Origin of the sequence: Streptomyces sp. AB3(2024) (assembly GCF_041862025.1) — a bacterium.
Lineage (GTDB): Bacteria > Actinomycetota > Actinomycetes > Streptomycetales > Streptomycetaceae > Streptomyces.
In genome coordinates, this window is the sequence record NZ_JBGWAB010000051.1 from 1 (window position 1) to 50,900 (window position 50,900).

Genomic DNA, 50,900 nt, shown 5'->3' on the forward strand with positions numbered 1-50,900 from the left:
CCGATGTGGGCGGGGGGCGGGGGGCGGTTACCGGGGAGGGGCGGGGGGGGGTCCCGGCCCCCCGCGGCGGGGCGGGCGGGGCCGAGTCGGGGTACGCGTACGTACGGCTGCGCGTGCTGCGCTCCGCCCTGGAGGCGGGGATCCCGCTGACGTTCCGGGCGCTCCCGCTGCGCGGGCAGCTGCCCTCGCCGCTGCCCCGCGTGTGGGGGCTGCGGCTGTTCCCGCGCGCCGGCGGGGCCGAGGAGCTGGCCCTGGACCAGTGGCTGGCCACGCTCAACGGCCCGGGGAGGGCGGCCTGCGTCCTGCGGGCGCTGGAGGGGCTCACGGAGGCGGAGGTGCTCCGGGTGCTCGCCGAGGCCGGGGTCGCCGATCCCGGGGCGGCCGTCGCGGAGTCCGGGGATCCGGCGCACGACGCCCTGTTCGCCTCCCCCGAGTTCGACCCGTGCGTGCTCCAGGCCCGGCCCACCGACCTGTTGCGCCGGCGCCGGTTCGCGCGGACCTCGCTGGCCGGGGCGGCGGCCCTCGCGGTGTGCGGGGCGCTGCTCGCGCTGCCGGGCGGCGGCTGGGGCTCCGACGGGCCCGCCGCCCCGCCGTACGCGCGCAACGCGGCGGCGGAACAGGCCCTGGATCCGGGGCTGCTGGTACGGGTCGCGCCCACCGTGTGGCGCACCTCCTCCCGTACGGACTTCTCCGCCTGGCCCGCGCGCGGCGACCGCGCCGAGGACACGGAGCTGCTGCGCCGGGCGCTGGCGGTGTGGGCCCGGCCCGGCAAGGCGGTGGTGGTCTCGGCCACCCCGGGCACCCCGTCGGGGCCGCCGATGGGCCCGCCGCAGCTGCTGTTCGCGGGCGTCGTCGACCAGGCCGTGGTGGTCCTGCTGTACGACGGGCTGCGCGTGGTCCGCTATGCGGAGCCGCGCTCCGGAACGGCGGGCGCGGCCCTGGACTTCGCCCGGACGGACGGGGCGTCGGCGGACACGGCGACGGGGCTGGTGCTCAGCCGCGTCGACAACAACGTCCGCTACCTGACGGCCCCCTGGGTCACCGGGGCCGCGCTGCGCGACCTCCTCAAGCCCGCCGAGGCCCCGACGGCGCTGAAGCTCACCCCTGAGGGGATCACCCCGCCGGTGCTGGGGCCCGCGCCGGGCGGGAGCTGTACGAGCTGGAACGCGCTGTCGCTGACCGGGGACGGGGCGACCCGGCTGGTGACGGACCTGGGCGAGCTGCCCCCGGCCCGGCTCACCTCGGGCGCCCCGGGTGCGGCGCGCGACGTCACGGAGGCCGCGGAGCTGGGCGAGTGGGCGCGGATCGCGTGCCTGCTGCCCTCGGTGCGCTCGCACGGGGTGCGCACGGTCAACGCCTGGACGTACGCGAAGCAGCCGCTGCCCGAGGGCGACGGGGCGGCCACCTGGCTGTGCACCCGGGCGGAGACCTGGCAGGGCACGGCCGACCGGGTGCAGGCGCAGTTCCTGGCGCCGGGTGCGCCGCTCGCGGCCCAGGCGGCCAAGGCGGAGGGCTCGGCGGCGTGCGGGCCCCGGGAGCCGCGGGTGCTGGCCGGGGTGCTGTGGAAGTCCCACGCGGGTCAGTGGTACGTCCTGGCGGCGGGCAGCGCGCAGTTCGCGTCGCTGTCGGTGTCCGGTGGCGGGGTGAGCGGGTCGGCGAACGGCAACCGGCTGGCCGTGAAGGCGCAGGAGGGCGCGCAGGTGGACCTGTCGGGAAAGCTGACGGACGGCACGAAGGCCGGGGTGCTCCGCTAGGTTCCGGGGCCGGGGGAGGCCGGGGCTGTCCGTCGGATGCGGGCCGGTGGTGGCTGGGCGCACAGTTCCCCGCGCCCCTGGGGGCGGGCCGCGTCGGCCGCGGGTCGGTGGCGGTTGCTCTTATTCGTGGCGCCCGAGGGGTTTTCCTCTCCCGTACCCATCAGTACATTGACGCCATGTCTAATAGGCCGCTCGCGCCCGTCCCCGTGAAGACGGAACACACGGACCTCCACGCGCGGAACGTGTCCTTCGCCTGGGAGGACACCCCGCTCCACTGGCTGCCCGGCGACCCCTTCGCCGGGCACACCATCAACGTGCTGCACCTGCTGCTGCCCGCCGGTGAACGCTGGTTCGTGCACGTCTACAAGCAGGTGCTCCCCTACATCACGGACGAGCGGCTGCGCGAGGACGTCATCGGCTTCATCGGGCAGGAGGCGATGCACGCCACCGCGCACGACGACGTCCTCCCCCACCTGAGGCGCCTCGGCCTGGACCCCACCCCGTACACCGCCCAGGTGGACTGGCTGTTCGAGAAGCTGCTCGGCGACCGGACCCTGCCGCCCGGCAGGGCCCGCCGGTGGTGGCTGATGGAGCGGGTCGCGATGATCGCCGCCATCGAGCACTACACGGCGTTCCTGGGCGACTGGGTCCTCAACGCGGCGGAACTCGACCGCCGCGGCGCGGACCCGATGATGCTGGACCTGCTGCGCTGGCACGGCGCGGAGGAGGTCGAGCACCGTTCGGTGGCCTTCGACCTCTTCATGCACGTCGACGGCAACTACCGCCGCCGGGCCCGGACCTGGGCCACCGCCTTCACCGCCCTGGTCTTCCTCTGGCAGCGCGGCGCCCGCTTCTTCATGGAGAACGACCCCTCGCTGCCCGCCGCGAAGGCCTCCCTCGGCCAGTTCCTCCGGGCCGGACAGCAGGGGGTGCTGCCCTCCGCGGGGGCGATGCTGAAGTCGATCCCGACCTACCTCTCCCGCGCCTACCACCCCTCCCAGGAGGGCTCCACGGCCCAGGCGGTGGCCTACCTGGCCGCCTCTCCCGGCGCGAACGGCGGGGTGCGGCCGTGAAGCGGACCCTCGCCGTGACGGCGCTGGCGGGTGCCGCCGTACTGACCCGGCGGGCGCTGCGCGCCCGGATAGGCCGCTCCCCGCTGTGGCCGCTCCCCGCCCTGGAGACCCCGGTGTCGGGCCACTCCCCGCGCCGGCTGCTGCGGGCCCGCGTCACCGTCCGCCGCGAACCGGCCGACGGGGTCGTGCTGCTGACGCTGGAGTCGGCGTCGCCGACGGACCCGCTGCCGGCGTGGACCCCGGGCGCCCACGTCGACCTCGTGCTGCCCTCGGGGCTGGTGCGCCAGTACTCGCTGTGCGGGGACCCGGCCGATGCCGGGCGGTACACCATCGCGGTCCGGCTCGTCGAGGACGGCCGCGGGGGCTCGCGCGAGGCGCACGCCCGGCTGGTGGAGGGGGCGCTGCTGGAACTGCGGCCGCCGCGCAACCGGTTCGCGCTGCTCCCCGCCCCGTCCTACGCGTTCGTCGCGGGCGGCATCGGGATCACCCCGATCCTGCCCATGCTCCGCGCGGCCACTGCGGCGGGCGCCGACTGGACCCTGCTGTACGGGGGGCGTTCGCGCGCCTCGATGCCGTTCCTGCCCGAACTCGCCGTCTACGGGGACCGGGTCACGATCGCGCCGCAGGACGAGACGGGCCTGCCCGACCTGGGCGCGCTCGCCCGGACGGCGCCGGGCACCCCGGTCTACTGCTGCGGGCCCGAACCGCTGATGCGGGCCGTGACGGAGGCCGCCGCCCCCTCGGCGGTGCACCTGGAGCGGTTCGCCCCGGCGGCGCCCGGCCCGGCGCGGCCCTTCACCGTGGAACTGCGCCGCTCGGGCGCAACCGTCGAGGTCGCGGCCGGTGAATCCGCCCTGACGGCGGTGCGCCGGGCGCTGCCCGCCACCCCGTACTCCTGCGAGCAGGGTTTCTGCGGAACCTGCCGGCACCGGGTCCTGGAGGGCGAGGTGGAGCACCGCGACGAACTCCTCACCGACGCGGAGCGCGCGGACTCGATGCTGCTGTGCGTCTCGCGGGCGGCGGGCGGGCGGCTGGCCCTGGACCTGTAGCGACGGCGCAGGGGACTCCCCGCCCGCGGGGAGAAGTAGGGTGTCGGCATGACAACCGGGGTGCGACGCAGAATGGGTGTCGAGGAGCGGCGGCAGCAGCTGATCGGGGTCGCCCTGGAGCTGTTCAGCAACCGGTCGCCCGACGATGTGTCGATCGACGAGATCGCGGCGGCCGCCGGGATATCGCGGCCGCTGGTCTACCACTACTTCCCCGGCAAGCTGAGCCTGTACGAAGCCGCGCTGCGACGGGCCGCCGACGAGCTGGCCGATCGGTTCCGCGAGCCCCACGAGGGCCCGTTGGGGGCGCGGCTGCTGCGGGTGATGGGCCGGTTCTTCGCGTTCGTCGACGACCACGGGCCCGGTTTCTCGGCGCTGATGCGCGGCGGTCCGGCGGTCGGCAGCAGCCGGACCAACGCGATGATCGACGAGGTGCGGCAGGCGGCGTACGAGCAGATCGTCAGCCACCTCGGCATCGTGGCGCCGCCCGCGCGGCTGGAGCTCGTGGTGCGGTCCTGGGTGTCGCTGGCAGAGTCGACGGCGCTGATCTGGCTGGACGGCCGCCGGATCCCGCGGGCCGAGCTGGAGCTGCAGCTGGTGCACGACTTCGCGGCGCTGGCCGCGGTGAGCGCCGCGTACGACGCGGAGATGGCCGGCATCCTCGTACGGATCCTGGCCGACGAGCCGGCCGACGGGCCCTTCGGTGAGCTGGTGGGGCGGCTGGCCGGGCTGGTGCCGGGGCCTCCCTCGGGAGGGTGAGGGCCGGGTCCCGGAGGCGATAATGCCCGCGTGATCATTGACGACGGGATCTTGTTCCGGCAGGCCGGGGAGAAGGACGCCGGCACGCTGGTGAAGCTGTACGACCAGGCGGCCCGGTGGATGCGCAAGCAGGGGATCGACCAGTGGAAGCCGGGCGACAAGGACACCGCGCACTTCCGCGCCGTGATGCGCGACGGCGAGGTGTGGCTCGCCGAGGACGCCGACGGCCGGGTCGTGGGCGCGTACGAGCTGTGGTGGTCCGACGAGGACGCCTGGGGGGTCCAGCCGCCGGTGGCGGGCTACGTGCACCGGCTGATGGTGGAGCGGGAGGCCGCTCCCCCGGGCACCGGACTGCGAATCCTCGATCACGCGGAGCGGCGGATCGCCCGGACCGGGCGGGAGCGGGCGCGCCTGGACTGCGTGTCGTCCAACCCGCGGCTGCTGGCGTACTACCGGGACGCGGGCTACCGGGTCGTCGGTGAATTCCCCACGAAGCAGGGCAAGGACGGCCGGGTGTACGGGGTGGTCCTGCTGGAGCTGCGGCTCGACGTCTGAGGCACAGCCGGTCCCGCGCGCGCAAGTATGCGGCGTGCGCCATGTTTTGTCCCCTTTCGGTTGCAAAGCCCGCAACCGGTATCGGCGGGCTCCGGGGCGCCGGTAGAGATGGTCTCGACCAGTCGGTACCAGGAGGGGAACACCATGAGGAATTCCATGAGCAGGGCCGCCGGAGTCGTGCTGGGCGTCACGCTGGCGGGGGTGCTGGGGGCCACGGGGGTGGCCACCGCCCAGACCCAGCCGTCCGCGCCCGCCCCGGCTCCTTCGGCGGCGGCTCCGGCGAAGGCCGTCGAGGCTCCCGCGTCGGTGATCGCGGACGTGCAGGCGGCGGCCGCCCGGCAGAAGTCGCTGGCCCCGGCCGCCCGCACGGTCTGTTACGCCGCCCACGTCGAGGGCATCGGATGGCAGGGCGCGGTGTGTGACGGCGCGGTCGCCGGGACCACCGGGCAGAGCCGCCGGATGGAGGCGGCGGTGATCGCGACCAGCGGCACGGGCGGTGTCTGTGCCAACGCCCACCTGGCGGACATCGGGTGGCAGGGCTGGGCGTGCGCCGCCGACGGCAAGGCCGTGACGGTCGGCACCACCGGCCAGTCGCGGCGCATGGAGGCACTGGGCCTCCAGGTCGGCAACGGCAGCGTGGCCGCGCAGGCGCACGTGGCGGACTACGGCTGGCTGAACGCGGTCAGCGGGAACCCGGTCTACGTGGGCACCACCGGCCAGTCGCGGCGGATGGAAGCCGTCCGCATCTGGGTCTGACCCCGAGGGGCGGGCGGGACGGTGCCGGACCGCGGCCGGCACCGCCCCGTCCCGCCCGCGGTCAGGACTTCTTGAACACGGCGACCGTCCGCGCCGGGGCGGTGAACGCTCCCGTCCCCGCGTCGTACCCGGACCGCTTCACCACCGGGTCCGAGCCGCCCGCCTGGAGCGGGTGCAGCGCGTAGCGGGTCCCGGCGAGGGCCGGGACGCGCTGGGTCCGCTCGTCCGGGGTGGCGTTGAAGACCACGACGAGGTCGCCGAGGGTCATCGTGATCACGCCCGGGGTCTCCTCGGGGCCCGACAGCGGGAAGCCCAGCCGCTCCTGCACGGCGGTGGCCGTGGTCAGGGCGAAGGCCGGTTCCGTCGTCCGTACGCGCAGCAGGTCGCGGTAGGCGGCCGAGGCCCCGTCGATGTCGGCGCAGCCGGGGACGGCCGCGGTGAGCAGAGGTTTCGCGTAGGGCCACTTGGCGCGGTTGTCGGCGGCGGGCGGCAGGCCCCGGCCGAAGCCGTTGCCGGCCCGGCAGTCCCAGTGGATGGCGTTGAACCAGTCGCCGCTGTCGAAGGAGTTGCGGTCCAGGGACTTCGAGCGGAGCAGGTCGCTGCCGGCCTGGGAGAGGGCCGGGCCCTGGGAGAGGGCGGCCGTGGCCATGGCGAGGACCTGTGCGCGGGCCCGGTCGGCGGTGGACGTCCCCGCCGGGAGTTTGTAGGCCAGCGCGTCGTGGAGGGATTCGTTGTCGTGGGCGTCCACGTAGGCGAGGGCGTCGCCGGGGGCGGCCGCGTAGCCGGCGGGGGCGCCGTTGTAGTCCACCTCGGAGCCCTTGACCCGGCGGCCGGTGGAGTCCGTGAAGACGTACGGGGCCAGGTTGCCGGAGAGCCCGATCTTGATCAGGTCCTGGTCGTGCAGGAGGCGGGCGCGCTGCTCGGCCGGGGTGCCGTTCGCCGGGGACCCGTTGGGGGCGGTGAACAGTCCGGACGCGAAGCCCTGGACGCGCGGGTCCTCGTCGAAGGGGCCGCCGCCGCGCACGGCGTCGCGGGCGCGGTCGGAGAAGGTGGCGATGCCGGTGCCGGCCATGTTCTTCTGGGTGGCCTGGACGAAGCGGGCGTCGTCGGCGACCTCGCCGAAGTTCCAGCCCTCCCCGTAGAGGACGATCTTCTTCCCGTCGACCCCGTCCTTGGCGGGGGTGAGCTCGTCGAGGGCCTTGCGGACGGCCAGGATGTTCGCCTTCGGGTGGTGGCCCATCAGGTCGAAGCGGAAGCCGTCGACCTTGTACTCCTTGGCCCAGGTGACGACGGAGTCGACGACGAGGCGGCCCATCATGGCGTTCTCGGGGGCGGTGTTGGAGCAGCAGGTGGAGCTGGCGACGCTGCCGTCCGCGAGGAGGCGCTGGTAGTAGCCGGGCACGATGCGGTCGAGGACGGACTTGTCGGACTGCCCGGAGGCGACGGTGTGGTTGTAGACCACGTCCATCACGGTCCGCAGACCGGCCCCGCCCAGGGCCTGGACCATCCTGCGGAACTCGACGGTGCGGGCCGTTCCGTTGGGGTCACTGGCGTACGACCCCTCGGGGACGGTGTAGTGCAGCGGGTCGTAGCCCCAGTTGAAGCCGTCCTTCGCGGCGGCGGCCGCCACGCAGGCCTGCTGGGACTCGGAGTCGGGGGCGTAGACCTTGAGGTCGCAGGCGGGTGCGGTGCGGTCCTTCGGGTTCTCGGGGACGGTGCCGAAGTCGAAGGCCGGGAGCAGGTGGACGTAGGAGGTGCCGGAGGCGGCCAGTTCGCGCAGGTGGCGCATGCCGGCGGAGTCGGTGTCGGTGAAGGCCAGGTACTGGCCGGGGTGCTTGCTGGTGGCGTCCGCGACGGAGAAGTCGCGGATGTGGAGTTCCTGGATCTGCGCGTTGTTGAAGGGGACGGGGGCGGGCTTGCGCAGGTCGCGCCAGCCGGGCGGGGCGAGCTTCGGGTCGGCCAGGTCGACGGCCAGGCTGTACGTGGAGTCGGTGGTCAGGGCGGTGGAGTAGGGGTCGGTGACCAGGTTGCGCACGATCTGGCGGGTGCTGGGCGCCCAGACGGTGACGGCGTAGCGGTAGGGCTTGCCGGTCCAGGAGCGTTCGCCGCGCACCGACCAGACGCCGGTGGCGTCGTCGCGGCGCATGGGGACGGTGCGGCCGTCGAGTTCGAGGGAGACCTGGCGGGCGGTGGGGGCCCAGACGGAGAGGGTGGGGCGGCCGTCCTTGAAGACGGGGCCGAGAGGGGCGTTGTTGCTGTAGAGGTCGTCGAGTACGCCGGCGAGCTGGACGCCGGTGGCGGCGAGGACGGCTCCGTTGGCGGCGCGGGCGCTCGCGACGAGCTGCCCGCGCAGGGCTTCGCGGACCCGGCCGCGGTCGCGGGGGTCGACGGTGAAGGCGGTGTACGGGGCCAGGTGCGGGAACTTCTGCTTCTGGGCGGGGGTGAGCTCGGTCCGGGCCAGCCGCAGCCACGCGGCGCCGCCCTCGTGCAGGACGCCGCCGTCCGTGGTGATCCGGCCCTCCGGGGAGGCGAGGAGCTGGGTGGAGGCGGCGGCCGCGGGGGCGTTCCAGGCGAGGGTGTCGCGGTCGATCCAGACGGCTTCGGCCTTGGTGAGGTCGAGGGCGGCGGCCGATCCGGCGGGCTGCGGGAGCAGGTAGGGGGCGCGGCCGCCCAGCATCCACACCTCGTGGCCGGTGGCCTTGAGGTCGAGGGACTGGTCGGTGGGGAGGTCCTTCTCGTCGCCCTCGTGGAGGATGTAACTCAGGCTGGTGGCGCCGGGGGCGAGGGGGACCTCGTAGACCGCGCCGTAGGAGTCGGTGCGGGTGGGGAGCAGCGGCTTGGACCAGTCGGTGGGGTTGGCGGCGCCGGTCCACACGTGCAGGCCCCAGCCGTCGTACGCGCCGTCGGGGCGCTGGTAGTGCAGGACGGCTTTGGTCTGGTCCTGTGGCGGGTAGGCGGGGCGGTCGGTGCGGACGGCCTCCTTGCCCTGTTCGAGCCAGATCTCCCCGGTCTTGGTCAGGTCGAGCGTCCGGTCGGCGGCGACGTCCTTGGTGCCGTCCTTGTCGATGACGAGGTAGCCGAGGGAGGAGGCGCCGGGCTTGAGCCGGACGTACGCGAAGGCGCCGTAGGCGTCGCGGCCGGTGAAGTCGTGGCCGGCGGGCCAGGGGGTGGCTTCGCCGTCGGCGAGGTCGCCCCAGGCGTAGAGGCGCCAGTCCGTGTAGTCGCCGTCGGGGCGGTTGTAGTGGACGACCGCGTAGTCCCGCTGGGTGGCGGTGGGGACCGGGGCGGGCGGGACCTGGCCGGAGACGGACCCGGCGAGGGCGCTCGCGGTGCGGCCGGAGGCGTCGACGACGACGGCCTTGTAGCGCAGGGCGGTACCGGCCGGGGCCGTGATGTGCTGGGTGACCTTGTACGGGGCGTGGTCGGCGGAGCCGAGGACCTGCCAGGGGCCGGTGCCGGTCTGGGCGGCGAAGACGACCCGGTTCAGGCCGCCGCCGGTGACGTCGGCGGAGAGTTCGACGGTGCCGGTGGCGCCGGCGGCCGGGGCCTTGAGGGTCAGGGCGGGCTTCGTGGCGGGGGGCGCGAGGGGGGCGGTGCCCTGGAGGACCACCGAGCCGAGGGCGGGGACGGTGACGGTGAGTTTCCCGGCGGCCGAGGAGCGGATCACGGCGGCGGCGCCGCCGTACAGGGTGCGGTACTCGGCACCGGCCGGGGCGTCGAGCTCGACGGTCCGGGCCCCGGCACCGTTGTTGGCGGCGACGAGGTACTCGGTGCGGGTGCGGGCGTCCGTGCGGGCGAAGGCGTAGACGGAACCATCGGCGAAACGTTCGCTCTGGACGCCGTCCCGCAGGGCCGGGTGGTCCTTCGTCAGCTTCGAGAGAGCACTGATCTGCCGGTAGAGCGGGTGTCCCGGATCATAGGCGTCGCTCGCGTGCGTCCGCTCCGTTCCCAGCTGGTCGTCGTCCAGGTAGTCGGCGATGCGGGTGGCGAACAGCGGCTGGCGGGCGTCCTTGTCGCCGCCGGATCCGGTGAAGCCCTGCTCGTCACCGGAGTAGACCACCGGGTTGCCCCGGGAGAGGAACATCAGCTCGTTGGCGAGCCGGTAGCGGTCCAGCAGCTCCTGCTCCCCCGCCCCCGGCCGGTCCTGCTTCAGGAAGGTCCCGAAGCGGCCCATGTCGTGGTTGCCGAGGAAGGTGACCTGCTCGTACGCGTTCGCCTTGTCCGTGGTGTACCGGTAGTCATCGGCCAGTACGGAGCCCAGCCGGCCGGCGTCCGCGCCCTGGGAGGCGTACGCGCGGATCGCGTCCTGGAGCGGGAAGTCGAGCGTGGCGTCGAGGCGCCCCCACGTCACGTACGGGGAGGTGACGGCGGTGTCGGCGGAGTAGACCTCGCCGAACATGAAGAAGTTCTTCCGGCCGTGCCGGGCGGCGTACTCGTCGAGGGCGGTGGCCCACTGCGTCCAGAAGGGGGTGTCGACGTGCTTGACGGTGTCGATGCGGAAACCGTCGACGGCGAAGTCCTTCACCCACTTCTCGTAGATCTTCTCCATCCCCTCGACGACCTCGGGGCGCTCGGTCCACAGGTCGTCGAGGCCGGAGAAGTCACCCTGCCCGGAGGATTCCCCGGCGAAGGTGGAGTCGCCCCGGTTGTGGTACACCGCCGGGTCGTTGAGCCAGGCGGGCACCTTGAGGTTCTTCTTCGCCTCGGGCACGAAGGGGGTGCGGGGGAAGGTGCCGGGACCGGTCCGGGGGAAGTCCTTGCCGTAGTCGCCGTCGTCGAAGGGCACGCCGTCCTTCGTCAGGTACGGGAAGGCCCCCTTCGACAGGTAGTCGTGGGAGCCCTCCCGGTAGTCGACGACGTCGGCGGTGTGGTTGGTGATGACGTCGAAGAAGACCTTCATCCCCTTGCGGTGCGCCGTGTCGATGAGCCGCGTCAGATCGGCGTTGGTGCCGAAGTGCGGGTCGACCTGAGTGAAGTCGGTGATCCAGTAACCGTGGTAGCCGGCGGACTCGTTCTTTCCGGTGCCCTGGACGGGCTGGTTCTTGAAGATCGGCGCCATCCAGATCGCGGTGGTGCCGAGGCCCTTGATGTAGTCGAGCCGGTCGGTGAGCCCCTTGAGGTCCCCGCCCTGGTAGAAGCCCTTGTCCGTGGGGTCCAGGCCGGTCTGTGAACGGCTGCCGGTCAGACCTCCCCGGTCGTTGCCCGGGTCGCCGTTCGCGAAGCGGTCCGGGAGCACGAAGTAGAACTGCTCCCGGGTGAGGTCGTGCCGGGCCGGCTCGGCGGCCAGTTTCGCGTCCGGGGGCGGGACCGGCGCCCGGTCGGCGGCGGCCGTCGCGGGGAGGGCGGGCAGGAGCGTCACGGCCAGTGCGGCGGCGAGCGCTCCTGCGGCGGGGCGTATCAAGGCGGGTCTCCTCGGGTACGGGGCGGAGTGGGCCGGGTGGCGGGTCAGTTGCGCCAGGTGTCGGTCAGCGTGACCGTGCCGTTGGCCGGGACGGTGGCGGCGCGGTTGGCTCCGCTCTCCCAGGTGACGTTCCCGGCGGCGTCCTTGCGGACGTACTTGTAGGCGAAGGCGGTCCCGGCGGGCAGGGCGGCGTCGAGCTTCCAGACGGGGTAGGCGGCGGAGGAGAGCCTGAGGGCGGCGCCGGTGTTCCAGTTGCCGAGCTCGGGGCGGTCGCCGGTGACGTAGAGGTCCTGGCCGGGCACGGTGGTGGCGTTGACGGCGAACGAGGCGCCGGCGGCCGGGGCCGCGCAGGTACGGGCGTCCACGTGCAGGGCGAGGGCGGTGCCCGCGCCGAGGGTGGCGGTGAACCGGCCGCCGGAGTCCACGCTCACCGGACGGCCGCTCTGCACGTCGCAGTAGGAGCCGGCGGGGAGGGAGGTCTGGAAGGTGCGGGTGAGGGGGGCCGTCTCGTGGTTGATCGCCACGTAGGCCTTGGCGCCGCGGCCGAAGGCGATCTGGTCTCCGCCGTTGTCCCACCAGTCGGTGACGGCCTGGCCGCGGGCCGCGTTGCGGAAGGCGACCATGGAGGAGATCTCGCGCCAGGCGTGCTGGCACTTCCAGCCGTCGGCGTAACAGGCGTTCACGGTGCCGCCGTTGGGGGGTCCGGCGTCCCGGTCGGTCCACTCGTAGCCGGAGTGGACGTCGGGAGAGCCGTAGGGCCAGGCCAGCATGAAGACGTTGGCCAGGGTGTAGTCGGACCCGTTCTTGTAGGTGAGGGTGTCGCCGCCGCGCTCGGTGTCGTGGTTGTCGACGAAGACCCCGGCCTGCCCGCCCGGCATGTAGCCCCAGGCCTCCCCGAAGTTCTTCAGGTAGGCGAGGTTCTCGCTCTGGAACACCCGCTTGAGGTCACGGGCGTAGCGGAACTCCTGCACGTCCCCGTTGCCCAGGTACTCGGTGGGCTGGACGGCTTCCCCGGCCCCGTATATCGCCTCCTGCTTCCAGTAGGCGCCCGGGTTGGTCAGCCGGGACTTGATGGCGGCGAGGTCGGCGGCGGGCATGTGCTTGGCGGCGTCGATCCGGAAGCCGTCCACGCCCAGGGAGAGCAGGTCGTTGAGGTACCCGGCGATCCGTCCGCGCACGTAGTCCTCCCCGGTGTCGAGGTCCGCGAGCTGTACCAGCTCGCAGTTCTGGACGTCGGCCCGGTTGCGGTAGTCGGAGATCGTCGCCCGGCAGTCGTCCATGTCGGCGCCGGAGTAGAGGCCGGGGTAGTCGTACTTCGTGTACGGGGAACCCCCCGTCCCCACACCGTCGTTGGCGGCCATGTGGTTGATGACGGAGTCGGCGACCACCTTCACGCCGGCGGCGTGGCAGGCGCCGACCATCCGCTGGAAGGCGGCCCGGTCCCCGAGCCGTCCGGCGATCTTGTAGCTGACGGGCTGGTACGAGGTCCACCACTGGGGCCCCTGGATGTGCTCCTGGGGCGGCGACACCTGGACGTAGCCGTACCCGGCGGGCCCGAGGGTGCCGGTACAGGCGGCGGCGACGGAGTCGAACCGCCACTCGAACAGCACGGCGGTCACGTCCTTCCCGCCGGGCGGCGCCGCCTGCGCCTGCGGGGCCTGGGCGGTGAGGGTGGCGGCGGCGAGGGCGACTGCGGCGAGCGCGGTCCCCGGAACTCTGCGGGCTCTGCGGCCTGTTGCGGTGCGGGGCATGGGGGCCTCCTGGCGGAGAGGTGGGGGATTGCCGCTGACCGTAGGTGCCGCCCAGGCGTGTTGCAAGAGATTGCGCAAGAGATTGCAGAATTGTTTCCGGCCCACCCCCCGGCCCGGCCCGTCAGCCGGTGAACCCCGGCACCACCAGACCGGACTCGTACGCGATCACGACCGCGTGGGTCCGGTTCTGCGCGCCGAGCTTGGTGAGCACGTTCCCGACATGCGTCTTCACCGTCTCCAGGCTCACCGTGAGCGACTCGGCGATCTCCGGGTTGGACAGGCCGGTCGCCATCAGCCGCAGCACCCCTTCCTCCCGCCCCGTCAGCGCCGCCCTCGGCAACGCCTCGGCGGAGCCGCGCGGGCGGGCGGCGACCATCCGGCGCAGCGCCGCCGGGAAGAGGACCGCCTCCCCCGCGGCCACCACCCGTGCCGCTTCCGCGATCTGCCGGACCGGGAGCCGCTTGAGGACGAACCCGCTGGCACCGGCACCGAGCGCGGCGGTGACGTAGCCGTCGTTCTCGAAGGTGGTGATCACCACGACCTTCGGCGGTTCCTCCGGCCCGGCCAGCAGCAGCCGGGTGGCCTCGATCCCGTTGCGGCGCGGCATCCGCACGTCCATCAGGACCACGTCGGGCCGCAGGAGCCGCGCCCGTTCGACCGCCTCGACCCCGTCGGCGGCCTCCCCGGCCACCGCGATCCCCGGCTGCGCGGCGAGCAGCGTGCACAGACCGCTGCGGGTCACCTCGTCGTCGTCGGCGATCAGGAGCGTGACGGGGGCCGGACCCGCGTCGGCGCCGGTCATGCCGACACCCGGACCGGCAGACGGACCGCCAGCCGCCAGCGCCCCGGCCCGTCCGGTCCCGCCGCGATCTCACCGTGCAACAGCCGTACGCGCTCGGTCAGACCGGGCAGACCGCGCCCCGACGCGGGGAAGGAACCCGGGGCCGGCCCGGTCCGGTTGACCACGCCGATCTCCAGCGCGGCCGGCGTGAGCGCCACCCGGACCTCCACCGGCCCGCCCGCCCCGTGCCGCAACGCGTTGGTCAGGGCCTCCTGCAGGATCCGGTACGCCGCCCGGGAGAGCGTCCCCCGCACCCCCGCCAGGTCGCCGGACAGGTCCGGCTCCACCATCGCGCCCGCGTGCCGCAACCGGTCCAGCAGCTCGGGCAGGTCGGCGAGGGTCCGGGTCGGCGCCGTCGGCGCCTCCTCCTCGCGCAGCACGCCCAGTACGTGGTCCAGGTCCTCCAGCGCGGCCCGCGCCGACTCCTCGATGCCGCGCAGGGCGGCCCGCGCCGCCGCCGGATCGGCGGACATCACCTCGCCCGCGACCGCCGCCTGGATGGTGGTGGCGGTCAGCGCGTGCCCGATCGAATCGTGCAACTCGCGGGCCAGCCGGTTGCGTTCGGCCAGCCTCAGCTCCCGCTCGGCCGCCAGCGCGAGCCTCTCGGCCGACGACGGCCCCAGCAGCCTCGGCGCCAGCCACCGCAGGGCACCGGTCACCGCCACGCAGCCGGCCGCCGCCACCAGCAGGCAGAGGATCGCCGCCACCCAGCTGCCCCGGCCGCCGCCCGCCACGCGTACCGTCCGGCCGAACAGGCTCAGCCCCGCCTCCGCGCGGAACCGGTCCCCCGGAAGGGTCAGGCCCGCGCACAGCAGCACCCCGCTCACCAGCGCCCCCGTCCACCCCAGCACCACGTGCAGCAGCAGCCAGAGCGGGGTCCGCCAACGGTCGGGGCGGCCCGGACCCGCGGCCACCGGATCCGGCAACGGGACCCCCAGCAGCCGGCGGGCGCCCACGATCAGCACCCGCCGCGTGGTGCGGGCCAGCCCGGCCGCGCCGATCAGCGCGGCCCAGAGCACCAGGGCCAGGGCGGTTCCCGCCGGCCCCGGAGCCAACGCCCAGGCGACGGCGGCGAGGAGCGGGAGCGGGAGGCCCAACAGCACGCCGCAGTAGGCGAAGAGCGCACCCGTGTACGTGGAGCCGCGCAGCAGCGGCCGGATTCCTTTGATCATGATCGGCCAGTATGACCAGCCGGTTCACCACCGGCCTCCCCCGATCGGGGGAGCTTCTCCTCCCGCGTTGCCGCGATGCGCGCCCTGCGCCCCGCGGGCCAGGATCGGCGTCCACCCGCAGTTCAGGAGAACCCTCATCATGCGAACCGGACGAACGACATCCCTCCTCGCGGTCGTCGCGGCGGCGGCCTTCCTCGCGACGCCCGCCCCTGCGGCGGCCTCCGCCGCCCCACCACAGCCCCGGTGGCAGCGCTGCGGCGCGTCGACTCCCGCCGCCCTGCAGTGCGCGACCCTCACGGTGCCGCTGGATTACGCCGATCCCGGCGGAAGGAAGATCGACATCGCGATGTCCCGCCTGAAGGCGAGCCGCCCGAAGGAACGCCGGGGAGTCCTCCTGCTCAACCCCGGCGGCCCCGGCGGACCGGGGCTGGAGCTGCCCGTCGACCCGGCGGTGAACCTCGGCGAGGAAGTGCGGAGCCGCTACGACCTCATCGGCTTCGACCCGAGGGGCGTCGGGCGGAGCTCTCCCGTCAGCTGCGGTCTGACCGCGGACGAGCAGGACTACGAGCGCCCGTACCGGCCCGAGACGTTCGCGAAGGACGTGGAGTGGGCCCGTACGGTGGCCACCAAGTGCCGGGCGAGGGCAGGTGACTCCCTGCGGCACCTCACCACCCGCAACACGGCACGTGACATGGACGCCATCCGGGCCGCGCTCGGCGAGCGGAAGATCTCCTACCTCGGTTTCTCCTACGGCACCTACCTCGGCGCCGTCTACGCCCAGATGTTCCCCCGGCACACCGACCGGTTCGTGCTGGACAGCGCCTCCGACCCCACGCGCGTCTGGCAGGGCATGTTCCAGGGGATGGCCGAGGGGGCCGACGCCGCCTTCGCCCGCTGGAGCGAATGGACCGCCCTGCACGACAGGGAGTACGGCCTGGGCAGCACGCCCGCCGAGGTCCGCAGGACCTTCTGGGACCTGGTCGCACGCGCCGACCGCGAGCCCGTCGACTCCGCCGGCGCACCCCTCACCGGCGACGGCATCCGCGCGCAGCACGCCAGGTTCGCCCACGTCGAGAAGGCGGCCGAATGGGTCGCCGCCCTGAAGAAGGCCGCCCCCTCGGCGGTGGCCCCCGCCACCCGGGAAGTCCCCCCGGACAACGACGCGTCAAGCGCCTGGGCCGTCCTGTGCGGCGACAGCCGCACGTGGCCGCGCGATCCGGAGCGGTACCGCCACGACGCGGTCCGCGACAAGGCCCTCCATCCCCTCTACGGCGATTTCGCGTCCAACATCAAGCCGTGCGCCTTCTGGGAGCAGGGCAGCGAGCCCCCGACGACGGTGGACAACGAGGTCGGCGCCCTGATCCTGCAGAACGAGTGGGATCCCGGCACCCCCCTGGCCGGAGCCCGGGCCATGCACCGCGCCCTGCACGGCTCCCGGATGGTCACCGTCGCCGGAGGCGAGGGACACATCGTCAACGGCACCGACCCCTGCGCGGACCGGGCCCTCGGCGCCTACCTGACCACCGGCGTCCTCCCGCCCCGTGACCTGACCTGCGGTACCCCGGCCACCGCGCCCTCGAACCCGCCCCGGACGACCTGACGCGTTCGAGGGCGCCGGGCAGCCGCACGGGTCGAGGGGGCGATGGCGGGCTCGCGCCGGAGGGCTCCCTGAAGCCCCCTCAACCCCCCTCGGGTACCGGCCCCGTGGACCCCCTGACCACCAGTTCCGGCTGGAAGACGTACTCCGTGCGCTGGACCGGGGTGCCGGCCACCGCTTCCAGGAGGGCGCCGACCGCCGCCGTGGCCATCGCGCGGACCGGCTGGCGGACCGTGGTCAGGGGCGGGTCGGTGAAGGCGATGAGCGGGGAGTCGTCGAAGCCGACCACCGAGACGTCCTGCGGTACCCGCAGCCCCCGTTCGCGGGCCGCGCGGATGACGCCGAGGGCCATCATGTCGCTCGCGCAGACCACCCCCGTGCAGCCCCGGTCCAGCAGGGCGCCGCCCGCCGCGTGGCCGCCCTCGACCGTGAACAGGGTGCGCTGGACCAGCCCCTCGGCCGCCGCGCCGGGCAGGGCCGCGAGGAAGCCCTGCTCCTTGCGGGCGGAGGGGACGTAGCGCGTCGGCCCGATCGCGAGGCCGATGCGGCGGTGGCCCAGCTCCTCCAGGTGCCGCACGGCCATGTCGGCGGCCGCCCGGTCGTCCGGGGAGACGAAGGGGGCGCTGATGGCCTCGTTGAAGCCGTTGATCAGGACGAACGGGACCCCGCGCGCCGCCAGCCGCTGGTAGCGCGCGGGGTCGGCCGACGCGTCCGCGTGCAGGCCGGACAGGAACACGATGCCGGTGACCCCGCGTTCCTCCAGCTGCTCCACCAGCTCGTCCTCGGTGGCCCCGCCCGGGGTCTGCGTGCAGAGCACCGGCGTGTAGCCGTGCCCGGCCAGCGCCTGCTCTATGACCTGGGCGAACGCCGGGAAGATCGGGTTGGTCAGCTCGGGGATGAGCAGGCCCACCAGCCCGTTGCTGCGCCGTTTCAGCCGTACGGGCCGCTCGTAGCCGAGCAGGTCGAGCGCGGCCAGCACCCGGTGCCGGGTGCCGGCCGCCACGCCCGCCTTGCCGTTGAGCACACGGCTGACCGTCGCCTCGCTGACCTCGGCCTGCGCGGCGATGTCCGTCAGCCGGAGCGGGGAGGTCACCCCAGCCACCACACCGCGCTGTCGGCCGGGAGCAGGTCCGCGTCCCCGGCCGGGGCCGTGCTGGCGAGCAGCACCGTCCCGGGCGCGGGCATCCGTACGGGCTCGCCCGTGGTGTTGACGGTGCAGACGAAGCCGCCGCGCCGGAAGGCCAGCACCCCGGCGGGGGCGGGCAGCCACTCCACGGCGTCGCCCGCGCCCAGTTCCGGCCGCTCGCGGCGGATGCGCAGCGCCGTCCGGTAGAGCTCCAGCGTCGACGCCGGGTCGCCGGTCTGCGCCTCGACGCTCAGCCCCGCCCACGCGGCGGGCTGGGGCAGCCAGCTGCCGCCCTCGCCGAAGCCGTACGGGGCCTCGGCGCCCGACCACGGGATCGGTACGCGGCAGCCGTCGCGCAGGCCCTCCTGGCCGTTCTCCTTGAAGAAGGACGGGTCCTGGCGGACCTCGTCGGGCAGGTCGGTGACCTCGGGCAGGCCCAGCTCCTCGCCCTGGTAGACGTACGCCGACCCGGGCAGGGCCAGCATCAGCAGCGCCGCCGCCCGCGCGCGGGCGAGGCCCTGCTCCCCGCCGCCGTAGCGGGTCACGTGCCGCACCACGTCGTGGTTGGACAGCACCCACGTCGTGGGGGCGCCGACGGGTCGCATCGCGTCGAGGGACTCGTCGATGGCGGCGCGCAGCGCGTCCGCGTCCCAGCCGGTGTTCAGGTAGTGGAAGTTGAAGGCCTGGTGGAGCTCGTCGGGCCGCAGGTAGAGCGCGGTGCGGTCGGCGCTGGGGGTCCAGGCCTCGGCGACGCCGATGCGGTCCCCGGCGTATTCGTCGAGGACGGTCCGCCAGGAGCGGTAGATCTCGTGGACGCCGTCCTGGTCGAAGAAGGGCAGGACCTGGTTGCCGAGCAGCTTGAGCTGTTCGCTGCGGCCGAGGTCGGGCAGGCCGGGGGCCTTGACGAGGCCGTGGGCGACGTCGATGCGGAAGCCGTCGGTGCCGAGGTCGAGCCAGAACCGCAGGATGGAGCGGAACTCGTCCTGGACGGCGGGGTGCTCCCAGTTGAAGTCGGGCTGTTCCGAGGCGAAGAGGTGCAGGTACCACTCGCCGTCGGCGACGCGGGTCCAGGAGGGGCCGCCGAAGAGGGATTCCCAGTCGTTGGGCGGCAGCTCTCCGTTCTCGCCCTGTCCGGGGCGGAAGTGGAAGCGTTCGCGCAGCGGGCTGCCGGGGCCTTCGCGGAGTGCCTGCTTGAACCATTCATGCTGGTCGGAGCAGTGGTTGGGGACGAGGTCGACGATGATGCGCAGCCCGAGCGCGTGGGCCTCGCGGATCACGGCGTCGGCGTCGTGCAGGCTGCCGAACATGGGGTCGATGGCCCGGTAGTCGGCGACGTCGTAGCCGGCGTCGGCCTGCGGGGAGGCGTAGAAGGGGCTCAGCCAGACGGCGTCGACGCCGAGTTCCTTGAGGTAGGGCAGGCGGGTGCGGATGCCTTCGAGGTCCCCCATGCCGTCCCCGTTGGAGTCGGCGAAGCTGCGCGGATAGACCTGGTAGATCACCGCTTCTCTCCACCAGCCGGGCAGGGTGCCGCTGGAGGTGGAGAGCGTTTCGGCGAGGTGCTGGGTCATGTCGTCCTTGGAGAGGTCGGGCCGGTGATGCGGGGGCGGGCGAGGGTGGTCAGCCCTTGGTCGCGCCCGCTGTCATCCCGGCGACGAGGTGGCGCTGGGCGAAGAGGAAGAAGATCGCCGCCGGGATGGCGATGAGCACGGAGGCCGCGCTCATGGCACCCCAGTTGGAGGTGTACTGGGTGACGAAGGTCTGCAGTCCGCCGGCGAGGGTGAGGTTCTCCTCGCCGACCATGAAGGCGGAGGCGTAGGCGACCTCGCCCCAGGCCGTGATGAAGGCGTAGAAGCCGGTGACGGCGAGGCCGGGCTTGGCGAGCGGCAGGATCAGGCGCCAGAAGGTGCCGAAGGGGTTGAGTCCGTCGACGCGGCCGGATTCGTCGATCTCGACCGGGATGGTGTCGAAGAAGCCCTTCATCATCCACGCGCAGAACGGCACGGCGATGGTGAGGTAGGTGATGATCAGGCCGAGGGGCTGGTTGAGCAGCCCGAGGTCGCCCATGAGGTTGTAGAGCGGGACGATGAGGATGGCCATCGGGAACATCTGCGTGATGAGCAGGGTCCACATCAGGGGCTTCATGCCGGGGAACTTGAAGCGGCTGACGGCGTATCCGGTGGTGGCGGCGATGAACACGCCGAGGACGGTGGTGACGCCGGCGACCAGGACGGAGTTGCCGAACCAGGCCAGGAAGTGGCTGTCCTCCAGCAGGTAGCGGTAGTTGCCGAGGTTGGGTTCCTTCACGAAGTCCGTGGTGATCGCGTACTTCGCGGGCTTGAGCGAGGTCAGCAGGATCCACAGCACCGGGAACACGGCGACGACGGACGCGACGAGGAGCGTGGCGTGCAGGCCGACGGAGGCGAGCGGGGAGCGGCTGCCGCGGGCGCGGGCGGTCTTCTCGCGGGCGCCCGCGTCGCGGGCGGTCCTCTCGCGGCCGGTCTTCTCGCGGGCGGTCTGTTCGGCGGTGGTCACGGTCACCACACCTCTCCCTGCTTGCGCAGCGAGCGCCGGTAGACCAGCGCGAAGATCATGAGCAGGGCGAGGATGAGGACGCCCCAGGTCGCGGAGCCGGCGAAGTCGCGGGGGCTCGCGATGAAGGCCTCGCGGAAGGCCTGGGTCACCAGGATCTCGGTGGAGTCGCCGGGGCCGCCCCGCGTCAGCAGGAAGATCACCGGGAACATGTTGAAGGTCCAGATGGTGGAGAGCAGGATCACGGTCATGCTGACGGCGCGCAGTCCGGGCAGCGTGATGTGCCGGAACCGCTGCCACGGCCGCGCCCCGTCCATCTCGGCGGCTTCGTAGAGCTCGCCGGGGATCGACTGCAGGCCGCCGAGCAGGGCGACCATCATGAAGGGGACGCCGAGCCAGACGTTGACGGCGATGACGGAGAACTTGGCCCAGGTCGGGTCGTCGAGCCAGGGCACGGCGGAGATGCCGCCGCCGTCGAGGACCTTGTTGAGGATGCCGTTGTCGCGGTTGAAGAGGAACCGCCAGGCGAAGACGGAGACGAAGCCGGGGACGGCCCAGGGCAGGATGAGGGCCATCCGGTAGGCGGCACGGCCCCGGAACTGCCGGTTGAGCATGGTGGCCAGGGCGAGGCCCAGGACGAAGGTGATGGAGACGCAGGCGACGGTCCACAGCACCGTCCACACCAGCCGCTGCCAGAAGACCGGGTCACCGAGCACGGCCGTGTAGTTGTCGAGCCCGACGAACTCGTACGTCGCCTCGATGTGGCGGACGCCGATGGTGCGGGAGACGTTGCGCTCGTTGGCGTCGGTGAGCGACAGGTAGACGCCCCGGACGAGCGGCCACCCGATGATCACGCCGAGGACGAGCACCACCGGGGCGACCATGGCCCAGGCGTACCAGTGCGTGGCGAGGGCGCGGCCGAGGCCGCGGCCGGGCCGGGGATTTCCGTTGGCGGTCGCGCGGCTGGGGCCGCGGGCGGCGCCGGAGTTCTCCCCGGCGTCCGCGCCCGCGGCCTTCGCCACCGACCGGCTGGTGTCGGTAGCCATCGTCCTCGCTACTTCCAGGCCTTGAGGATCTTGCGGAACTCGACGCCGGCCGCCTTGGCCGCGTCCTCGGGGCTGGAGGCCCCGGTGACCGCCTTGGTGTACTCGACCTTCAGCGGCTCGAAGAGGGAGCCGTTCTCCGGGATCCAGGCGCGCTCGACGGCCTTGTCCACGGCGGGCTTGAAGAACTGGACCATCTCGCTGGCCTTGACGTCGGGCTGCTCGTAGGCGGCGGTGCGCGTCGGCAGCAGGCTCAGGTCCTTGGCGGACTGCACCTGCACCTCCTGCGAGGTCATGTACTCGACGAAGGCGTGCGCGGCGGCGGTGTTCTTGGAGCCGGCGTAGACGGCGAGGTCGTGGCCGCCCTGCGGGGCGCCGGCCTTGGCGGAGCCCGCGGGGACGGGGGCGACGCCGAGGTTGGCCTTGTCCTTGAACTGGTCGCCGGCGTAGCTGTCGGCGACGGCCCAGGGGCCGTTGATCATCATGGCGACCTCCCCGGACTTGAAGGCGGTCTGCATGTTGGTCCAGCCGTCGGTGGCGTTGGTGACCGCCGCGCCCGAGGTGACCAGGTCGCGGGCGGCCTTGAAGGCCTTGACGCCCGCGGCGTTGTCGACGGTGACCGTCTTGGACTTGGCGTCGACCAGGTCGCCGCCCTCGCCGTAGATGAAGGGCAGGAACCAGTAGGAGTCGTCCCCGCGCAGGTAGAGGCCGGTCTTGCCGGTCTTGGCCTTGATCGCGGCGGCGGCGGTCTTCAGCTCCTCCAGGGTCTTGGGGGGCTGGACGCCGGCGTCGGCGAGCATCTTCTTGTTGTAGAAGAGGCCGAGGGTGTCGATGACCTGCGGGACGGCGTAGGTCTTGCCCTCGAACTTGCCGCTGGCGGCGGCCTGCGCCAGGAACTCGGCGTCGACCTTCTTCGCGGTGTCGGCCGGGACCTCGTCGAGGTAGCCGAGCGAGGCGAAGTCGGCGACCCAGCCGACGTCGGCGCGGATCACGTCAGGGGCCTGGGAACCGCTGCTGAAGGCGTTCTTGACCTTGTTCTGGGCGTCGCCGTAGGGCACGTTGACGTACTTGACGGTCACCTTGGGGTGCTTCGCCGTGAAGCCCTCGGCGATCTTCTGGAAGCTCGCCTTCTCGGCGTCGTTCGAGGTGTCCCACCAGGTGACGGTGCCGGAGAGCTCGCCGCCGGCCTTCGTGTCGCCACCGTCGCCCTTGGTGTCACCGCCGCAAGCCGTCGCCGCGAGCGCCAGGGTCGCGACCAGCGCGGTGGCCGCTATGCCACGCCGCATATGAACTCCTTCGATGATCCCGGCCGCGCCCTCGCGGTCCCGAGTTGCCGAGAACGTAACAAGCCTGAAAGCCGACCGAAAGACCTTGCGGCAAATTTCTGCAAGACGAGCTGATCGTTACATCCGTGTGTCCCTACGGTTGCCGCAGCTTGCTTTCAGTTCGAACCCGCTTCGATTCCACGGGCCCGCAACCAGGGGGCGCGTACCCGCGTTGACCCCGATATGACCCACGAGTTGACGGCCCTCTCGCTTGCAAGCGCTTCCAGCAACCCGACGGCGAGCCGCGGCTGGTGGCGCGATGCCGTCATCTATCAGGTGTACGTGCGCTCCTTCGCCGACAGCGACGGCGACGGCGACGGAGACCTGCGCGGGGTGCGCGAGCGGCTCCCCCACCTGGCCCGGCTCGGCGTGGACGCGGTGTGGCTGACCCCCTTCTACGTCTCCCCGCAGGCGGACGGCGGCTACGACGTCGCCGACTACCGGACCGTCGACCCCCTCTTCGGGGACCTCGCCGACGCCGACGACCTCGTACGGGCCGCGCACGAGCTGGGCCTGCGGGTCATCGTCGACCTGGTCCCGAACCACACCTCCGAGCGCCACCCATGGTTCCTGGACGCCCTCGCCGACGTGCCGGGCGCCCGCGCCCGCTACCTCTTCCGCCCCGGCCGGGGCGCCGACGGCGCGCTGCCGCCCAACGACTGGGAGTCCGTCTTCGGGGGCCCCGCCTGGACCCGCGTCCCGGACGGCTCCTGGTACCTGCACCTGTTCGCCCCCGAGCAGCCCGACCTCGACTGGGACCACCCCGAGGTGGTGGCGGAGTTCGCCTCCGTCCTGCGGTTCTGGCTGGACCTGGGGGTGGACGGCTTCCGCGTCGACGTCGCCCACGGCATGGTCAAGGCCCCCGGCCTGCCCGACATCGGCCGCGGCGCCCAGGCGACCCTGATCGGCACCGAGCCCCTCCCCTTCTTCGACCAGGATGGCGTCCACGCCATCCACCGCTCCTGGCGCCGCCTGCTCGACTCCTACGGGGGCCAGCGGATCGGCGTCGCCGAGGCCTGGGCGCCCACCTCGGAGCGGCTCGCCCTGTACGTCCGCCCCGACGAGCTGCACCAGGCCTTCAACTTCCGCTTCCTCAACTGCCCCTGGGACCCGGAGCGGATGCGCGTCGTCATCGACGAGTCCCTCGCCGCCACCGCCTCGGTCGGGGCGCCGACGACGTGGGTGCTGTCCAACCACGACGTGGTGCGGCACGTGACCCGCTACGGCGGCGGCGCCCGGGGCCTCGCCCGCGCGCGGGCGGCGGCGCTGCTGATGCTGGCCCTGCCCGGGTCGGCGTACGTCTACCAGGGCGAGGAGCTGGGCCTGCCCGAGGTCACCGACCTGCCCGACGAGGTCCGCCGGGACCCGGCCTTCCGCCGCTCCGCCGGGCAGGAGGGCCTGCGCGACGGCTGCCGGATCCCGCTGCCCTGGTCCGGGCCGTGTCCGCCGTACGACTTCGGGCCGGGCGGCAGCTGGCTCCCGCAGCCGGCCGACTGGGCGGGGCTGAGCGTGGCCGCGCAGACCGGCGACCCGCACTCCACGCTGGAGCTGTACCGGGCCGCGCTGGAGCTGCGCCGGGCCCTGCCCGGCCTCGGCTCCCCGGACGCGGGCCCCCTGACCTGGCTCCCTTCCCCCGCGGGCGTCCTCCTCTTCACCCGCCCCGGCTTCGCCTGCACCCTCAACACCCGCCCGTCCGCGCTGGAGATCCCCTCCCCCGGCCGCCCCGTCCTCTCCAGCTCACCGGTGGAGACGGACGGCCGCACGGTTGCGCTCCCGCCGGATTCCTGCACGTGGTGGGCGTTGTGAGCCCGGGACCGGTACAGTCCCATCCCGTGACCGCACGGCTAGCCGACATCGCAGCCCAGGCGGGGGTCAGCGAAGCCACAGTCAGCCGCGTGCTCAACGGCAAGCCCGGTGTGGCCGCAGGCACCCGCGAGTCCGTGCTGGCCGCGCTCGACGTACTCGGCTACGAGCGGCCCGTCCGGCTGCGCCAGCGCAGCGCGGGGCTGGTCGGGCTGATAACCCCCGAGCTGGACAACCCCATCTTCCCGGCGCTCGCGCAGGTCATCGGACAGGCGCTGACCCGGCAGGGGTACACGCCGGTGCTGGCCACGCAGACGCCCGGCGGATCCACCGAGGACGAACTGACCGAGATGCTGGTGGACCGCGGGGTCTCCGGCATCATCTTCGTCTCCGGGCTGCACGCCGACACCACCGCCGACATGGGCCGCTACGACCAACTCCGCGCCCAGGGCGTCCCGTACGTCCTCATCAACGGCTTCTCCGACAAGGTGCGGGCGCCGTTCGTCTCCCCGGACGACCGGGCGGCGATGCAGCTCGCGGTGACCCACCTGACCGCGCTCGGGCACACCCGGATCGGCCTGGCCGTCGGGCCCAAGCGGTTCGTGCCGGTGCTGCGCAAGATCGAGGGCTTCCGGCTCGGCATGCGCGAGCGGCTCGGGCTCGACGAGGCCGAGGTCGAGGAGCTGATCCAGCACTCCCTGTACACGCTGGAGGGCGGGCAGGCCGCCGCGTCCGCGCTCATCGCGCGGGGCTGCACGGCCGTCGTCTGCGCCAGCGACATGATGGCGCTCGGGGCGATCCGGGCCGCCCGGCAGCAGGGCCTCGCGGTCCCGCGGGACGTGTCGGTGGTCGGCTTCGACGACTCCCCGCTCATAGCGTTCACGGATCCGCCGCTGACCACGATCCGCCAGCCCGTGCTGGCCATGGGGCAGGCCGCCGTGCGCACGCTGCTGGAGGAGATCGGCGGTACGCCGGCCCCGCACAGCGAGTTCGTCTTCCTCCCGGAACTGGTGGTCCGCGGATCCACGGCCTCCGGGCCGGGGCAGCGCCGCAGGCCCTAGGGGCCCCGGGTCCGCGGGTAGTCCGCAGGGCTGAGTACGGGCGCCGAAGACCGTCCGGAGGGATGATCGGAGGCGAGGACGCATCTGGCAGACTCTCTCCCCATGGGTGAAGCGAGCGTGAAGACACTGGAAACCCGGACGGACGTCTCGTCGCCCATCGTGAGCGAGAGCGAGGTCCGCCGGGAATCCGAGCGCACCCTCCTCGCACGGCTGCGCCTGCCGCGACGGCCGCGCATCTGGTTCGAGGTCCTGCTGATCGCGGTCAGCTACTGGACCTACTCGCTGATCCGCAACGCCGTACCGGAGCAGAAGGCCGCCGCCCTCGCGAACGCCGACTGGATCTGGAGCGTCGAGCGCGGTCTGGGGATCGCCGTCGAGCATTCGATCAACCACGCGGTGAACTCCGTGACGTGGCTGATCGTGGGGATGAACTACTACTACGCCACGCTCCACTTCGTCGTGACCATCGGCGTGCTGGTGTGGATCTACCGTTTTCATCCCGGGCGTTACGCGGCCACCCGGCTCGTGCTGTTCGCCACCACGGGCGTCGCCCTGGTCGGCTACTACTTCTACCCGCTCGCGCCGCCCCGGCTGATGAACGGGCAGCAGTTCGTGGACACCGTGCTGGTCCACCACACCTGGGGTTCGATGGCCTCGGGGAACCTCAAGCACATGTCCAACCAGTACGCCGCGATGCCGTCCATGCACATAGGGTGGTCGCTCTGGTGCGGACTGACGATCTTCGCGGTGGCGACCGCGCCGTGGGCCCGGATCCTGGGCCTGCTGTATCCGGCCGCGACCCTCGTCGTCATCGTGGCCACCGCCAACCACTTCTGGCTCGACGCCGTCGGCGGGATGATGTGCCTGGCCTTCGGGTTCACCGTCGCGCGGATCTGGTACGGCTCGCTGCCGCACCGGCTGCCGCGCCAGCCGGTGCACAGCGGCCCGCACCCCGCCTCGGCGGCGCTGCTGAACCGCTTCCGCCGCTAGGTACGGTCACGGCCTCAGGGCTCGCCGTGGGTGATCCGGCCGCCCGACACGGTCAGCCGGATCGGGGCCTGCGCCAGCTCGTCCGGGCCCGCCGTGACCGGGTCGACGGTGAAGGCCGTCAGGTCCGCGCGCAGACCGGGCGCGATCCTGCCCGCCACCGCCTGCTCTCCGGCCGCGAGCGCCGCGTGCGAGGTCATCCCCTCCAGGGCCATCAGCCCGGTCAGGGCCCGTCCGCCGGAGGCCGCGCCTTGGGGGCGCAGGGCCGTGGCGAGGACCTGGCGGGCGTCGTGGTGGGCGATGGGCCAGTCCGAGCCGAGGGCCAGGACGGCTCCCGCGTCGCGCAGGTCCCGGCAGCGCCAGGCCCGTCCGGCGCGTTCGTCACCGAGCCGCTTCGACCACTCGTCGGTGTGGTCGGCCCGGGTGTAGGCGGTGTGCGGGGGCTGCATGGAGGCGATCACCCCGATCTCGGCGAACCGCCCCAGCTGGTCGTCGGGGACCGTCTCGATGTGCTCGATCCGGTGCCGCATGCGCGCCCGGGGCCCCAGGGAGGCGACCGTGTCCAGGACGTGGCGGACGGCCGCGTCGCCGATGGCGTGGGTGGCGGTGCCCACCCCGGCCGCGTCGAGGACCCGTACGGCCCGGGAGTAGGCGTCGGGGTCGGGCCAGAAGGCCTCGGTGCCCTGCCCGTGGCAGTCGGCGTGCCCGAGCCAGGCGGTACCGCCCTCGACGGTGCCGTCCATGAAGAACTTGACCCCGCCGACCCGCCAGTGGCGTCCGCCCCGGCCCTGGAGGGCGATCAGTTCCGCGAGGGTGTCGTCGTCCGCCCCGGGCATGCACCAGGGGGCCGGGCGCAGCCGCAGCGGGAGGTGGCCCTCGTACTCGACGGTGGCGAGCAGGGCCGGTACGTCCCCGTCGCCGAGGTCCATGACGTGGGCGCCGGTGAGGCCGGTGGCCGCCATGTCGGAAAGCAGTGCGAGGAGGCGGGCGCGGCGCTCGGCGGGCCGGGGTTTGGGGGCGAGGGCTCCGACGAGGGACATCGCGGCGTGCTCGACGAGGTGTCCGGTGGGTGCTCCGCCGGCGTCGCAGACGATCTCGGAGCGCTGGGCGAAGGCGCGGGGGCCGGTGATCCCCGCGGCGGCGAGGGCCGGGCCGTTGGCGAGGGCGGAGTGGCCGTCGTAGAGGCGCAGGAAGGCGGGGGCTCCGCCGAGGGAGTCCTCGATCAGGTCCCGGTGGACGGGCCGGCCGCCGAAGGCGTTGTGGTCTAGGCCCCAGCCGAGGACCCAGCCGCCGGTGCGGGGGGCCGCGCGCAGGGCGGCGCGGAGCTGGTCGAGGTCGCGGACGGCGGTGAGGTCGGCGCCGGTGGACATCTCGATGCCCCAGACGGGGTGGCTGTGGGCGTCGGTGAGGCCGGGGGTGAGGGTGGCGCCGCCGAGGTCGATCACCCGGGTGCCGGGTCCGCGCCAGTCGCGTACGTCGCTCTCGTGGCCGACGGCGAGGACGTGTCCGCCGCCGAGGGCTACCGCGCCGGCCTCGGGGCGGGCGGGGTCGAGGGTACGGACGCGGGCTCCGGTGAGGACGGTGTCGGCAGCGGGCACGGCTCTGCTCCTTCAAGGGGTTCGGGGTCTTCGGCGAAGCGGGCGTAGACGTCGGGACGGCGGGTGCGCAGGCGCCCGGCGAGGGCGGTTCCGGCGAGGAAGACGGCCGGGACGAGGGCCACGAGGACGGTGTTGACGGTGGTGGAGGCCATCGTGAAGAGGTCGACCTTGGAGATGACGAGGCAGATCGCGACTGCCAGCAGGACGGCGGCGGTGACGGGCGCGACCACGGTCCGCCAGGGGCCCTCGGAGTGGGCGGTGCGGCGGAAGTAGACGGGAACGGCGATGGCGGCCAGCAGCATCAGCGCCATGAGTCCGATCATGCCGGGGGTGTTCACCCACAGGAGGAGCTGCTGGTACGGGTCGGCCCCGGCGAGGGCGAACCCGAGGACGACCACCGCGCCGAGGAGGGTCTGGGCGGCGCCGGCGAGGTACGGGGAGCGGTGGCGGGGGTGGACGCGGCCGAGGGCGGCGGGCAGGACGCCCTCCTCGGCGAGGGCGAGCACGTAGCGGTTGATGGCGTTGTGGAAGGCGAGGAGGGAGGCGATGACGCTGGTGACGATGAAGAGGTGCATCAGGTCGGCCGCCCACGGGCCGACGTAGGTGGTGATGGCGGTGAAGAAGAGGCCGCCGGGGTCCTGGGTGGCGGCGCCCACGACCTCCTCGGCTCCGTAGGCCTGGATGACGGTCCAGACGACGAAGGCGTAGAAGAGGCCGAGGAAGGCGACGGCGATGTAGGTGGCGCGGGGGACGGTGCGGTCGGGGTCGCGGGCCTCGCGGCGGTAGATGACGGTGGATTCGAAGCCGGTGAAGGCGGCGAAGGCGAAGGCCAGGACTGCGGCGGTGCCGGGGACGAGGACGGCGCCGGGGGCGAAGGAACCGAGGGAGAGGCCGTGGGCGCCGCCCTTGATGAGGACGCCCGCCGCGAGGAGGACGAGTATCCCGGTCTCGGCGACGAGCAGGACGCCGAGGAGCTTGGCGCCGAAGTCGATGGAGCGGAAGCCGCCGTACCAGATGAGGAGCAGGCCGGCGAGGGAGACGGGCAGCCAGGGGACGTCGAGGCCGGCGAGGGCGTGGCCGGTGTCGGCGGTGGTGGTGCCGAGGAGGCCGTAGACGCCGATCTCCATGCCGTTGTAGCCGACGAGGGCGAGCAGGGCGGCGCCGATGCCGACGTGCTTGCCGAGGCCGCGGGCGATGTACGCGTAGAAGGCGCCGCCGCTGGTGACGTGGCGGCTCATGGTGGTGAAGCCGACGGCGAAGACGGCGAGGGTGAGGCCGGCGAGGAGGTAGCCGGCGGGGGCTCCGATGCCACCGAGGAGGATGGCGACGGGGGCGACGCCGGCCATGACGGTGAGGGGGGCGGCGGCCGAGACGACGAAGAAGGAGATGTCGGCGGTGCCGAGCGCGGCGCCGCGGAGGGCGGGGGCGGAAGCGGCGGGGGCGGCGGCCGGGGCTCCGGCGGCCGGTGGCTCTGGCGTTTCGGGCATGCGGGGGCATCCTTCTGCGAACGGCAGGCGGCGGGGAACTGGAAACCTAAAGGCTTTCGGTTCGCGGCAATGTAGCCTCCGTTTTTGGCGTACGGGAAGACCTCACGGCTGGAGAGAATCGATGGCACGGCCGCGCACCCCCCTGCTCGACCGGGAGCGGATCGCTACTACCGCCCTCCAACTGGTCGCGGAGCAGGGTGAGTTCAGCGTCCCGCAGGTGGCACGGGCACTGGGGGTACAGACGGCTTCGCTGTATCACCACGTGGACGGCCGGGCCGGGGTGGTGGAGTTGATACGGGAACGGGTGTGCGCCTCCATCGACGACGCGGCCCTGGAGCTGGAGCCGTGGGACCGGGCCCTGGAGCGGTGGGCCCGCTCGTACCGGGCCGCCTTCGCCGCCTATCCGCGGGCGATCCCGCTGCTGATGACCACGCCGGTGCGGGCCCCGAAGGTGCTCGCGCAGTACGAACGGGCCGTGGCGCTGCTGCGGGCGGCCGGGTTCCCCGAGGAGCGGGTGATGCCGCTGCTGACGGGGCTGGAGAACCTGATCCTGGGCTCCGCCCTGGACCTGGCGGCCCCCGAGGCCATGTGGGAACCGTCCGCGCGGACCCCCCTGCTGGCCTCGGCCCTGACGGCGGGCGGCCCGCACCGCGCGGACACGGCCTTCGACCTGGCCCTGGCGGCCCTGCTGGCGCACGCGCGCACCCTGCTCGCCGACGGCTGAGCCCAGACCGCGGACATGGCGGATATTCCGTGGCCGGGGCCGGAGTTCGGACCGTGGCCCCGGTGCCCGCGGGTGCGCGCGCTCCCACAGGGGGGCAGGACCGTGGCAGAGCCGACGCGTGGCCCCCGCGCCCGGCTGGGCACGACTCGGGCCGAATCCTGCGTCAAGCCGAGTGGCGGGGCCCCACCCGCAGGAGTGAACTGGATGTGGAGGCGCGCCAAAGGACGTGATGGAGGAGAGTCATGCGTTACTCGCCACTGCTTGCCTTGGCAGGACTTGCGCTCTCGGCCCCGCTTTGCCTCGCGCCGGGCGCTGTCGCAGCGGAATCCCCGACCGGCCAGGTCTCCATCGTGCCGAACACGGCACTCTGCAGACTGGACGGCACGGTCTGGGACTACGGCACGGGACGTCTTTCCACGAATCAGAACTCCATATCCTACTGCCAGGGGCTGAGGCAGGGCGAAGCCAGTGGGGCGAACGACGGCCGGCAGTGCCTCCAGAAGAACTACCCGTTGTGGTGGCCCAATCCCGACGATGCGCAGCGCGCCCGGGACCGCGGCTACAAGATCGGATACGACAGGTCCTATCAACGCGAATGGAACGCCAACTCCTGTCAGAACCAGCCGCAGCCCGAGCCCTACTATCCTCCGGTGCATTAGCCCCTGAAGATCGACAGCTGGGGCACTACGCCCCGTAGAAGAGCTCGTCCACCACCGCGCGGGCGCGCCGCGTGGTGCGGCGGTAGTCGTCGAGCATCTCGCCGACCCTGCCCTCCGGGTAGCCGAGGTAGCGGCCGACCGCCGCCAGTTCGCGGGCGTCGGCGGGGAAGGTGTCCCCGGCCCGGCCGCGGACCAGCATGACGGCGTTGCGGACCCGGGTGGCGAGCACCCAGGCCTCGTCGAGGACCTGCGCCTCCTCGGTCGGGATCAGCCCGGCGGCGTGGGCGGCGGCCAGGGCCTGGCGGGTGCGGGTGGTGCGCAGGCCCGGTTCGGCCCAGGCGTGCCGCATCTGGATCAGCTGGACGGTCCACTCGACGTCGCTGAGGCCGCCGCGGCCGAGTTTGGTGTGCAGGGTCGGGTCGGCTCCGCGCGGCAGCCGTTCCGATTCCATCCGGGCCTTGAGCCGGCGGATCTCGCGCACGGCATCCTCGCCGAGGCCCTCGACGGGGTAGCGCAGGGGGTCGATCAGCTCGATGAAGCGGCGGCCGAGGTCGTCGTCGCCCGCGACCGGCTCGGCGCGCAGCAGGGCCTGGCTCTCCCAGGTCATGGACCAGCGGCGGTAGTAGGCCGCGTAAGAGGACAGGGTGCGCACGAGGGGGCCGGAGCGGCCCTCGGGGCGCAGGTCGGCGTCGATGAGCAGCGGCGGGTCCGCGGTGGGGAGCTGCAGGAGGCGGCGCATCTCGGCGATGACGGTCTGGGCGGCCTTGGCGGCTTCCTGTTCGTCGACGCCCTCGCGGGGTTCGTGGACGAACAGGACGTCGGCGTCGGAGCCGTAGCCGAGTTCGTGTCCGCCGAAGCGGCCGACGCCGATGATGGCGAAGCGGGTGGGGAGGGTCTCGCCCCAGTGGTCGCGGACGGCGGCGCGCAGGGCGCCGGCGACGGTGGCGGCGGTGAGGTCGGAGACGGCGTCGCCGACCCGGTCGACGAGGGCTCCGGGGTTTTCCTCGGCGGGGCTGTCCTCGGTGCCGTAGGAGGCGATGATGTCGGCGGCGGTGGTGCGGAAGAGTTCGCGGCGGCGGACCCCGCGGGTGGCGGTGACGGCGGCCTCGCCGCTTTCGGCACGGCCGACGGCGGCGAGCACCTCCTGTTCGAGGGCCTCGTGGGTCCGCGGTTCCAGGCCTCCGGCGTCGCCGAGCAGGGCGACGGCCTCGGGGGCGCGCATGAGGAGGTCGGGGGCGAGGCGTCCGGCGGACAGTACGCGGGCCAGGTTCTCGGCGGCGGCGCCCTCGTCGCGCAGCAGGCGCAGGTACCAGGGGGTCTTGCCGAGGGCGTCGGAGACCTTGCGGAAGTTGAGCAGCCCGGCGTCCGGGTCGGCGGAGTCGGCGAACCAGCCGAGCATGACGGGCAGCAGGGTGCGCTGGATCGCGGCCTTGCGGCTGACGCCGGAGGCGAGGGCTTCGAGGTGGCGCAGGGCGGAGGCCGGGTCGGCGTAGCCGAGGGCTTCGAGGCGCTGGCCGGCGGCGCGGGGGGAGAGCCTGGTCTCGCCGGGGGCGAGCTGGGCGACGGCGTCGAGCAGGGGCCGGTAGAAGAGCTTCTCGTGGAGGCGGCGGACGGCGGAGGCGTGCCGGCGCCAGGCCTTGTTGAGTTCGGCGACGGGTTCGGTGCGCAGGCCGAGGGAGCGGCCGAGGCGGCGCAGGTCGGCCTCGTCCTCGGGGACGAGGTGGGTGCGGCGCAGCCGGTAGAGCTGGATGCGGTGTTCCATGGAGCGCAGGAAGCGGTACGCGTCGTTGAGCTGGGCGGCGTCGGCGCGGCCGACGTAGCCGCCGGCGGCCAGGGCGTGGAGGGCGTCGAGGGTGGTGCCGGAGCGCAGGGTGGCGTCGCTGCGGCCGTGCACGAGCTGGAGCAGCTGGACGGCGAACTCGACGTCGCGCAGCCCGCCGGGTCCGAGTTTGAGCTCCCGGTCGATCTGGGCGGCCGGGATGTTGTCGACGACGCGGCGGCGCATCTTCTGGACGTCGGCGACGAAGTTCTCGCGTTCGGCGGCCTGCCAGACCAGGGGCGTTATGGCCGCGATGTACTCGGCGCCGAGCGCCTCGTCGCCGGCGACGGCGCGGGCCTTGAGCAGGGCCTGGAACTCCCAGGTCTTGGCCCAGCGCTGATAGTAGGCGAGGTGTGAGGAGAGGGTGCGGACCAGGGGGCCGTTGCGGCCCTCGGGGCGGAGGTTGGCGTCGACGGGCCAGATGGTGCCCTCGACGGTGGTCTCGGAGCAGATCCGCATGAGGTGGGAGGCGAGGCGGGTGGCGGCCTGGATGCCCTTGCCCTCGTCGGTGCCGTCGGCGGCCTCCCCGACGAAGATCACGTCGACGTCGGAGACGTAGTTGAGTTCGTTGCCGCCGCACTTGCCCATGGCGATGACGGCGAGCCGGCACTGGCGCGCGTCCTCGGGGGCGGCGGCCGTGGCGATGCGCAGGGCGGCGCGGAGGGTGGCGGTGGCGAGGTCGGCGAGTTCGGCGGCGGCCTGGGCGACATCGGTGGTGCCGCAGACGTCGCGGGCGGCGATGGACAGGAGGCAGCGGCGGTAGGCGACGCGCAGCGCGACGGGGTCGTGGGCGTCGGCGAGGCCCTGCTCGAACTCGGCGAGGCCGGGGTGCAGGTCGGCGGCCTCGTAGGTGACCAGGGCCTGCCAGTCGCGGGGGTGGCGGGCGAGGTGGTCGGCGAGGGCCTCGGAGGCGCCGAGGACGCCGAGGAGGCGGTCGCGCAGGGGTTTGGCGCTGACCAGGGTGTCGAGGAGCACGGGCAGCTGCTCGGCCGGCTGGGCCTCGGCGAGCCGGACGAGGCCGAGGAGGGCGAGGTCGGGGTCGGCGGTGGCGCCGAGGGCGTCGAGGAGCACCGGGTCGGTGCGTACGGCGGCCAGCGCGTCGGCGTCGAGGAGCCGGGCCGCGGCGGACGGGTCGGTGAACCCGCTGCGCAGCAGTCGGATGAAGGTGCTGCTCCTGCGTCCCGGGACTGTCATCCCGCCGCCTCCCGAGTGCGTCGCCGCCGGTGGTCGGCCGGCGCTGCCGGTGGTGGTGGCCGGCCTGGGGCGAGCCTAGCCGGAGCAGCGTTCGACTCACCGGCGTGTCGTGGCGAATATCATGAGGCGGATTATCAGATTTTCTGGTTACTTTTAGATCTATGCGTCAGGGGCCCGGTCCCCGTCCGACCGGTTGCGAGGAGCTCCATGTCCGAAGGACGTCCGTTCTCCGCCCCGACGCCGCCTTCCGTCCCGGCCCCGCGCCGGCCCGCCGTGCCCGTCCCCCAGTCGCCCTCGACCGCGACGGCACCGCGCCGCGAACCGGAACCGACCACCGCACCCTCCGACGCGAACGGACCCCACGGCGGTTCCGGCCGTCCCGGGGTCCCCCGTCAGGCCACCGGGCCGGGCCCGTCCGCGTACCCGCACCTCTCCGGGCGGCCCGCCCACCACCGGCCCGCGCACCCCGCACTCCACCGGGCCCGGATCGTCAAGGCCGTGGCCGCCTGCGCGGCCGCCGCGGCCGTCGGCATGCTCGCGCTCCGCGGCAACGAGGCCTACGCCGCGCTCGACGCGCCCACCGGCGCCGACTCCCGGCTGACCACCGCCACCACGGCCGGCAGCCCCGACCCGGGCCGGGTGCTGCAGATCGTCGCGCACCCCGACGACGACCTGTACTTCATGAACCCGGACCTGCGGTACTCCATAGCCGCCGGCCACCCCGTGACCTCCGTCTACCTCACCTCCGGCGAGGCCGACGGCATCAACGCGGGCGCCGCCAAGCAGGCCTCCACCGTGCCCAACAAGCCCGCCTACGCCGAGGCCCGGCAGAACGGCATCCGCGCCGCCTACGCCAAGATGGCCACCGGCGACCGCAGCAGCCCCTGGAAGCGCACCGTCGTGGCGACCAAGGGCGGCGGCCACGCCGAGGTCGACCTCCTGGAGGCCAAGCCCGAGGTCAGCCTCGTCTGGCTGCAGATGCGCGAGGCGGGCAACGTATACGGCGACGCCCCCGACAGCCTCCACGGCCTGTGGGACGGCAGGGTTGCGCACCTGGAGTCGATGCTCGCCTCCGGCACCCCGGTCAAGCAGCGGTTCACGTACACGAAGGAGCAGGTCGTCCGGACGATCGAGGGCGTCCTGGAGACCTACCGGCCCACTACGATCCGGATGCAGGACCCGACCCCCGGCCGTTTCCCCGACACCAAGCGGTACACCGACCACCAGGACCACTTCTACGGCGCCCGGTTCGTACAGATGGCCGCCGAGGCCTACGCGCGGGAGGTCACGGACCGCCCGCACTTCGCCGTGCAGAACTACGTCGGCTACTTCAACAGCTCCCTGCCCATCGCCCTGGACCCCGGCGAGGCCAAGGAGAAGCTGGACATCCTGGACACCTACGCCTGGCTCGACCGGCAGAACCACTGCGGCAGCGAGGCAGGCTGCGGTGACCTCAAGGTCGCCGACCACCCCTCCGGCAACCGCTGGACGGACTCCATCAACTACGCCCGCGACACCAGCACCTCCTGGCTGACCTCCGACCGGGACCACGGCCTGTGGGCCTTCAAGGTGCTCGACGGCCAGGTCGCCCTCTGGCACCGCACCGGCCTGATCGGCAGCTGGAGCGGCCCCCGCCTGCTCCCGGGCACCGGCATGGACCAGGGGATCTCCACCGTCACCCTGCCGGACGGCCGGATAGCCGCCTTCGGCGCCCGCACCACCTTCGGCCCCCGGCCCGCCGACTACCGGCGCGAGGTCGTCTACGCCGTCCAGCGGGACCCCGGCTCCGAGGAGTTCGGGGAATGGCAGTCCCTCGGCACCCCCGAGGCCGCCGACGACACCTGGACCTCCGACATCAGTGCCCCCGCCGTGTCCGTCGACGGCACCGGACTCGCGGCCGTCTACGTCCGCGACGGCGCCTCCGGTCTGCGGGGCCGCGTCCAGCGGGCCGACGGGAGCTGGGGCCCGTGGGAGGACCACGGCGGGAGCGACCTGCACGGCACCCCGGCCACCGCGACCGACGGGGCCGGGCGCCGGATGGTGTTCGCCGCCACCACCAAGACGGTGATCGGCTGGGCGCAGCCGGAACCGGGCGCACCGCTCGGCCCGGCCACCCACACCGGACTGCCCGACACCACGCTCCCGCTGACGGCCGAGGCGCGCGAGGGCGGGGTACGGCTGTGGTTCCGCAAGCCCGGGTCCGGCAACGTCCGCACCGCCCTGATGACGGGCGAAGGCGGCCTGAAGGTGAACAACCTCACCGACCTCGGCGGGCTCCAGGGCTTCGGTTCGGTGACGGCGAGCGGGCACGTGCTGGCCGGCCGCACGGCGGGCGGGCGCCTCGGCTCGGACGTGGGCATCGGACAGCCGTGGCAGCGCTCGCCGCTGATGTTCGCCGGCGCGCCGTCCAGCACGATGACCGGGAAGAACATGGTCAGCCTGGCGGTGGTCGGGCTCGACGCGCGCCTCTACGTCACCTCGTCGGCGGACGAGGCCGACGCGTACCTGGCGCCGTGGCAGCCGGTGGGCCCGCGCAGCACGGCCCCGTAGGGAATCGCCCGGGGAGACACCTGGCGCCACATAAGCCGCATATCGCCTCCAACACCCCACTCAGGGGTGTTGTTTGCGTTCCGGGCCCGCCAACCACGTCCACGATCCGGGCACTTGCGCGCACCGGCACCGCGCACCATCACAACCGGTCATTTCCGGAAAGCACGCGTCATCGGTGAAATCGGTGAACCAACTCCCCCGTTTTGGCCTCTCACTGACTGCACAGCGGTTCTTCCTGCCCGTCCGGAACGACCTCGAGGCGTGACCGATGCCCGTATCCCGCCGCCGCTTCCTCCTCGCGGCCGTGGTGCCCATGCTCACCGTGGGCGCCTCCGGCGCGCTCTCCATCGCGACCGGCCGGCAGACCTCGGCCGAGGCCACCCAGAACGACCGGCCCGGCCGGGCCCCGGTCCTCCCCGCCAGCACCACCTCCGGCACGGTGGTCCAGATCGTCGCGCACCCCGACGACGACCTGTTCTTCATGAACCCCGACCTCAGCCGGTCCCTGCTCGCCGGCCTCCCGCTCACCACCGTCTACCTCACCTCCGGCGAGGCCGACGGCCGCAACGAGGCGCACGGCGGCGAGGCCAGGGACCCCGAACAGCCCGCCGACCGCGCGCGCTACGCGGAGGCCCGGCAGAACGGCATCCGCTCGGCGTACGCCCAGATGGCCACCGGGGACCGCACGAGCGCGTGGACCCGTACGGTCATACCGACCGCGGGCGGCGGACAGGCGGAACTGGACGTCCTCGTCGCCCGGCCCCGCGTCAACCTCGTCTGGCTGCAGCTGCGCGAGGCCCGCAGCCCGGCCGGCGACAACCCCGACAGCCTGCGCGGCCTGTGGAACGGCCGGATACCGGCGCTCGGCGCCCAGCTCACCACCGGCACCCCGGTCCGGCAGTCGTTCACGTACACCAGGGACCAGGTCGTCGACTCGATAGCCGGGATCCTGGAGCGGTACCGGCCGACGACGATACGCATGCAGGACCCCACCCCGAACCGGTACGCGGACACCGGCAAGTACACCGACCACCAGGACCACATGTACGGCGCCCGCTTCGTGCAGGCGGCCACGGCCGCCTACGCCGAACGCGTCACGGACCGGCCGCGCTTCACCGTCCAGAACTACCTCGGCTACCACAACGGCACCCTCCCCCACGCCCTGGACCCGCAGACCGCCGAAACCAAGATCGGCTTCCTGAAGACGTACGCCTGGCAGGACCGCACCGACTACTGCGGCAGCCCCTCGGGGTGCGGGGACCGCAAGGTGGCGGGCAGCCCCACCGGCCGCAACTGGGCCCAGTCGCTGCGCTACGCCCGCGCCGACACCACCTCCTGGCTCGTCGAGGGCACCCCGGGCCGCCTGTGGGCCTTCGCCGCGCTCGACGGCCGGATGGCGCTCTGGTCCCGGGACCCGGCCGGGACCTGGACCGGGCCCGCGCTGCTGCCGGGCACCGGCATCGACCCCGGGGCCGCCGCCGCCCGCCTCCCGGACGGCCGCGTCGCCGTCCTCGCCACCCGCACCACCCTCGGACCCCGGCCGGCCGACTACCGGCGCGAGGTCGTCTACGCCGTCCAGTCCGCGCCCGACGGCCCCTTCGGTCCCTGGCAGTCACTCGGCACCCCCGAGCCGGGAGACGAGCCCGGCACCTCCGCCATCAGCGCCCCCGCGGCCGTCGCCGACGCCGGCGGCCGCCTCACCGTCTACCTCCGCGACACCCGCCGCACCCTGCGCGCCCGGGTCCAGCAGCCGTCGGGCGCCTTCGGCGACTGGGAGCAGCTGGGCGGCGAGGACCTGCAGAGCGACCCCGTGACCCTCACCGACGCGGCCGGTCGGCGCCACGTCTACGCCACCACCACCAAGTCGGTCCTCGCCTGGACCCAGCCCTCCCCCGGAGCCCCGCTCACCGGGCCCCACCCCACCGCCCTGCCCGCCACCACCGTGCCCCTGTCGGCGGCCCGCGACGGCGCGGGCGTCCGCCTCTACTTCCGCCGCCCCGACTCCGGGGTGGTACGGACCGCCCTGGTCACGGCCGGTCCGGGCGCCCCCCAGGTCACGGGCCTCGGCGAATCGGGCGGCCGGGCCGGCTACGGGGCGGTCGCCGCCGCGGGCCGCGTCCTGACCGGCCGCGCCGACACCGGTACGGTCGCCACCGCGGCCCTCGGCGGACCGCCCGCCTGGACCGAGTCCCGGATGCTGTACGCGGGCGCCCCCACGGCGCTCCTCGGCCCCGCCGGCACCACCACGACCGCCGTCCTGGGCCTGGACGCCCTGCTCCACACCGCGACGACCCGCCCGACCGCACCCCCCGCGACCTGGCATCCGGCCGTCGCCCCGGCCTCACCGTCCTGACCTGCCGGCGGGCGGGTGCGCCGATCCTGCCCGCCGATATCCTGAAGGGAGCATCGGGGGCTTCTCCGCACGGAGGGCAGCACGATGAACCGGCACCACCTCCTCACGTTCCTGGCCGCCCCGCTCCTGGCCTCCTCGGCCGTCACCCCCGCCTTCGCCGCCCCGGCGGCGGCCCCGCCCGCCGCCGCGTCCTGCGAACTGGTCGCGACCGGGGAGGGCGGGGACACCTCGTACACGCTCGTCCTGGAGGGCTTCGCGCCGAACCAGTCCGTCACCATCAACGGCCCGCGCACCAGCCGGCCCATCCAGATCGGCGCCGAGGGTTCCCTCCAGCAGGACAACGCCCGCTACGGCAGGTACAGCGTCAGCTTCAAGGAGACCGGCTCCGGGTCCGGCCAAGGCAACCGCATCGGCTGCCTGACCCCGCCCCGGCAGAAGCAGGACCACGGCGGCGGCAAACAGGGCAAGGTGCAGGTCACCCAGGTCTCGGTCACCACGCTCAGCAAGTCGGGCACCGCGGTCGACTGCTCCAAGCCGAACAAGGCCGAGTTCGACGGCAAGATCAGCGGCACGGGCAAGGGCGACGTCCCCTACTTCTGGACCTTCGCCTCCAGCTCGGACCCCATCGAAACGGGCAAGGCCCACTTCGACCCCGGCATCCAGAGCGTCTCCCTCTTCAAGGCGGTCGACCTCCCGCCGACGGTGAACGGCGACCCCCAGAGCGGCTTCGTCACCCTCCACGTCCCGTCCGCGAACCTCACGGCCCGCAGCGACCAGGTCACCTTCACCTGCGCGAAGCCCTGACCCACTCACCCCGAACACGCCTCCGGGCCGCCGGGCGACGACCGGCGGCCCGGAGAGGTGGAGCGGGGCCCTACAGGACGGGCAGGTTCTTGCGGAGTTCGAAGGCGGTGACCTCCGAGCGGTACTCCTCCCACTCCTGCTTCTTGTTGCGCAGGAAGAAGTCGAAGACGTGTTCGCCGAGGGTCTCGGCGACCAGTTCGCTGCGTTCCATCAGGGAAATGGCCTCGCCGAGGTTCTGCGGGAGGGGTTCGATGCCCATCGCGCGGCGTTCGGCGTCGGAGAGGGCCCAGACGTCGTCGTCGGCGCCCGCCGGGAGTTCGTAGCCCTCCTCGATGCCCTTGAGGCCCGCCGCTAGGAGGACCGCGTAGGTGAGGTACGGGTTGGCGCCCGAGTCAATCGAGCGGACCTCGACCCGGGAGGAACCCGTCTTGCCCGGCTTGTACATCGGGACCCGAATCAGTGCCGAGCGGTTGTTGTGGCCCCAGCAGATGTACGAGGGGGCCTCGCCGCCGGAGCCGGCGGTGCGGGAGGAGCCGCCCCAGATGCGCTTGTAGGAGTTGACCCACTGGTTGGTGACCGCGGCCGTCTCCGCCGCGTGCTTGAGCAGGCCCGCGATGAAGGAGCGGCCGACCTTGGAGAGCTGGTACTCCGCACCCGACTCGTAGAACGCGTTGCGGTCGCCCTCGAAGAGGGACAGGTGGGTGTGCATGCCCGAGCCCGGGTACTCCGAGAAGGGCTTGGGCATGAAGGTGGCCTGGACGCCCTGTTCGAGGGCGACCTGCTTCATGACCAGGCGGAACGTCATGATGTTGTCGGCGGTGGAGAGCGCGTCCGCGTAGCGGAGGTCGATCTCCTGCTGGCCGGGGGCGCCCTCGTGGTGGCTGAACTCGACCGAGATGCCCATGGATTCGAGCATGGTGATCGCCTGGCGGCGGAAGTCCATGCCGACGTTCTGCGGAGTGTGGTCGAAGTAGCCGGAGTTGTCCGCCGGCACCGGGCGGGAGCCGTCCAGCGGCTTGTCCTTCAGCAGGAAGAACTCGATCTCCGGGTGGGTGTAGAAGGTGAAGCCCAGGTCGGAGGTCCTGGCCAGGATGCGCTTGAGGACGAAGCGCGGGTCCGCGAAGGACGGGGATCCGTCCGGCATCAGGATGTCGCAGAACATCCGGGCGGTCCCGGGGGCCTCGGCGCGCCACGGCAGTATCTGGAATGTGCTCGGGTCCGGCTTGGCGATCATGTCGGATTCGTAGACCCGGGCGAAGCCCTCGATCGCCGAGCCGTCGAAGCCGATGCCCTCGTCGAAGGCCTGCTCCAGCTCGGCCGGGGCGACGGCGACGGACTTGAGGAAGCCGAGCACGTCGGTGAACCACAGGCGCACGAAGCGGATGTCCCGCTCCTCCAGCGTCCGGAGGACGAATTCCTGCTGCTTGTCCATGCCTTCATCCTCGCAGTTCAGACGATCCGTGCACCACCGCCCCGAAGGACAGGGGGGGCGCACAGTCGGGCCCGCCCAGTATCGCCATTGGTGGTTTCCGCCACATTACGCACCCCCGAAAGCCGATGACACCCCCGCACTGACCACCGAGCCGTCATGAGCATTACCATCTGCGCCCATGGGGGGCTGGGAGCACACGCGGAGCGGGAGCCACGGGCGACCCGTGCGCCGGGCTGCCCTCCTGCTGTTGATCTCCTTCGGCGTGGCCGCCTGCGTGGCCTTCCTGTGCGCACGGCCGGCCGCCGCGCACCCGCCGCATCCGGGCGGCTTCGGGGCGCACGCCGCGCACGCCGCCTGCGTGTCCCCGTACGACCTGCCGGGCTGCTCTCCGCTGGCCCACGTGACCCCGGCCGTGCTGCCCGCCCCGCCGCCCGCCGTGGCGCTGCCGCAGACCCGGGTGGCGCCCGCCGTCCGCCCGGCCGCCGCGGCCGGGCCGGTACGGCCGGACGGCACCCTGGCGCGCGCGCCCGGCCCGTACTCCCTGCAAGTGCTGCGAACGTGAGCGCCGCGGCGCCCCGGGCGCACCCACGGCTCCACCACGACACCCCCCTCAGCAGAAGGAACCAGGGCACATGGCCAGCAGGACGTCGGACAACACCTCCCGCCAGAACCGCATAGCCGAGATGCGGCGCGCCGAGAAAGCACGCGACCGGCGCAACAAGTTCCTCGCCATCGGCATCTCCACGGTGATCGTCGCCGGACTCGTCGGCTTCGGGTCGTGGCTGCTGATCGAGCAGAAGCAGAAGGACAAGGACGCGGTCGCCGCGCGCAAGGCACCCGTGAGCGGCGAGCGCGAGTGGGACGTGAAGAAGCTCGGCCGCAACCACGTCGAGACCCCGGTCAAGTACGAGATGAACCCGCCGGTCGGCGGTGACCACAACCCCCGCTGGATGAACTGCAACGGCGACGTCTACAAGAACCCGATCCCCGAGGTCAACGCCGTGCACTCGCTGGAGCACGGCGCGGTGTGGGTGACGTACAACGAGAAGGCCGCCGCGGGCGACGTCGAGGCGCTCGCCGGGAAGGTGGGCAAGACCCCGTACACGCTGATGAGCCCGGACAAGGAGCAGGCCGGGACGATCATGCTGAGCGCGTGGGGCAAGCAGCTGACGGTGGACAAGGCCGACGACCCCCGTGTGGCGCAGTTCTTCACCAAGTACGTGCAGGGCCCGCAGACGCCCGAGCCGGGCGCCGCCTGCACCAACGGGCTGGCCGACAAGTGACCCGTACGTACTGGGCCGCGGGAGCGGCCGTCGTCCTCGCGGTGCTGTTCGCGGTGGGGGCCACGGTCGCCACCGCGAACGGCGGCTCGGGCGGTTCCCCCGGCCCCTCCTCCACTCCGGCGCTCTACTCCCCGGACGCCGGTTTCGCCCGGGACATGGCGGTGCACCACCAGCAGGCGGTGGAGATGTCCTTCATCGTCCGCGACCGCACCCAGGACGAGCCGGTGCGCAGCCTCGCCTACGACATCGCCAACACCCAGGCCAACCAGCGCGGCATGCTGCTGGGCTGGCTGGACCTGTGGGGGCTGCCGAAGGTGCTGGCCGACGAGCCGCCGATGTCCTGGATGTCGGCCTCCGAGGAGGGCGGCGAGCACGCGGGGCACATGGGGCACGCGACCAAGCCCGGGGCGCTGATGCCCGGCATGGCGACCAAGGAGGAGCTGGACCGGCTCGGCGCGGCGAACGGCCGGGACGCGGAGGTGCTCTACCTCCAGCTGATGACCGACCACCACAAGGGAGGCGTCGCGATGGCCCAGGGCTGCGCGGCGCAGTGCCGGACGCCCGCCGAGCGGGCGCTGGCCCAGGGCATGGTCGCGGCGCAGCAGTCGGAACTCACCCTGATGGCGGACATGCTCAAGCAGCGCGGGGCGGCCCCGCGCGGGTGAACGGCGTACGCGCGGGTCAGTCCGCGGGGGCCGTCGGGGCCGGCGGGTCCATCGGGGTCGTCGGGTCCGACGGGGCCGGCGGGTCCGCCGCGTGCCGGAGCGTCCGGGCCACGTGGTCCGGGCGGTCCAGCATGACCAGGTGGCCCGAGGGCTGCGCCACCTCGAACCGGGCGCCGATCCGGTCGGCGAGGTCCGCCTGGCGGGCGAGCCAGCGCAGGGCCGCGCGGCCGGTGGTGCCGTCGTGGCCGGCGAGGACGGTGGCGGGCGCGGCCAGCGGGTGGTCCGCGCGCAGGGCGAGCAGCTCGGCGGCGGTGTCGGGGTAGCGGGCGTTCTCCAGCAGCGCGCCGCGCCAGACGCGGCCGGTGCGGTAGCAGCGGCGTACGAGGTCCCGCGCGGCCGGGTCCGCGGCCCCGCCCGCCCGGCCGGCCCGTACGACGCCGCGCCGGACCGCGGGTCCGAGCGCGGCCGGGATCCCGGCGGCGGTCACGGCCCGGCCGAGGGCACGGGCGGCGCCGGTGCGCCAGGCTGCGGGCAGCCTCGTACGGGGGCTCTCCTCGACGCTGGAGTCGACGAGGACCAGCCCGGCGGTACGGCCGGGGTGCAGGCGGGCGAAGGCCTCGGCGTGGAACCCGGCGAGGGAGTGCCCGGCGACGGTGACGGGGCCGGTCAGACCGAGCGCGTCCAGCAGGGCGGCGATCCGGTGGGCCTCGTCGGCGGCGCCCGCGGGGCCGGGCGCCGGGGCGCTGAGCCCGTGGCCGGGGCGGTCGAAGCGGACCACGGTGCGGCCCCGGGCGGCGAGCATCGCGGCGACGGGGTCCCAGTCGAACCAGGCCAGGGCGAGCCCGGCGCTGAGCACCACGACGGGTCCGCGGCCCTCGACGACCACGTGCAGGGGGATCCCGTCGACCCGGACGAAGGTGCCGGTCGCCGTCCCGGCGCCGAGGGCCGTCCCGGTACCGGTGGCCGTCCCGGTCCCCTGCGGTCCTCGCGTCCCCTGCGGTCCTCGCGTCCCCCGCGGTCCTCGCGTCCCCCGCGGTCCTCGCGTCCCCTGCGGCCCTCGCGTCACGTGCGGCCCTCGCGGTGCACGGAGTGGGCCAGCACGCCGAGCCAGATCGCCACCAGCAGCACCTGCAGCCGCTGGCCCGCGCCGAGCGCCCACGTGCCGTGCCCGGCGCTGAACAGGGCGATGGCGGTCAGGGTCCAGACGGTGGCGAGGAGTTCCAGGGCCACGAGGGCGGGGCCGAAGCGGGCGAGCGGCGCGAGGCGGCCGTAACGGCGGGCGGCGACGGTGAGGGCCACTATCCCGACGAGGGCGCCGGTCATGGCGAGGCTGCTGCTGACGGCGTGCGCCTGGTGGGTGGCCGGGACGAGACCGGCGGTCTCGCGGGCCGCGCACACGGGATCGACGGTCGGCTGGCAGCTCAGCGGCAGCCAGGCGTCGGCGGCGGTGGCGGCGCCGAAGAGGGCGATGCCCGCCCAGCCTGCGACCGCCCAGGGACCGCGGGACTCGGGGTGCCGCGGCAGGCGCGCCAGGGCGAGGAGGCCGCCGAGGAAGGCGAGGAGGCCGGCGGTGAAGTCGGTGGCCCGGAAGAGGCCGCCGAGCGGCTGGTCCTGGGCGGCGAGCTCGCTGACGTACGTCTCGATGGGGTTGACGCCGGTGGAGAGGACGACTTCGAGCACCCAGGCGGTGTAGGCGGCGGCGCCGAGTCCGATGAGGACGGCGACGGCCCGGGCGCCGCCTCCGCCGGTGCCCTTGCCTCGACCGGCACTTCCGGCACCTTCGGGGGCATTCATGCGCATAGTGTGCGTGGTCCTCAGCAGATCCGGGGTGGACGCGGGGACTCCTCGCGGGACCGCCGGACTCCCCGACCGGGAAACGTGCCGGGGTACGGGAGCGTTCCCCGGGCGCCCGGCCCGATCGCGGCGGTCCGGTCGATTTCCCCCGGGGTCCGGGGCCGGACGGGGTATCCGGTTGGAGGCGGGCGGAGCGCGTGGCAGGCTGGCGCAGGCCCCTGTACGCCGTACACCGCACACCGCACTTCCGAGGGACTCCGCCAGGCATGAGCACACCCCCGAACCCGCCCGACAGCCCGACCGAGCCCGAGGGAACGCCGATACCGCCGCCGGGGCCGTCCCTGGCGAAGGCCCCGGCTCCGGCGACGCCCGGGACGACCCCGGCCCCCGAGGCGACCGAGCCGCCCCCGGAGAAGGCCCCGGCCACCCCCGAGGCCCCGAAGCCCTCCCTGGCAAAGGCCCCGGCCAACCCGGAGGCCCCCGAGCCCTCCCTGGAAAAGACCCCCGCCACCCCGGAAGCGGCCAAGCCCTCCCTGGAGAAGGCGGCCCCCGCCCCCACGGCCTCCGCCCCCGCGGCTGCGGCCCCGTCGCCGCAGCCCGCCCCGCCGCGGACCCCGCCTCCCGCCGCGCCCACGGATCCCTGGGCGACCCCGGTCCCCGGCGCCCCGCAGCCCGCGCCCGCCCCGTCGGCGTTCGCGCCGGTCAGCCCCGTCCCGGCCGCCCCTTCCGCGCCCGACGCGGGGGCGTACGGTGCTCCGGCCAACGCCTGGGCCCCGCCGCCCCCCGGCGGGCACCCCGGCTATGGGGGCCCCGCGTACGGGGCGCCCGGCTACGGAGGGCCCGGCCGGCCTGGGTTCCCCGGCCCCGGCCACCCCGGCTACGGCCACCCGGGCTACGGCCACGGCCACGGCGTCACCGGCTATCCCGTCGCACCCGCCGCGCCCTCCAACGGCCAGGCCGTGGCGGGTCTCGTCCTCTCCGCCCTCTCCATCGGGGTGGGCCTCGTCCCCTTCGTGTTCTGGGCCGGCGCCGGCCTCGCCCTCACCGGCATCGGCATCTCCATCGCCGGCCTGGTGCGCGCGGGCCGCGGCGCCCCGCGCAAGGTGATGTCCATCGTCGGCATCGCCCTCGGCGTGCTGGGCCTCGCCGCCACCGTCGGCGGGTTCCTCTTCACCACGGCCATCATCGGCAGGTCGCTGGACCGCGTCGACCAGCACCGGGGCACGGACTGGTACGACGACCCCGGGTACGACCCGGACGCGTCCCCGGACGCCCTGCCCTCCCCGTCCGGCTTCACCCTGCCGCCCGACATGCCCTCCACGGGACCCGGCATCAGCACGCCGATCGCGTTCGGCCAGACGTTCACGTACCCGAACGGGATCAAGGTGAGCCTCTCCGTCCCGAAGCAGTACGTCAGCTCGAACAAGTACCTGCCGGTCGGCAACGCGGTGGAGGTGTCCTTCACCATCACCAACACCTCGAAGCGGCCCCACGACGTCATCTACGCCATGCCCAGCCTCACGGACGACAAGGGCGCCGAGGGCAGGCTCGTCTTCGACGGCCGGCTGCCCAAGCGGATCCAGGGGACGATCCAGCCGGGCGAGTCCGCCACCGGCACCGCCGCGTTCGAGGTTCCCGAGGGCACGCGCAGCGTCAGCGCCGGGCTCTCCCCCGGCCTCCTGATGCCCGACGCGAAGTTCACCGGGCCCGTCGGGTGACGCATCCGACCCCTTGAAAGAACGGGGGCCCAGGACATCGCGTCAGAAAGACGATTACACTGGGCCCCGTGCCTCAACTACGCCTCGCTCTGAATCAGATCGACTCGCACGTCGGCAACATCGCCGCGAACGCCGACTCGGTCGTCCACTGGACCCGGCACTCCGCCGAGCAGGGCGCCCATCTGGTGGCGTTCCCGGAGATGGTGCTGACCGGGTACCCCGTCGAGGACCTCGCCCTGCGCGGGTCCTTCGTCGAGGCCTCCCGCGCCGCGCTGCGCGACCTCGCGCGACGGCTCGCCGAGGAGGGTCTCGGCGAGCTGCCGGTCGTCGTCGGGTACCTCGACCGCACCGAGAAGGCCGCGCCCCGCCTGGGCCGGCCCGCCGGCTCCCCGGAGAACGCGGCCGCCGTACTGCACCGGGGCGAGGTCGTCCTGCGCTTCGCCAAGCACCACCTGCCCAACTACGGCGTCTTCGACGAGTTCCGCTACTTCGTGCCGGGCGACACCCAGCCGGTCATCCGGGTGCACGGCGTCGACGTGGCGCTGGCCATCTGCGAGGACCTCTGGCAGGAGGGCGGCCGGGTGCCCGCCACCCGCTCCGCCGGAGCCGGCCTGCTGGTCTCGATCAACGCCTCCCCGTACGAGCGCAACAAGGACGACCTGCGCCTCGAACTGGTGCGCAAGCGCGCCCAGGAGGCCGGCTGCACCCTGGCGTACCTGGCGATGATCGGCGGCCAGGACGAGCTGGTCTTCGACGGCGACTCGATCGTCGTGGACGCCGACGGCGAGGTCATCGCCCGCGCCCCGCAGTTCTCCGAGGGCTGCGTCCTCGTCGACCTCGACCTGCCGGCCGCGCGGTCCGACGCCCCGGAGGGCGTCGTCGACGACGGCCTGCGCATCGACCGCGTGATCCTCTCCGAGGAGCCGGCGGCCCCGTCCGAGGCGGTGGTGGCCGGCGGCTACGCCGACCGCCTGGACGACGACGAGGAGATCTACGACGCGCTCGTCGTGGGCCTGCGCGCGTACGTCAAGAAGAACGGTTTCCGCTCCGTCCTGATCGGCCTCTCCGGCGGCATCGACTCCGCCCTCGTCGCGGCCATCGCCTGCGACGCGATCGGCGCGCAGAACGTGTACGGCATCTCGATGCCCTCGAAGTACTCCTCGGACCATTCCAAGGGCGACGCGGCCGACCTGGCCGAGCGGACCGGCCTGAACTTCCGGACCGTCCCGATCGAGCCGATGTTCGACGCGTACATGGGCTCGCTGGGCCTCACCGGCCTCGCCGAGGAGAACCTCCAGTCCCGGCTGCGCGGCACCATGCTGATGGCGGTCTCCAACCAGGAGGGCCACATCGTGCTGGCCCCGGGCAACAAGTCCGAGCTGGCCGTCGGCTACTCCACCCTCTACGGGGACTCGGTCGGCGCCTACGGCCCGATCAAGGACGTCTACAAGACGGACATCTTCCGGCTCGCCGAGTACCGCAACCGGGCGGCCGCCGAGCGCGGCGAGACCCCGCCGATCCCGGAGAACTCGATCGTGAAGCCGCCGAGCGCCGAGCTGCGCCCGGGGCAGGTCGACACGGACTCCCTGCCGGACTACCCGGTGCTCGACGCGATCCTGGAGCTGTACGTGGACCGCGACCGGGGCCTGGAGGAGATCGTCGCGGCCGGGTTCGACCGCGAGCTGGTCGCCAAGACCCTGCGCATGGTGGACACGGCGGAGTACAAGCGCCGCCAGTACCCGCCGGGCACCAAGATCTCGGCGAAGGGCTTCGGCAAGGACCGCCGCCTGCCCATCACCAACGGCTGGCGCGAGCACGCGTAGCTCCTGCGCCCGTACGTACGCCGAGGGCCCCGGCCGCTCCTCCCAGGAGCTGCCGGGGCCCTCGGCACGAACAAGCGGCGGGCTACGGCCGGACGGTCAGCCGGGCCGCCACCGGGAGGTGGTCGCTGCCGGTGCGGGGCAGGGTCCAGGAGGCCTCCGGCTTGATGCCGCGCACCATGATCTGGTCGATCCGGGCCATCGGGAACTGCGCGGGCCAGCTGAAGCCGAAGCCGTGGCCGGCCGCGCCCTGGGTGGAGCGCATCTGCGAGGTGACCTCGGACAGGGAGCGGTCGTTCATGGTGCCGTTGAGGTCGCCGAGCAGGACGACCTTCTTCAGCCCCTCCGAGGCGAGGGCCGCGCCCAGCGCGTCGGCGCTGTTGTCGCGCTGGTTGGCCGTGAACCCGGCGTTGAGCTTGACGCGCACCGACGGCAGGTGGGCGACGTAGACGCCGACCTCGCCGAAGGGGGTGGCCGCGGTGGTGCGCATGGCGCGGGTCCAGCCGAGGCGGATGTCGACGGGCTTGCTGGAGGTCAGCGGGTACTTGCTCCACACGCCCACGGTGCCCTCGACCGCGTGGTACTTGTACGTGTCCGCCAGGGCCTTCTCGTAGACCGGGACGGCGTCGCCCGTGAGCTCGGTCAGGGCCAGCACGTCCGCCCCGGACTTGGCGACGGACCGCGCGGTGCCGCGCGGGTCGGGGTTGTCGGCGTCGACGTTGTGGGTGGCGACCATGAGGTTGCCGCCGCCGCCCGACTTGTCGGTGATCAGCCCGCCGAAGAGGTTCACCCACACCGCGGTGGTCAGCAGTATCGCGATCAGCGCGGTCGCGGACTTGCGGACCACGGCGGCGACCAGCAGCAGCGGCACGGCCAGACCCAGCCAGGGCAGGAAGGTCTCGGTGAGGCTGCCGAGGTTTCCGATGTCGTTGGGCAGCTCCGCGTGGAAGATCATGATCAGGGAGACCAGCGCGGCGAGGGCTGCCGTGACGAGGCCGCGCCGCCAGATGCCCCGGTCGTGGCGCAGTTCGGCCAGTCGGCGTCGGAGACGGGATCCGGAGGGTCCGGGCTCTGCGCCGTTCCCCGTCTCCGTCATGTACGCCTGTGCCATGCCATGTCCTCGCTGCCGTGCTCGCGCTCCGTCTCCGCCCCTTGACCCTAGGCGATGTACGGAGCCTTCCGTGCCGTCCTCGCGGCCGTACGACCGGGAGGACGAACGGCCGTGCGGCAAGGGTTCCGCTTGTCACGAAACGCGCACATTGGCTCGTGCGCGCCCGGAGGCGGGCCGGGAGTGTGACGTACGGGTCAGCGCGTCGGAACCCGGCCACTTCCGCGCACGGCGCCGGGGGTGCCACCATGGTGGGTGAGTCCGGGGACGCCGTGAGGGCGCCTCGAGATGACACAAGGAGCAGTTGCAATGACGCACGCCGTTTCGCCTGCCCGCGAAGCCGCCTCCCCCACCTTGTACGGAGGTGCGGGCACCCGGCGCATCACCGTCCGCGACCTCGCCCTCGCCAAGGAGCGCGGCGAGAAGTGGCCCATGCTCACCGCCTACGACGCCATGACGGCGTCCGTCTTCGACGAGGCCGGCATCCCCGTGATGCTCGTCGGGGACTCGATGGGCAACTGTCACCTCGGCTACGAGACCACCGTCCCCGTGACCATGGACGAGATGACCCTGCTGTCGGCAGCCGTCGTACGGGGCACCAGCCGGGCCCTGATCGTCGGCGACCTGCCCTTCGGCTCGTACCAGGAAGGCGCCGTGCAGGCCCTGCGCAGCGCGACCCGGCTGGTCAAGGAGGCCGGGGTCGGCGCGGTCAAGCTGGAGGGCGGCGAGCGGTCGCTGGCCCAGACCGAGCTGATCGTGCAGTCCGGCATCCCCGTCATGTCCCACCTGGGCCTGACCCCTCAGTCCGTGAACGCCATGGGCTACCGGGTGCAGGGCCGCAGCGACGAGGCCGCGCACCAGCTGCTGCGCGACGCCAAGGCCGCGCAGGACGCGGGCGCGTTCGCGGTGGTCCTGGAGCTGGTCCCGGCCGAGCTGGCCGCCGAGGTCACCCGGTCCCTGCACATCCCGACCGTCGGCATCGGCGCCGGGTCGGAGTGCGACGCGCAGGTGCTGGTGTGGACCGACATGATGGGCCTGACCGGCGGGAAGATGCCGAAGTTCGTGAAGCAGTACGCGAACCTGCGGAGCACGATGACGGACGCGGCGAAGGCCTTCGCCGAGGACGTGGTCGGCGGAACGTTCCCGCAGCCGGAGCACGCCTTCCACTGAGTCCGCCGGGGCCGCGCGGCCCCGCCGGGTGGTGACCGGGGGCAGGAGGAGATCCCGCCGCCGGCCCCGCTGAAGTCGTAGGCGGTCTCGGCGTGCTCGCTCTGGTCGATGCCCGAGACCTCCACGTCCTCGGATACCCGCAT

General features: G+C 73.3%; 37 protein-coding genes. 21 read left to right on the forward strand and 16 right to left on the reverse strand.

Features of this window, described 5'->3' with window-relative positions; genetic code table 11:
• The 6 genes from ACEPPI_RS20695 to ACEPPI_RS20720 form a co-directional block, all read left to right on the forward strand.
• Positions 1 to 1,754, forward strand: a 1,754-nt coding sequence (locus ACEPPI_RS20695) for a hypothetical protein (RefSeq protein ID WP_373916723.1), incomplete at its 5' end; no start/stop codon positions are given.
• Between the two features lie 176 nt (positions 1,755 to 1,930).
• Positions 1,931 to 2,827: a metal-dependent hydrolase gene (locus tag ACEPPI_RS20700; protein ID WP_373916724.1), complete on the forward strand. Its 897-nt coding sequence runs from the start codon at positions 1,931 to 1,933 to the stop codon at positions 2,825 to 2,827.
• Positions 2,824 to 3,876, forward strand: coding sequence for a 2Fe-2S iron-sulfur cluster-binding protein (locus ACEPPI_RS20705; RefSeq protein WP_373916725.1), 1,053 nt, complete (start codon positions 2,824 to 2,826; stop codon positions 3,874 to 3,876). The genes ACEPPI_RS20700 and ACEPPI_RS20705 overlap by 4 nt, the downstream gene beginning before the upstream one ends.
• Before the next feature lie 48 nt (positions 3,877 to 3,924).
• Positions 3,925 to 4,632, forward strand: coding sequence for a TetR/AcrR family transcriptional regulator (locus ACEPPI_RS20710; RefSeq protein WP_373916726.1), 708 nt, complete (start codon positions 3,925 to 3,927; stop codon positions 4,630 to 4,632).
• 30 nt (positions 4,633 to 4,662) lie between these two features.
• On the forward strand, positions 4,663 to 5,187 hold the full coding sequence (locus ACEPPI_RS20715) for an N-acetyltransferase family protein (protein ID WP_373916727.1): 525 nt from the start codon (positions 4,663 to 4,665) through the stop codon (positions 5,185 to 5,187).
• A 144-nt stretch (positions 5,188 to 5,331) separates the two neighbouring features.
• Positions 5,332 to 5,943 (forward strand): polysaccharide deacetylase, encoded by a 612-nt coding sequence (locus ACEPPI_RS20720; protein ID WP_373916728.1) that lies wholly within the window; start codon positions 5,332 to 5,334, stop codon positions 5,941 to 5,943.
• Positions 5,944 to 6,004: 61 nt separating this feature from the next.
• On the opposite strand, the gene pulA is transcribed toward ACEPPI_RS20720, so the two are convergent.
• The 4 genes from pulA to ACEPPI_RS20740 all read right to left on the reverse strand — a co-directional run bounded on the left by pulA (position 6,005) and on the right by ACEPPI_RS20740 (position 15,108).
• A complete protein-coding gene (gene pulA, locus ACEPPI_RS20725; RefSeq protein ID WP_373916729.1) occupies positions 6,005 to 11,344 on the reverse strand; it encodes a pullulanase-type alpha-1,6-glucosidase in 5,340 nt (1,779 codons plus the stop codon).
• A gap of 44 nt (positions 11,345 to 11,388) precedes the next feature.
• The gene (locus tag ACEPPI_RS20730) at positions 11,389 to 13,095 is read right to left on the reverse strand and encodes a carbohydrate-binding module family 20 domain-containing protein (protein ID WP_373916730.1); all 1,707 of its coding nucleotides are present in this window, start codon (positions 13,093 to 13,095) and stop codon (positions 11,389 to 11,391) included.
• A gap of 121 nt (positions 13,096 to 13,216) precedes the next feature.
• The gene (locus ACEPPI_RS20735; protein ID WP_373916731.1) at positions 13,217 to 13,897 is read right to left on the reverse strand and encodes a response regulator; all 681 of its coding nucleotides are present in this window, start codon (positions 13,895 to 13,897) and stop codon (positions 13,217 to 13,219) included.
• Positions 13,894 to 15,108 (reverse strand): sensor histidine kinase, encoded by a 1,215-nt coding sequence (locus ACEPPI_RS20740; protein ID WP_373916732.1) that lies wholly within the window; start codon positions 15,106 to 15,108, stop codon positions 13,894 to 13,896. The genes ACEPPI_RS20735 and ACEPPI_RS20740 overlap by 4 nt, the downstream gene beginning before the upstream one ends.
• Before the next feature lie 139 nt (positions 15,109 to 15,247).
• Here ACEPPI_RS20740 and ACEPPI_RS20745 point away from each other — a divergent pair, with 139 nt between their 5' ends.
• Complete coding sequence (locus tag ACEPPI_RS20745; RefSeq protein WP_373916733.1) at positions 15,248 to 16,708, forward strand: alpha/beta hydrolase; 1,461 nt, start codon at positions 15,248 to 15,250, stop codon at positions 16,706 to 16,708.
• A 79-nt stretch (positions 16,709 to 16,787) separates the two neighbouring features.
• Here the strand turns inward: ACEPPI_RS20745 and ACEPPI_RS20750 are convergent, their stop codons facing one another.
• From ACEPPI_RS20750 to ACEPPI_RS20770, 5 genes are all read right to left on the reverse strand, one after another.
• Entirely contained in the window at positions 16,788 to 17,807 is a 1,020-nt protein-coding gene (locus ACEPPI_RS20750; RefSeq protein ID WP_373916734.1) for a LacI family DNA-binding transcriptional regulator, read from the reverse strand.
• Positions 17,795 to 19,399, reverse strand: a complete 1,605-nt coding sequence (locus ACEPPI_RS20755; RefSeq protein ID WP_373916735.1) for a glycoside hydrolase family 13 protein — start codon at positions 19,397 to 19,399, stop codon at positions 17,795 to 17,797. The genes ACEPPI_RS20750 and ACEPPI_RS20755 overlap by 13 nt, the downstream gene beginning before the upstream one ends.
• Positions 19,400 to 19,448: 49 nt before the next feature.
• A complete protein-coding gene (locus ACEPPI_RS20760) occupies positions 19,449 to 20,240 on the reverse strand; it encodes a sugar ABC transporter permease (RefSeq protein ID WP_373916758.1) in 792 nt (263 codons plus the stop codon).
• A 125-nt stretch (positions 20,241 to 20,365) separates the two neighbouring features.
• Positions 20,366 to 21,406: a carbohydrate ABC transporter permease gene (locus tag ACEPPI_RS20765; RefSeq protein ID WP_373916736.1), complete on the reverse strand. Its 1,041-nt coding sequence runs from the start codon at positions 21,404 to 21,406 to the stop codon at positions 20,366 to 20,368.
• Positions 21,407 to 21,414: 8 nt separating this feature from the next.
• Entirely contained in the window at positions 21,415 to 22,689 is a 1,275-nt protein-coding gene (locus ACEPPI_RS20770) for an extracellular solute-binding protein (protein ID WP_373916737.1), read from the reverse strand.
• Positions 22,690 to 22,911: 222 nt separating this feature from the next.
• Between ACEPPI_RS20770 and ACEPPI_RS20775 the strand changes: the two genes are divergently transcribed.
• The 3 genes from ACEPPI_RS20775 (at position 22,912) to ACEPPI_RS20785 (ending at position 26,582) form a co-directional block, all read left to right on the forward strand.
• Positions 22,912 to 24,534, forward strand: a complete 1,623-nt coding sequence (locus tag ACEPPI_RS20775) for a glycoside hydrolase family 13 protein (RefSeq protein WP_373916738.1) — start codon at positions 22,912 to 22,914, stop codon at positions 24,532 to 24,534.
• A gap of 26 nt (positions 24,535 to 24,560) precedes the next feature.
• Positions 24,561 to 25,592 carry a LacI family DNA-binding transcriptional regulator gene (locus ACEPPI_RS20780; protein ID WP_373916739.1) on the forward strand — a complete coding sequence of 344 codons (1,032 nt, stop codon included), beginning with the start codon at positions 24,561 to 24,563 and terminating at the stop codon, positions 25,590 to 25,592.
• Between the two features lie 102 nt (positions 25,593 to 25,694).
• The gene (locus tag ACEPPI_RS20785) at positions 25,695 to 26,582 is read left to right on the forward strand and encodes a phosphatase PAP2 family protein (RefSeq protein ID WP_373916740.1); all 888 of its coding nucleotides are present in this window, start codon (positions 25,695 to 25,697) and stop codon (positions 26,580 to 26,582) included.
• 14 nt (positions 26,583 to 26,596) lie between these two features.
• On the opposite strand, the gene ACEPPI_RS20790 is transcribed toward ACEPPI_RS20785, so the two are convergent.
• Positions 26,597 to 28,177 (reverse strand): amidohydrolase, encoded by a 1,581-nt coding sequence (locus ACEPPI_RS20790; RefSeq protein WP_373916741.1) that lies wholly within the window; start codon positions 28,175 to 28,177, stop codon positions 26,597 to 26,599.
• Positions 28,099 to 29,664: an APC family permease gene (locus ACEPPI_RS20795; RefSeq protein WP_373916742.1), complete on the reverse strand. Its 1,566-nt coding sequence runs from the start codon at positions 29,662 to 29,664 to the stop codon at positions 28,099 to 28,101. Before ACEPPI_RS20795 ends, ACEPPI_RS20790 begins: the two co-directional genes overlap by 79 nt.
• A gap of 121 nt (positions 29,665 to 29,785) precedes the next feature.
• Here ACEPPI_RS20795 and ACEPPI_RS20800 point away from each other — a divergent pair, with 121 nt between their 5' ends.
• Together ACEPPI_RS20800 and ACEPPI_RS20805 are read left to right on the forward strand one after the other, a co-directional pair.
• Positions 29,786 to 30,388: a TetR/AcrR family transcriptional regulator gene (locus ACEPPI_RS20800; protein ID WP_373916743.1), complete on the forward strand. Its 603-nt coding sequence runs from the start codon at positions 29,786 to 29,788 to the stop codon at positions 30,386 to 30,388.
• 242 nt (positions 30,389 to 30,630) lie between these two features.
• Positions 30,631 to 31,047, forward strand: coding sequence for a hypothetical protein (locus tag ACEPPI_RS20805; RefSeq protein ID WP_373916744.1), 417 nt, complete (start codon positions 30,631 to 30,633; stop codon positions 31,045 to 31,047).
• A 25-nt stretch (positions 31,048 to 31,072) separates the two neighbouring features.
• Here the strand turns inward: ACEPPI_RS20805 and ACEPPI_RS20810 are convergent, their stop codons facing one another.
• Positions 31,073 to 34,060 (reverse strand): bifunctional [glutamine synthetase] adenylyltransferase/[glutamine synthetase]-adenylyl-L-tyrosine phosphorylase, encoded by a 2,988-nt coding sequence (locus ACEPPI_RS20810; protein WP_373916745.1) that lies wholly within the window; start codon positions 34,058 to 34,060, stop codon positions 31,073 to 31,075.
• A gap of 207 nt (positions 34,061 to 34,267) precedes the next feature.
• On the opposite strand from ACEPPI_RS20810, the gene ACEPPI_RS20815 reads away from it, so the two are divergent.
• The 3 genes from ACEPPI_RS20815 (at position 34,268) to ACEPPI_RS20825 (ending at position 39,767) form a co-directional block, all read left to right on the forward strand.
• Positions 34,268 to 36,610 carry a PIG-L family deacetylase gene (locus ACEPPI_RS20815; protein WP_373916746.1) on the forward strand — a complete coding sequence of 781 codons (2,343 nt, stop codon included), beginning with the start codon at positions 34,268 to 34,270 and terminating at the stop codon, positions 36,608 to 36,610.
• 268 nt (positions 36,611 to 36,878) lie between these two features.
• Positions 36,879 to 38,963 (forward strand): PIG-L family deacetylase, encoded by a 2,085-nt coding sequence (locus tag ACEPPI_RS20820; protein ID WP_373916747.1) that lies wholly within the window; start codon positions 36,879 to 36,881, stop codon positions 38,961 to 38,963.
• A gap of 84 nt (positions 38,964 to 39,047) precedes the next feature.
• Entirely contained in the window at positions 39,048 to 39,767 is a 720-nt protein-coding gene (locus ACEPPI_RS20825) for a hypothetical protein (RefSeq protein WP_373916748.1), read from the forward strand.
• A gap of 70 nt (positions 39,768 to 39,837) precedes the next feature.
• Here ACEPPI_RS20825 and glnA read toward each other — a convergent pair whose 3' ends face one another.
• The gene (gene glnA, locus ACEPPI_RS20830) at positions 39,838 to 41,199 is read right to left on the reverse strand and encodes a type I glutamate--ammonia ligase (protein WP_373916749.1); all 1,362 of its coding nucleotides are present in this window, start codon (positions 41,197 to 41,199) and stop codon (positions 39,838 to 39,840) included.
• A gap of 223 nt (positions 41,200 to 41,422) precedes the next feature.
• Between glnA and ACEPPI_RS20835 the strand changes: the two genes are divergently transcribed.
• From ACEPPI_RS20835 to ACEPPI_RS20845, 3 genes are all read left to right on the forward strand, one after another.
• The gene (locus ACEPPI_RS20835; RefSeq protein ID WP_373916750.1) at positions 41,423 to 41,761 is read left to right on the forward strand and encodes a hypothetical protein; all 339 of its coding nucleotides are present in this window, start codon (positions 41,423 to 41,425) and stop codon (positions 41,759 to 41,761) included.
• A gap of 70 nt (positions 41,762 to 41,831) precedes the next feature.
• Positions 41,832 to 42,482: a DUF3105 domain-containing protein gene (locus ACEPPI_RS20840; RefSeq protein WP_373916751.1), complete on the forward strand. Its 651-nt coding sequence runs from the start codon at positions 41,832 to 41,834 to the stop codon at positions 42,480 to 42,482.
• Positions 42,479 to 43,147, forward strand: a complete 669-nt coding sequence (locus ACEPPI_RS20845; RefSeq protein WP_373916752.1) for a DUF305 domain-containing protein — start codon at positions 42,479 to 42,481, stop codon at positions 43,145 to 43,147. Before ACEPPI_RS20840 ends, ACEPPI_RS20845 begins: the two co-directional genes overlap by 4 nt.
• Positions 43,148 to 43,163: 16 nt before the next feature.
• On the opposite strand, the gene ACEPPI_RS20850 is transcribed toward ACEPPI_RS20845, so the two are convergent.
• Positions 43,164 to 44,033, reverse strand: coding sequence for an alpha/beta fold hydrolase (locus ACEPPI_RS20850; protein WP_373916753.1), 870 nt, complete (start codon positions 44,031 to 44,033; stop codon positions 43,164 to 43,166).
• A 176-nt stretch (positions 44,034 to 44,209) separates the two neighbouring features.
• Positions 44,210 to 44,941, reverse strand: a complete 732-nt coding sequence (locus tag ACEPPI_RS20855) for a DUF998 domain-containing protein (RefSeq protein WP_373916754.1) — start codon at positions 44,939 to 44,941, stop codon at positions 44,210 to 44,212.
• A gap of 266 nt (positions 44,942 to 45,207) precedes the next feature.
• Between ACEPPI_RS20855 and ACEPPI_RS20860 the strand changes: the two genes are divergently transcribed.
• Together ACEPPI_RS20860 and ACEPPI_RS20865 are read left to right on the forward strand one after the other, a co-directional pair.
• Positions 45,208 to 46,659 carry a DUF4352 domain-containing protein gene (locus ACEPPI_RS20860; RefSeq protein ID WP_373916755.1) on the forward strand — a complete coding sequence of 484 codons (1,452 nt, stop codon included), beginning with the start codon at positions 45,208 to 45,210 and terminating at the stop codon, positions 46,657 to 46,659.
• A gap of 68 nt (positions 46,660 to 46,727) precedes the next feature.
• Entirely contained in the window at positions 46,728 to 48,482 is a 1,755-nt protein-coding gene (locus tag ACEPPI_RS20865; protein WP_373916756.1) for an NAD+ synthase, read from the forward strand.
• 82 nt (positions 48,483 to 48,564) lie between these two features.
• Here ACEPPI_RS20865 and ACEPPI_RS20870 read toward each other — a convergent pair whose 3' ends face one another.
• Positions 48,565 to 49,590, reverse strand: coding sequence for an endonuclease/exonuclease/phosphatase family protein (locus ACEPPI_RS20870; protein ID WP_373916757.1), 1,026 nt, complete (start codon positions 49,588 to 49,590; stop codon positions 48,565 to 48,567).
• Positions 49,591 to 49,896: 306 nt separating this feature from the next.
• Between ACEPPI_RS20870 and panB the strand changes: the two genes are divergently transcribed.
• Entirely contained in the window at positions 49,897 to 50,757 is an 861-nt protein-coding gene (panB, locus tag ACEPPI_RS20875) for a 3-methyl-2-oxobutanoate hydroxymethyltransferase (protein WP_100660964.1), read from the forward strand.
• Positions 50,758 to 50,900: the final 143 nt, after the last annotated feature.

Coding starts and splice junctions, on each gene's coding strand:
- ACEPPI_RS20785 (WP_373916740.1), top strand. CDS start 25,695: ATGGGTGAAGCGAGCGTGAAGACACTGGAAACCCGGACGGACGTCTCG.
- ACEPPI_RS20720 (WP_373916728.1), top strand. CDS start 5,332: ATGAGGAATTCCATGAGCAGGGCCGCCGGAGTCGTGCTGGGCGTCACG.
- glnA (WP_373916749.1), bottom strand. CDS start 41,199: ATGGACAAGCAGCAGGAATTCGTCCTCCGGACGCTGGAGGAGCGGGAC.
- ACEPPI_RS20765 (WP_373916736.1), bottom strand. CDS start 21,406: ATGGCTACCGACACCAGCCGGTCGGTGGCGAAGGCCGCGGGCGCGGAC.
- ACEPPI_RS20870 (WP_373916757.1), bottom strand. CDS start 49,590: ATGGCACAGGCGTACATGACGGAGACGGGGAACGGCGCAGAGCCCGGA.
- ACEPPI_RS20810 (WP_373916745.1), bottom strand. CDS start 34,060: ATGACAGTCCCGGGACGCAGGAGCAGCACCTTCATCCGACTGCTGCGC.
- ACEPPI_RS20825 (WP_373916748.1), top strand. CDS start 39,048: ATGAACCGGCACCACCTCCTCACGTTCCTGGCCGCCCCGCTCCTGGCC.
- ACEPPI_RS20775 (WP_373916738.1), top strand. CDS start 22,912: ATGACCCACGAGTTGACGGCCCTCTCGCTTGCAAGCGCTTCCAGCAAC.
- ACEPPI_RS20730 (WP_373916730.1), bottom strand. CDS start 13,095: ATGCCCCGCACCGCAACAGGCCGCAGAGCCCGCAGAGTTCCGGGGACC.
- panB (WP_100660964.1), top strand. CDS start 49,897: ATGACGCACGCCGTTTCGCCTGCCCGCGAAGCCGCCTCCCCCACCTTG.
- ACEPPI_RS20860 (WP_373916755.1), top strand. CDS start 45,208: ATGAGCACACCCCCGAACCCGCCCGACAGCCCGACCGAGCCCGAGGGA.
- ACEPPI_RS20735 (WP_373916731.1), bottom strand. CDS start 13,897: ATGACCGGCGCCGACGCGGGTCCGGCCCCCGTCACGCTCCTGATCGCC.
- ACEPPI_RS20840 (WP_373916751.1), top strand. CDS start 41,832: ATGGCCAGCAGGACGTCGGACAACACCTCCCGCCAGAACCGCATAGCC.
- ACEPPI_RS20770 (WP_373916737.1), bottom strand. CDS start 22,689: ATGCGGCGTGGCATAGCGGCCACCGCGCTGGTCGCGACCCTGGCGCTC.
- ACEPPI_RS20815 (WP_373916746.1), top strand. CDS start 34,268: ATGTCCGAAGGACGTCCGTTCTCCGCCCCGACGCCGCCTTCCGTCCCG.
- ACEPPI_RS20805 (WP_373916744.1), top strand. CDS start 30,631: ATGCGTTACTCGCCACTGCTTGCCTTGGCAGGACTTGCGCTCTCGGCC.
- ACEPPI_RS20855 (WP_373916754.1), bottom strand. CDS start 44,941: ATGAATGCCCCCGAAGGTGCCGGAAGTGCCGGTCGAGGCAAGGGCACC.
- ACEPPI_RS20710 (WP_373916726.1), top strand. CDS start 3,925: ATGACAACCGGGGTGCGACGCAGAATGGGTGTCGAGGAGCGGCGGCAG.
- ACEPPI_RS20745 (WP_373916733.1), top strand. CDS start 15,248: ATGCGAACCGGACGAACGACATCCCTCCTCGCGGTCGTCGCGGCGGCG.
- ACEPPI_RS20795 (WP_373916742.1), bottom strand. CDS start 29,664: ATGCCCGAAACGCCAGAGCCACCGGCCGCCGGAGCCCCGGCCGCCGCC.
- ACEPPI_RS20820 (WP_373916747.1), top strand. CDS start 36,879: ATGCCCGTATCCCGCCGCCGCTTCCTCCTCGCGGCCGTGGTGCCCATG.
- ACEPPI_RS20800 (WP_373916743.1), top strand. CDS start 29,786: ATGGCACGGCCGCGCACCCCCCTGCTCGACCGGGAGCGGATCGCTACT.
- ACEPPI_RS20700 (WP_373916724.1), top strand. CDS start 1,931: ATGTCTAATAGGCCGCTCGCGCCCGTCCCCGTGAAGACGGAACACACG.
- ACEPPI_RS20755 (WP_373916735.1), bottom strand. CDS start 19,399: ATGACCCAGCACCTCGCCGAAACGCTCTCCACCTCCAGCGGCACCCTG.
- ACEPPI_RS20740 (WP_373916732.1), bottom strand. CDS start 15,108: ATGATCAAAGGAATCCGGCCGCTGCTGCGCGGCTCCACGTACACGGGT.